A 57,671-nucleotide genomic window follows, 5' to 3' on the forward strand; every position below is an offset into this window, starting at 1 on the left:
AAGCAGCGAGGCGCCGCGCGCTGAGCGGTAGGGCCAAATAAAGAAACCCCTGCCGGCGGCTCAGGGAACCGGCAGGGGCTTCGGCTGACGCGCGCCGGCATTTGGGGGCGACGACGCGCGGGCCTTTCGCGGTCCCGTGGGGCGGGGCGCGAAACTCGAAAGGGTCAGGCCCAGTGCATCTGGACCCGGTGGGCGGCGGCCCAGTGGATGGCGCGGATGGCGTCGCAGATGGCGTCACCTGCGGCGCGGCAGCCCAGCTCCCCGCCCAGATCCGCCGTGACCGCGCCGGCGGCCAGCACCGCCGCCACCGCCGCCTCAATGGCGTCGGCCTCGTCCTCCAGCTTCAGGGAGTGGCGCAGCATCAGGGCCGCGGACAGGACCATGCCCACGGGATTGGCCAGGTCCTGCCCGGCGATGTCCGGCGCCGAGCCGTGAATGGGCTCGAACAGCCCCGGCCCCTCGGTCCCCAGCGAGGCCGACGGCAACAGGCCGATGGACCCGCCCAGCACCGAGATCTCGTCCGACAGGATGTCGCCGAACATGTTCTCGGTCAGGATCACGTCGTACTCGCGGGGCTTCCTGATCAGGTGCATGGCCATGGAGTCCACCAGGGCGTGCTCCAGGGTGATGTCGGGATACTCCTCGGCCTGGATGCGGGTGACCACCTCGCGCCACAGGCGGCTGGTCTCCATGACGTTGGCCTTGTCCACCGAGGTGACCTTGCCGCGCCGCTGGCGGGCGGTCTGGAAGGCGGCGCGAGCCACCCGCTCGATCTCCTCCACCGAATAGACGCACAGGTCCGAGGCGGTAGTGTCGGTGCGGGTCTTCTCGCCGAAATAGATGCCGCCGGTCAGCTCGCGGAACACGATCAGGTCCACGCCCTCCACGATCTCCTTCTTCAGCGGCGAGCGGTGGGCCATCACCGGCGAGACCTGCAGCGGCCGCAGGTTGGCGTACAGGCCCATGGCCTTGCGGATGGCCAGCAGGCCTTCCTCCGGCCGACGCTTGCCGCCGTCCCATTTGGGGCCGCCCACCGCGCCCAGCAGCACCGCATCGGCGGCCCTGCAGGCGTCGCGCGTCGCGTCGGGCAGGGGCTCGCCGGTGGCGTCGATGGCCGCCCCGCCGATCAGGTGTTCCTGATAGGTGAAGCGATGGCCGTAGAAGTCGCCGATGCTGTCCAGCACGGCGCACGCCACGGCCGTGACCTCGGGCCCGACCCCGTCTCCGGGCAGCACGACGATGGTATGGTCCTGAAAGGGGGGCATCACGCGGTTTCCTGTTGTCGGCGTTCAAAGGCTTCAATGTCGGGCAGTCGGGCGGTCAGCCAGCCCATGGCGTCCACCCCGTCCAGAAGGCACTGGCGGGCGAAGGACTCCACCCGGAAGGGCGTCGGCTCGGCGTTGCCCCGGCGGATGGTTTCGGCCTCCAGGTCGATGGTCACCGGCTGGTCCGGATGGGCGGCCAGATCGTCCCACACCGCCTGGCTGACCACGACGGGCAGCAGCCCGTTCTTCAGGGCGTTGGAGGTGAAGATGTCGGCGATGGAGGTGGAGACCACCGCCCGGAAGCCATAGTCCAGCAGGGCCCAGGGCGCGTGCTCGCGCGACGAGCCGCAGGCGAAATTGTCCCCCGCGATCAGGATGCGGTGCTCGGTGGGATCGATGCGGTTCAGCACCGCCTCGGGCTTGACCGATCCATCGGCCTCATAGCGCCAGTCGTGGAAGGCGTGCGCGCCCAGCCCCTCGCGGGTGGTGGTGGTCAGGAACCGGCCGGGGATGATCTGGTCCGTGTCGATGTTGGACTGGCTGAACACCACCGTACCCGAGGTCAGCGTCTTCAGAGGCTCAGGCATGAACAGTCTCCTCGGCGGACATGAACACCCTTGGGTCGGTCAGCACGCCCATGACGGCGCTGGCCGCGGCCGTGGCCGGGCTGGCCAGGATGGTGCGCGCGCCCGGGCCCTGGCGGCCCTCGAAATTGCGGTTGGAGGTGGACACCGCCAGCTGGCCCGGCCCCACCATGTCGCCGTTCATGGCCAGACACATGGAGCAGCCGGGGATGCGCCATTCGGCCCCCGCCTCGGTGAACACCGTGTGCAGGCCTTCGGCCTCGGCGTCGCGGCGCACGGCCTCGGAGCCGGGCACCACCAGCACCCGCACCCCCGGCTTGACCCGGCGGCCCTTCAGGATGGCGGCGGCCGCGCGCAGGTCTGGCAGACGTCCATTGGTGCAGCTGCCGATGAAGACCACGTCCACCGGATAGTCAGTCGTCGCCCGGCCCGCCTCGAAGCCCATATAGGCCAGGGCCTTGCGGTCATTTTCCGATCTCGGCTCGGGCGGCGCCGCACCGATGGCGACGCCCGCGTCCGGCGTGGTGCCCCAGGTGGCCATGGGCCGGATGGCGTCGCCGTCCAGCCGGACCTCCTTGTCGAACACCGCACCGGGGTCCGACGCCAGGCTCAGCCAGTCCGTCGCGGCCCGTTCGAACGCCTCACCCTGCGGCGCATGACGGCGGCCGCGCAGCCAGTCGACGGTGACCTGATCCGGAGCGATCATGCCCGCCCGGCGCCCGCCTCGATGGACATGTTGCACAGGGTCATGCGCCCTTCCATGTCCAGGGCGCGGATCACCTCGCCCGCATATTCGATGACGTAGCCTGTGCCCCCGCCGAACCCCAGGGCGGCGATCACCGCCAGGGCCACGTCCTTGCCCGACACCCCCGGCGCCAGGGTTCCATCCACCGTCACGCGCAGAGTCTTCGCCTTGCGCTGCAGCAGGCACTGGGTGGCCAGCACATGGCCCACTTCGGAGGTGCCGATGCCGAAGGCCAGCGCCCCGAAGGCGCCGTGGGTGGCGGTGTGGCTGTCGCCGCAGACCACGGTCATGCCCGGCTGGGTCAGGCCCAGTTCGGGCCCCATCACATGCACCACGCCGCGCTGATCCGAGTCCCATCCGGCCAGCGACACCCCGTGCCGGGCGCAGTTGCGCTCCAGCGTCTCCACCTGCGCCTTGCTGGCGGGGGTGTAGTAGGGCCGCTCCCCGTCCGGGCCCGCCGGCAGGGTCGGGGTGGAGTGGTCGAGGGTGGCGAAGGTGCGGTCCGGGCGACGCACCGTCAGGCCCCTCCGCTCGATCTCCGCGAAAGCCTGCGGGCTGGTCACCTCGTGCACCAGGTGGAGGTCCACATACAGGACGGCGGGCGTCTCCGCCGTCTCGGCCGAGACCACGTGTCGGTCCCAGACCTTTTCGTAGAGGGTGCGGGGCTCAGACATCACACACCCCGCTCATCCCCGCGAAAGCGGGGACCCAGTGCTTTGGGTGATGATCCGTCACGGCGCACCCACGACCCGTTTGGCCAGAAACGCCGGCGCCATGCTGGACAGAACTGGGTCCCCGCTTTCGCGGGGATGAGCGGAAAGGAGGACTATGCATAGGCCGCCTCCCGCGCCGTCGCACCCTCGTAGACCGGCTCCAGCCAGCCGTGGCGGTCCGGCGTGTCGCCGGTGAACAGGCCCCGGAAGGCGGCGTTCAGCGCCTTGGTCACCGGCCCCGGCCCGTTCGCGCGGGTGGCGATCCCGTCCACCGAGCGCACCGGGGTGATCTCCGCCGCCGTGCCGGTCATGAAGATCTCGTCGGCCAGGTACAGCATCTCGCGCGGCAGGCTCTGCTCCACCACCTCGACGCCCTGATCACGGGCCAGTTGCAGGACCGTGTCGCGGGTGATGCCCATCAGGATCGAGGACGCCGCCGAGGGCGTCAGGATGCGCCCCTCCCGCACGATGAACAGGTTCTCGCCCGCCCCCTCGGACAGACGGCCGTCCACGCCCAGGCCGATGCCCTCGCCGAAGCCGCCCACCCGCGCCTCGCGCCCGATCAGATAGGACGACAGATAGTTGCCTCCCGCCTTGGCCCCGGTCGGGACGGTGTTGGGCGCAGCGCGCTGCCAGGACGAGACACAGGCGTCCATGCCCTTCTCCAGCGCCTCGTCGCCCAGATAGGCGCCCCACGGAAAGGCGGCGATGGTCACGTCCACCTGCGGCTTGGCCGGGGTCACCCCCATGCCGCACTCGCCCAGAAAGGCGATGGGCCGCAGATAGGCGCCCTTCAGGCCGTTGGCCCGCACGATGGCCTTGCAGGCGTCCAGCACCTCGTCCTCGGTGAAAGGCAGGGCGAAGTGATAGATGCGCGCGCTGTCGAACAGGCGGCGCACATGGTCGGTCAGGCGGAAGCCCTGCGGCCCGTCCGGGGTGTCATAGACGCGGATGCCCTCGAACACCGAGGTGCCGTAGTGCAGGGCGTGGCTCATGACGTGGACCTTGGCCTCGGCCCAGGGCGTCATCTCGCCGTTCATCCAGATGTAGTCAGCCAGCGGCGGCATAGGCGGGTCTTTCCTGTCGGTCGGCGGCGGCGGCGATGATGGCCGTCAGCTCCGTGTCGTTGATCTCGCCGATCTCGTCGGCGCGGCGCTTGAAGCCGGCGAATACCTCGGCCAGCACGCCCCCGGTCAGGTCGTGGCCCAGCACGGCGGCGCGCTTGGCCACCGCGTGGCGGCCCGAGTGCTTGCCCAGCACGAAGAAGCTGCCCTCGAAGCCCACGTCCTCGGGGCGCATGATCTCGTAGGTGCGCGCGTCGGCCATCATGCCGTGCTGGTGGATGCCGGCTTCGTGGGCGAAGGCGTTGATGCCGACGATGGCCTTGTTGCGCACCACCGGGCTCTCGGTGATCTCGCACAGCAGGCGGCTGGTCCGCACCAGATGGCGGCAGTCCACGCCAGTGGTCACGTCATAGCGGTCCGCCCGGGTGCGCAGGGCCATGATGACCTCTTCCAGCGAGGCGTTGCCCGCCCGTTCGCCGATGCCGTTGATGGCGCCTTCAACCTGCCGCGCCCCGGCCTCCACCGCCGCCAGGGAGTTGGCCACGGCCAGCCCCAGGTCGTCGTGACAGTGGGCCGAGAACACCGCGTGCGGATGCTTCGGACGGATGCGGGCGATCAGGTCCGCATAGCGCGCCCGCACCTCGTCCGGCGTGGCGTAGCCCACCGTGTCGGGCACGTTCAGGGTCTGGGCCCCGGCGTCCGCGGCGGCCTCCATCACCTCGGCCAGAAACGCCGGCTCGGTGCGGAAGGCGTCCTCGGCGGAGAACTCCACGTCGTCGAACAGGGTCCGGGCGTAGGCCACCGAACGGACGGCGGCGGCCAGCACCTCGTCGGTGCTCATGCGCAGCTTGGCCGAGCGGTGGATGGGGCTCGTCCCCAGGAAGATGTGGCAGCGGCGGTGCGTCTTCGGCGCCGGCGACAGGGCGCGGTGCGCCGCGTCGATGTCTTTCTCACTGGACCGGGACAGCGAGCAGAACACCGGCCCCTCCACCTCTCCGGCCACGCGCCGCATGGCTTCCTCGTCGCCGGGCGAGGCGGCGGCGAAGCCGGACTCGATCACGTCCACGCCCAGATCGCGCAGGGCCTCGGCCATGCGCAGCTTGGCCGCTGTGGACATGGAGAATCCCGGCGCCTGCTCCCCGTCCCGCATGGTGGTGTCGAAGACGATGACGCGGTTGGGGTCCGACGCCGCCAGCTCCGCGGTGCGGGATACGGGTCTTGATACGTCGGCCATCACGCGGCCTCCGACTGCATGACGACGGCGTCGATGCGGCTGACGCCGATCAGCCGGTCGATCTGGCGGCGCAGGACCTCGGCGCAGCGGCTGTCGTCGCGCCCCCGCACGGTGATGGCCGCGCGGCGCATGACGCCCTCGTCGGTCAGGCTCAGCCCGTCGATATGAAAGCCCCGGCGCTCCACCAGTCCGATGAGACGCTGCAGCGAGCCGTCGGCCCGGTCGATCTGGATGTGTATGGTGTCGCTCATCAGGCGCCCTCCATCATTTCTGCGTTTGACTTGCCCGGCGGCACCAGCGGCCAGACGTTTTCCCTGGGATCGATCACGACGTGCGCGAGGCAGGGGCCGGGCGCGTCCAGCAGCCGCTGGATTCCGGCGGAGACCTCCTCGCGCCGGCTAATTCGGAAGGCCTCGACGCCGAAGGCCTGGGCCACCGCCACGAAGTCCGGATTGTCCGACAGGTCGACCTCGGAATAGTTCTCGTTGAAGAACAGCGACTGCCACTGGCGCACCAGGCCCAGCGAGGCGTTGTCCAGCAGCACGATCTTCAGGTTGATCCCGTAGCGGCGCAGGGTCGCCAGCTCCTGGATGTTCATCATGAAGCCGCCGTCCCCGGCGATGGTCACCACCTGGGCGTCCGGCCGCGCCAGCTTGGCGCCCAATCCGGCGGGCAGGCCAAAGCCCATGGCGCCCAGACCGCCCGACGTCAGATGCGCCTCGGGGCGCGAGAAGCGGCAATGCTGGGCCGCCCACATCTGGTGCTGGCCCACGTCGCAGGCGGCGACGAAGTCGTCCCCGGCGCGCTCGGACAGCTCCTTCAGCAGGGCCGGCGCATAGACCCCGTCGCCCGGCGCGTCATAGCGGGCGGCGTGGCGCTGGGCCCGGGCCATGCAGCGCATGATCCACGGATCGATGGCCAGCGGTCCCGGATCCGTGGCCGCCAGGCTCGCCTTCAGATCGCCGACCACCGCAACCGTCGCCTCCCGCAGCTTGGAGATTTCCGCCGGGTCGATGTCGTAGTGGACGATGCGGGCGTGGGGCGCGAACTCGGCCAGCTTGCCCGTGGCCCGGTCGTCGAACCGGGCGCCCAGAACCACCAGCAGGTCGGCTTCCTGCACCGCCTCGTTGGCGGCGCGCGTGCCGTGCATGCCGATCATGCCCAGGAAGCCGTGCGCGCCCGTGGGGATCGTGCCCAGGGCGTTCAGGGTCGCCACCGCCGGGATGCCGGTGCGACCGAAGAAGGCGCGCAGTTCATCCACCGCCCCGGCGATCTTGACGCCGCCGCCCACGTACAGGACCGGACGCTCGGCGGCGCGGATAGCGGCCTCGGCCTCGCGGATCGCGGCATGGTCCGCCGCCTCCACCGGGTCGTTGAAGATCGGCGCGGCGAAGGGCTGGGCGACCTCGGCGAACTGGATGTCCTTGGGCAGGTCGATCAGGACCGGACCGGGCCGGCCTTCCTTCGCCACCCGGAACGCCTCGGCCACCACCGAGGGGATGTCGGCGGCGTCTCGCACGATCCAGCTGTGCTTCACGATGGGCAGGGTGCAGCCCAGGATGTCGATCTCCTGGAAGGAATCCGTGCCCATCAGGCCGGTGGCCACATTGCCGGTGATGCAGACCATGGGCACCGAATCCATCATGGCGTTGGCGATGCCGGTGATCAGATTGGTGGCGCCGGGGCCCGAGGTGGCCATGCACACCCCCACCTTGCCCGACGAGCGGGCATAGGCGTCGGCGGCGAAGGCGGCGCCCTGCTCGTGACGCACCAGGATGTGGCGCAGGGACGAGCCGGTCAGGGCGTCATAGACCGGCATGATCGCCCCGCCCGGATAGCCGAACAACACATCCACGCCCATCGCCTCCAGGCTGGAGACGAGCAGGCGCGCGCCCGTCTGGGGGGCTGTGGCGGCGTCGGGCTGTTTCAGGGCGGCGGCGGTCATGGTGATGCTTTCAGCGATCCTCTGGCTTCAGGCCGCTTCGGACTTGGCGGCGTGCAGCCAGGCCATGCGTTCGCGCAGGCGGGCGCCGGTCTGTTCGATGGGGTGCTCGTAGTCAGCCTTCAGCCAGGCCTCGTACTGGCCCTTTCCGGCCTCGTTCTCGGCGATCCACTGGCGGGCGAACTGGCCCGACTGGATGTCCTCCAGGATCTCCTTCATGCGCGCGCGGGTCTCGTCGTTGATCACCCGCGGGCCCGAGGCGACCGCGCCGTATTTGGCGGTCTCACTGATGAACTCGTGCATCTTGGTGACGCCGCCCTCGTAGAACAGGTCCACGATCAGCTTCAGCTCGTGCAGGCATTCGAAATAGGCGATCTCGGGCTGGTACCCGGCCTCGACCAGGGTGTTGAACCCGGACATGACCAGCTCCTTGGCGCCGCCGCACAGCACGGCCTGTTCGCCGAACAGGTCGGTCTCGGTCTCCTCGCGGAAGCTGGTCTCCAGCAGGCCGCCGGTGGCGCCGCCGATGCCCTTGGCGTAGCCCATGGCCCGGTCCCGGGCCTTGCCCGTGGCGTCCCGCTCGATGGCGAACAGGCTGGGCACGCCGCGGCCGCGCGCATATTCGCGGCGGACCAGATCGCCGGGGCCCTTGGGCGCCACCAGGATCACGTCCATGTCCTCGCGCGGGGTGACCCGGTCGTAGATGATCGAGAAGCCGTGGGCGAACAGGATGGCCGCGCCGGGCTTGGCGTTCGGCTCGATGATGTCTCGGTAGACCTCGCCCTGGATCATGTCCGGGGTCAGGATGGCGATGATGTCGGCGCCCTTGACCGCCTCGGCCGGCTCGGCGGTCGGCACCCCGTCCGCGGCCGCGTTCTTCCAGCCCTTGCCGCCCTCGCGGACGCCGACTATCACGTCGTGACCGGAGTCCTTCAGGTTCTGCGCATGGGCGCGACCCTGGCTGCCATAGCCGATGATGGCGATGCGCTGGCCGGCGATGGCGCCGGGCCGAATGTCTTCGTTGGTGTAGATGGTGATGGGCATCAGGCGTCCTCGTGAGCGGTCTGGGTGCTGGCGGCGCGAGGCCGGCCCTGGAAGGAATCGGCGGTGCGCGCCGGCGGCGGATTGGGAATGGTGACCGCGCCCTGCGAGGCGGAGGCCGCCAGAACGGCGTATTTGGCGAAGACCCCTGTCGGCGCCTCGCGGTCGGACGTCGTCGGCGCGCGCGCGCCCAGGTCGGCGTCCACATCGATGCGGCGGTTGGTGACGTCGATGGTGACCCGGTCGCCGTCGCGGACCCGCGCGATGGGTCCGCCCACGGCGGCTTCCGGCGACACGTGCCCGGCCACGAAGCCGTAGGACGCGCCCGAGAACCGGCCGTCGGTGATCAGGGCCACGTTCTCGATCTTGCGGCCCTTCAGGGCGGCGGTGACCTGCAGCATCTCGCGCATGCCCGGGCCGCCGCGCGGTCCCTCGTGGCGGATGATGATCACGTCGCCCTCGCCCGCCGCGCCGGACTGGACCGCCTCAAAGGCGTCCTCCTCGCGATCAAAGACCTTGGCCGGTCCCTCGAAGCGATCGACCTTGTGGCCGGTCAGCTTGATGACCGCGCCCTCGGGGGCCAGGTCGCCGTAGATGACCGCATAGCTGCCGCGCGCCATGACCGGGCGGTCGAAGTCGGTGATGACCTTCTGGCCCGGGGCTTCCTCGGCCTCGGCGGCCTCCTCGAACAGCGAGCGGCCTGAGACGGTGGGCGCATCGGCGATCTTGCCCGCCCAGGCCAGCCGCTGGGCCACCAGACGGGTGCCGCCGGCCACGAACAGGTGGTGTGCCAGGAACTGCCCGCCCGGCTTCAGGTCGCAGATGACCGGGGTGGTCTCGCAGGCGAAGTGGCAGTCCTCGACCCCGAACGGCACGCCCGCCTCCGCCGCGATGGCGGTCAGGTGCAGCACCGCGTTGGTCGAGCCGCCCGAGGCCGACACCGCCACCGCCGCGTTCATCAGTGACCGGGGGGTGATGAACGCGCGGGCGCTGATCCCCTTGACGGTCAGCTCCACCGCCAGACGGCCGCAGCGCTCGCCCTGCTCGCCCTTGTCGGGATGAACCGCCGGCACATCATTGGCGCCCATGGGCGACAGGCCCATGACGCTCAGGGCCATGGCCATGGTGTTGGCGGTGAACTGGCCGCCACAGGCTCCGGCGCCGGGACAGGCCGCCACCTCGACCGCCTTCAGCCCGGCGTCATCCAGCGCACCGGCGCCGTGGGCGCCGATGGCCTCGAAGATCTCCTGGACCGAGATTTCCTTCTGGCCGATCCGGCCCGGCATGATGGTGCCGCCGTAATAGACCAGGCCGGGGATATCCATCCGCGCCAGGGCCATGGCTGCGGCCGGGATGGTCTTGTCGCAGCCGACGATGCAGACGACCCCGTCCAGCTGATGGCCCTGCACCGCCAGCTCGATGGAGTCGGCGATCACCTCGCGGCTGATCAGGGACGCCTTCATGCCCGGCGTGCCCATGCTGATGCCGTCGGTGACGACGATGGTGTTGAAGTCCACCGGCCAGCCGCCCGCCTCGCGGATGCCCCGGCGCACATCGTCGGCCAGCCGGTCCAGATGCATGTTGCAGGGCGTCACCGACGACCACGTGTTGACCACCGCGATCATCGGCCGCTCGAAATCGGCGTCGTCCATGCCTGCGGCCCGCAGATAGCTGCGCGCCGCCGCCCGGTTCGGGCCGCGCGTCACCGCCGCGCTACGGCGGTTGGGCGGGGACGAAGGTGAGGAAGAATTTTGCGTCATCGGTTCCGGCTGATCCGGACCGCCCAAACACGAAAAACCCCGCTTCCGGTGGAAGCGGGGCTGTGCGAGCGGTCCTGAGGTTTGAGTTCAGGTCGCGTGCAGCCCCGCACTTCCAAGAAGCACGAGCACCAGTACGGTAATCAGGATAAGGGTTTTCAGGCCGTCGACAGCCACATGCGGACGCACGGCGGCGATGGCCGTCCGGGTCTGTCCAGTGATGGGCGCGCGGTTGTTCACGTCGTCAGCCTTGGTCTGCGATGACGGCAAGAGACATCAATTCCCTGTGCGGTGCAACAGGGCAAAGGCACAATTTTCCAATTAGCGAGCTTCAACCACCGTCTGTGGCATTTTTTCACCGCAGCCTTGAGGCGGGGCGTCAGGCCGGTATCAGAGCCACTCGCGTCAGCCGATCATCCGCCGTCATGAACAGGCTCGCCCCTCCCGGGCCGAAGGCGCAGTTGGCAGTCGCCCGTCCCGTGTCGATGACGCCCAGCAGTTCCCCCTCAGGCGTCAGCACCAGCACGCCGCCCGGGCCGGTGGTGAAAATGCGCCCCCGGGCGTCCACCTTCAGCCCGTCCGGCAGGCCCGGCGCATCCGGCCCCATCAGCGGCGCGGCGTCGAAGAGCACGCGCGAGGCACGCGCCCCGCCGGCCTCGTCAAGCTCATAGGCCATCACCACGGGCCCCTCGGGATCGGACACGGCCACATAGAGCGTGCCGTGATCCGGCGACAGCGCGACGCCGTTGGGAAAGGTCAGGGCGTCGTCGACCAGCGTCACCGCGCCGTGCGGCGCCATCCGATAGAGGCCGTTGTGCGCGAGTTCCTTGACGGGGGACTCATTCATCCCCTCCAGCCCATAGGGCGGGTCGGTGAAATAGACCGCGCCGGACCGGTGGATCACCAGATCGTTGGGACTGTTGAAGCGCCGCCCCTCGAACCGGTCCACGACGATGGTCTTCTCGCGCGTGGCCAGATCGACCCGCGACAGGGACCGGTTGCCATGATCGCACATCAGCAGCGTCCCGGCCGGCTCGATGACCAGACCGTTTGCGCCCGGTTCGCGCAGGTGCGAACCATCCTCGCCGTCGAAGCCGGAGGGCCGCATGAACTCCGACAACCCGCCCGTCTCCGACCAGCGCCAGATCACGTTCTGCGGCACGTCGGTGAACAGCAGATAGCCGCCCGCCTCCACCCAGACCGGCCCCTCGGCCCAGTCGAACCCCTCGGCCAGCACCTCCACCCGGGCGCCGGGCGCGATGATGGAATCCATCTCCGGCGACAGGCGATGCACGCCGCCCACGCTCTGGCGTTCCATGCTGGTCATCCGACCGCCTCCACATCCCATGATGCCCAAGGCGGCGGCCCCCGCCCCGCCCGCGAGAACGCCGCGCCGCCCGATCCTCGCGAGACCATCTCGCTGGCCGGTCATATTGCCACCGGCCGGCGCTCGCGCGCGGCCTGATACATGCCGTCGATGATGCGCATATCCCGCAGGCCTTCCTCGCCCGGCACAATGGGCTCGGCGCCGGTGAGCACGCACTGCGACAGGTGATCCAGCTGGCCGGAGAACTGGTTCAGGGGCAGGATCGGCGGCTCATGCTCGCGGGTGCGCCCCTCCAGATGGACGCGCATCCGGTGGCCGCCGTAACCCGTGGCCGGCTCCATATCCAGCCAGCCCGCCGCCCCCACGGCCCGCGACCGCCCGTGGTGGGAGCTGTAGGACGACACGCCGTCGGCCACGGCGCCGGACGGAAAGCGCAGCTGGAACAGCAGGGTGTCCTCCACCGCGCGGAAACGGGGGTCCGACCGATCGGTCTGTTCGAAAGCGGCGACCTCCACCGGCTCCTCGCCGCTCAGATAGCGGGCCGACTGCAGGCTGTAGATGCCGATGTCCATCATCGAGCCGCCGCCCGACAGGGCAGGGTCCAGCCGCCACTGGTTCGGATCGCCGATATTGAACCCGTGCTGTGACGTCACCAGCCGCAGCGGCCCGAGTTCGCCCGCGGCCGTCATGCGCATGGCCTCTCGGTTGTGGCTCTCGAACCACGAGCGATAACCGATCATCAGCTTCACGTTCGCCGCGTCGCAGGCCGCGATCATCTCGGCGGCCTCGCCGGCGTTCATGGCCATGGGCTTTTCGCACAGCACGTGCTTGCCCGCCGCCGCCGCCCGCAGGGTGTACTCATGATGCAGCGCCACCGGCAGGATCACATAGACGATGTCCACATCCGGATTGTCGCGAATGCGATCGAAGTTCGCATAGTCGTAGATGTTGCGCTCGGGCACGCCATATTCAGCCGCGATGCGCCGCGCCTTGGCCGGATCGCCGCTGACCAGCGCCGTCAGCCGCGAATGCCGGCACTCGGCGAAGCGCGGCATGATGATGTTGGCGTATCCGCCCAGACCCACGATGGCGTAGCCCAGCTTGCGGGGCTCCTGACCGAGCGCACGGCCGCCCGCTATCAGACTGCCGGTCAGGGCCCCCGCCCCCGCGAGGACGGATCGACGGTTCGTGGGCAGGCTCATGGGCGTCTCCTCAAGTGTGGCAGGTCAGGCCGCATCAGCCTGGGCGTCATAGTCGGGCGACGTCACGGCGGTCATGGCCTCCACCAGGGCGCCGATCTGCAGGGGCTTGGCCACACAACGATCCATGCCCGCGCCCAGATACTCCGCCACCTGATGTGTCATGACATTGGCGGTCAGGGCGATGATGGGCGTGCGCGCACGGCCCGTCATCGCCTCGGCCGCCCGGATGGCGCGCGCGGCGCCGGGGCCGTCCATGCGGGGCATCTGCACGTCCATCAGGATCAGATCCCAGGGTTCTCGCCCCCACGCCTCCACCGCCTCCAGCCCGTCATCCACCACGGTCAGGTCCACCCCCAGTTGGTGCAGCAGGGTCTTGAGCACCAGCTGGTTGACGGTGTTGTCCTCGGCCGCCAACACCTTCAGCCCTCGCTCGGCGGTCAGAGGGGCGGGCGCGGGCGCCTCGCCGGCCGTCGTCACGGCCTCGCCGCGCGGCAAGGTCAGGCGCACGGTGAACACCGTTCCTTTGCTTTCCGCGCTCGACACCACGATCCCGCCGCCCATCAGCTCCGCCAGTTGGCGCGTGATGGCCAGGCCCAGCCCCGTGCCGCCATAGCGCCGGGTGGTGGAGGCGTCGGCCTGGACGAATTTGTCGAACAGACCCTTCAGGCACGGTTCTGGAATGCCGATGCCGGTGTCCGTCACCGTCAGGGTCAAGGCGTCGCCATCACACGCTGCGGCCACCCGCACCTCGCCCTGTTCGGTGAACTTCAGGGCGTTGGAGATCAGATTGTACAGGATCTGGCGCACCCGCGTCGGATCACCCCGCCAGACCCCCAGGGCCTCGGGCGCCACCGTCAGATCAAACGACAGGCCCTTTTTGTTGGCCAGGGCGGTGAAGGTGGACCGGGCGCCCAGCAATAGCGCCTCCAGATCGAAGTCGGTCTCCTCAAGCTCCAGCTTGCCCGCCTCGATCTTGGACAGGTCGAGGATGTCGTTGAGGATGGCCAGCAGGCACTCTCCAGATTGTCGGATGACGCTCAGCCGCTCGGCTTGAATCGGCGACAGTTCGTCATGCGCCATGGCCTGGGTCATCCCCAGCACCCCGTTCAGGGGCGTCCTGATCTCGTGGCTCATGGTGGCCAGGAAGGCGGACTTGGCCTCGTTGGCGGCCTCGGCGTCCCTCTTGGCGTCGCGCAGATCCGCGGCCAGATCCTGAAGCTCGCGCGCCCGGCGGGCTACGACGGTGACATCCTCGGCCGTGATGATCCAGCCGCCCGAGGCAATGGGCAGGGCCTCGTCCCGGGTGACGCGCCCGCCGAACCCCTGACGCTCGATGACGAAGGGCTCGGCGCTGCGCAGCCGGCCCAGCGCCGTCTCCACGTCCTCGGCCCGCCATTCGCCCAGTTCGGCCAGAGCCTTCAGGCACGGCTCCACCGGCGCGCCCGGCCGTCTCAGAGCTTCCGGCGCAGCCGATCCGGCCCAGAAGCGCTCGTTGGAGGCCACGATGTTGAGATCAGAATCCACCACCAGCAAACCGCTGGCCACCGCATCCAGCAGCGGCTGCCCCAGCCGCCGCACCAACTTCCGGTCCGCCGGTCTTGAAGGCGGCGGCGCGGCCCCCTTGGGCGGTGACGGCGGGATCAGCATGGGCGCCTCGGCCCGCGCCCGGTCGGTGGTCAGCTTGCGGGCCGCCCCGATCAGCACCGCGCCCGGATTGACCACGGCCCACACCGGCAGGCGCGCCACCACCCCGCTCAACCGGCCCTTGGCCTCGAAACGCTCGCGGAACCGGCTGGCGGCGATCTGGTCCTGCATCTCCACCATGGCGCGGCCGGTCAGGAACACGCCCTGATTGGCGCCGAGCGCCAGCGCCGACGCCCCCGCGAAATCCCCCAGCACCGCCAGATACCGGTCCAGCGCCTCGCGGCAGTGGGGATCGGCGCCCGTGCGCGCGTACAGCGCCACCTCCAGCGGATCCAGCGGCTCGTCAGGCCGCGCGCCGGGCGCCCGCGCCAGCGCCTCATGCACATTGGCCAGTCCAGGCCAGGAGATCAGCCGTTCGTAGGACACCCGTCCGAACACCGCGCCCAGCCGGGCCAGCAATTCGAACTCCTCCGCATTGTCCGGGGCGAAGGCCAGGTGGCCCGCCTCGGTATCGATCACCCGGCAGCCGTCCGGCCCGATCTCCACGGCCGAGACACCCAGGCCGAAATCGGCGCTGACCACCGCATAGCGTCCTTCAGCCAGTCCTCCCACCGGCGCGTCCGCCGCTCCGATGGCCAGGGTGTCCCCGGCCTCCAGCCACTGCAGCGACAAGGCCGCCGCCGCCGCGTCATTGATCAGCGACAGGGTCTCGAAACCGAAGGTCTCGCAAAGCTCGTGGCGTGTGAAGGACCAGCCCGACTGGGTCACGGTGATCCGCTCGTCGTTGACCGGGGCCGCGACGGCCAGGCCGAGGCGGGACGGCAGCGGACGGCCCAGGCCCAGCGCATAAGCGCTCATCAGGCTACAGAGGCTGTCGCCCAGCCGGACCGGAACCTCCCGATACTGGGACAGGCGCGGGCGATCGCCGGTCGCCTCCATCAAGGCGAACCGACAGGCTTCCGGGCCAACGAAGGCCAGCAGGGCGTGATTGTCCAAGGCGCTCTCCCCAGTGCCTTTTCAGCAATGAGAGCGCTAACAAGGTTAAGGAAAAGATTTCAGCGTTCGGCGAATTCCTCAGCGTCCGGATTTTCGCTCAGCAATCGCCATCGATGCAGTTCTGGAACAGAACGGCCAGCCGCTCGCACAGTTTGGCGGTGTCTTCTTCCGACAGGCCATAACCGCCGGCCATGTCGCGGCTCAGCGCCATGCCCATCAGGACCCCCAGCACCATCCGCGAGCGGACTTCCACGTCCTCGCCGCCCAGCCATTTGATGAACGGCGCATAGAATCGCTCGTGCGTTGACTGGCGAATGATCTCCGCCGCCTTCTGCGACCCCATGGAGCGCAGCATGATGAGCAGGCCGTCCAGCTTGCAGTCATCCATCTCGGACGGATCATAGACCAGCTCATAAGCCAGCTCGCGGCCGAAGTCGGTGCGGTCGCCCTCGAACCAGTCCTTCGCATCGCCGCAACTGCGCAGCACCTCGGCGAACAGGTCCTCCTTGGAGCCGAAATAGCGGGACACCAGGGCCGCATCGACACCGGCCTCACGGCCGATGTCGCGCATGCCCACCTCGTCGTATCCCTTATGGGAGAACAGTTCGCGGGCGGATTCCAGAATCCGCACCCGCGTGTTCGCGGCGTTTCTGGGTCTTGCGGAACAGTCGGTCAGAACCAATCTCCAGTCAGTCGGAACAAGCGTCACAGTTTTTGAAGTCAACGACTGTTGACAAACATAGGCCATCGCGAGCAGTAAGTCATCAGACGTTGACTCGCGGCGATCTCCCCATCGCATACGTGGTCCGTCCCGACAGGAGAAGACCCCATGCGACCGTACCGCGTGATCGCCGCGAGCGCTTTTGCGTTGCTCGTCCTTTCCGGCTGTGGAGACCCCGCCGAGGGTCAGGCCCCGCCGCCGCCGCCCCCGTTTCCGTGGCCACCCCCCTGGCGCGCCAGGTCACCGACTGGGACGAGTTCGTCGGCCGTTTCGAGGCCGTTCAGACCGTGGACGTGCGCGCCCGGGTGGGCGGCTACATCCAGGCCGTCCACTTCCGCGACGGGCAGATGGTCCAGCGCGGCCAACTTCTGTTCACCCTCGACCCCCGCCCGGCCCAGGCCGCCCTGGCCTCCGCCCGCGCTTCGGTGGCGCAGGCCGAGGCCCAGTTGAACCTGGCCCGCGCCGAATTCGCCCGCGCCGAGGGACTGCTGGAGGCCCAGGCCGTGTCCCAGGCCGAGTTCGACAGCGCCCGCGCCGCGGTCAGCCAGGCCGAAGCCGCCCTGGCCGGCGCCCAGGCCAATGCCCGCGCGCGCCAACTGGATCTGGAATTCACCCGCGTCACCGCCCCGTCGTCCGGCCGTGTGTCGGACCGCCGTGTGGACGTGGGTAATCTGGTGGCCGGGGGGTCGTCGGCCGCCGACGTCCTCACCACCATCGTGTCCGGCGGCCCGATCCACTTCACTTTCGAAGGTTCCGAAGCCCTGCTGCTGAAGTACCAGCGCGACGCCCGCTCCGGCGGCGGCGCCCCGGTGCGCATCCGCTTGCAGGACGAGGGCGACTATCGCTGGTCCGGCACGCTGGACTTCACCGACAACGCCATCGACGCCTCCTCCGGCACCATCCGCCTGCGCGCGGTGGTGAACAACGCCGACGGCTTCCTGACGCCCGGCATGTTCGGCCACGCCCGCGTCGCCGGCTCGGAGGCCTATCAGGCCCTGCTGGTGCCCGAGACCGCCATCGTCACCGACGGCCCGCGCCGCCTGGTCTATGTGGTCGGCGCCGACGGCGTGGTGGCGGGCAAGCCCGTTCAGCTGGGTCCGACGGTGGACGGACTGCGGGTCGTGCGCGCTGGCCTGGCGCCCGACGACCGGGTCATCGTCAACGGCCTGCAACGGGCCCAGCCCGGCCAGCCGGTGACGCCCCAGAACACCGAAATCACCATCGAGCCGCGTGAAGAGTCGCAGCCGGTGACCACCGCCCAGGCGGCGTCCACCGCGACCATCGCCGACTGATCGGGACAGGCTCCACGCCATGAATTTCTCACGCTTCTTCATCGACCGGCCGATCTTCGCGATCGTCATCTCGGTGGTCATCACCCTGATCGGCGCCTTCGCCTACCCGCTGCTGCCGCTGTCGCAGTATCCGGAGATCGCGCCGCCCACCATCGCGATCCAGGCCGCCTATCCCGGCGCCTCGGCCGAGACCCTGGCCGAGACCGTCGCCGCGCCCATCGAGCAGGAGGTGAACGGCGTCGAGAACATGCTCTACATGTCCTCCTCGTCCACCTCCGACGGGGTGGTGGCGGTGACCGTCACCTTCCAGCCGGGCACGGATCTGGATGCGGCCCAGGTGCTGGTCCAGAACCGGGTCGCCCTGGCCGAACCGCGCCTGCCGGAACAAGTGCGCCAGATCGGCGTGACAGTGAACAAGCAGGCCACCGACTTCCTGCTGCTGGTCGCCCTGACCTCGCCGGACGAGAGCCTCGACGTCGACTACATGGGCAACTACGCCAACTCGACGCTGCGTGACCGCATGCTGCGCATTGAGGGCGTGGGCCAGGTCCAGATCTTCGGCGGCGGCAACTACGCCATGCGCATCTGGATCGACCCGGCCAAGGCCGCGGCGCGCAACCTGACGGCGCCCGAGATCATCAACGCCCTGCGCGGCCAGAACACCCAGGCCGCAGCCGGCGCCATCGGCCAGCCGCCCTATACGGACAACGCCTCCGCCTTCCAGCTGCCCGTGCAGGTGCAAAGCCGGCTGTCGGATCCCGAACAGTTCGCCGATGTGGTCATCAAGACCGACGCCGAGGGCCGTGTCACCCGCGTCCGCGATGTGGCGCGGGTCGAGCTGGGCTCCCAGGACTACGGCATCCGGGGCTATTTCTCCGGCGAGCGCGGCGTGGGCATGGCCATCGTCCAGCAACCGGGCGCCAACGCCCTGAACACCGCCCACGCGGTCCTCGAGGAGATCGAGGCCCTGTCCGGCGACTTCCCGCCCGGCATGACCTATTCCATTCCCTACAACCCGACCGAATACGTCGAGCACTCGGTCGAGGCGGTGCAGCACACCCTGATCGAGGCCATCTTCCTGGTCATGATCGTGGTGCTGGTTTTCCTGCAGACCTGGCGCGCGGCGATCATCCCGATCATCGCCATTCCCGTGGCCCTGGTCGGCACCTTCGCCATCCAGCTGGCGCTGGGCTTCTCGATCAATTCCCTGTCCCTGTTCGCCCTGGTGCTGGCTGTGGGCATCGTGGTCGATGACGCCATCATCGTGGTGGAGAACGTGGAGCGCTATATCCGCGAAGGCCTGACCCCGCGCGAGGCCGCCTACAAGTCCATGCGCGAGGTGTCCGGCGCCTGATCGCCATCAGCCTGGTGCTGGTCGCGGTGTTCGTGCCGACGGCTTTCGTGTCGGGCATCCCGGGCATCTTCTATCGCCAGTTCGCCGTCACCATCGCCGGCGCCACCATGATTTCCCTGCTGGTTTCGCTGACCCTGTCGCCGGCCCTGGCCGCCCTGCTGCTGAAGCCGCACAAGCCTCACGACGCGACGCCCGCAAACGCGGCCCCATCGGGACCGGGTTCCACTACCTCGGCATGGCGGGCGCCAAATTCAATCAGGGATTCGACTGGCTGTCGGACCGCTACGGCCGCCTGACCGCACGGCTCGTGCGCACCGTCTCCATCGTGCTGATCATCTATGTGGGTCTGCTGGCCCTGACCGGGTGGCGGCTGATGGACACGCCCACCGGCTTCATCCCCGAGCAGGATCAGGGCTTCCTCATTGGCGTGGTGCAACTGCCGCCCGGCGCCTCGCTGGACCGCACCGAGGCCGCCATGACCCGCGCCGTGGAGATCGTCCGCGCGACCGAGGGCGTCGTCGATGTGGCCGCCTTCGCAGGTCTGGACGGCACCAGCTTCTCGGCGGGCTCGAACTCCGCGACCATGTTCATCCGTCTGGCTGATCACGGCGAACGTTCGGCGCCCGAGCTCACGGCCTCGGCCTTGGCCGGGCAGCTCAGCATGGCCGCCGGCGCCATCGAGGAAGCGCAGATCTTCATGATCGCACCGCCCGCGGTGCAGGGTCTCGGCAACGGCAACGGCTTCGTCATGATGGTTCAGGACCGTTCCGGCGCCGGCTATGAGGCTCTGCAAGGCGCCACCTACGCCATGATGGGCGCCGCCGCCCAGACGCCGGATCAGGTGCAGCAGGTGTTCAGCCTGTACAACACCGGCACGCCGCGCATTCAGGCCGACGTGGACCGCGACCGCGCCCTGATGATGGGGGTCCAGCCCGCCGATGTGTACGACACCCTCGGCATCTATCTGGGCTCGTCCTACATCAATGACTTCAACTATCTGGGCCGCACCTTCCGCGTCACCGCCCAGGCCGAGCCCGCCTACCGCGACGACATCTCCGACATCGCCAACCTTCAGACCCGCTCATCCTCGGGCGCCATGGTTCCGATCGGTTCGGTAGCGACGCTGAGCAACGACTCCGGCCCGGCGCGTGTGGTCCGCTACAACATGTTCCCGGCCTCCGAGCTTCAGGGACAGGCCGCCCCGGGCGTCTCGTCCGGACAGGCGCTGGCCACGATGGAGGCCATGGCCGCCCAGGCTCTGCCGGACGGGTTCAGCTATGAATGGACCGGCCTGGCCTATCAGGAGCAGCAGTCGGGCTCATCCTCGACCATGATCTTCCTGATGGCGGTGGTGTTCGTGTTCCTGGTGCTGGCCGCCCAGTACGAGGCCTTCACCCTGCCGCTGGCGGTCATCCTGATCGTGCCCATGTGCATCCTGGCGGCCCTGATCGGGGTCAATCTGAACGGGATGGACAACAACATCCTGACCCAGGTGGGCCTGGTGGTTCTGATCGCGCTGGCGGCCAAGAACGCCATCCTGATCGTGGAGTTCGCCAAACAGGCCGAGGAGAACGACGGGCTGAACCGCTGGGACGCCGCGGTCCGCGCCGCGCGCACCCGTCTGCGGCCGATCCTGATGACGTCCTTCGCCTTCATCTTCGGCGTGCTGCCCCTCGCCATCGCCACGGGTCCGGGCGCGGAGATGCGTCAGGCCCTGGGCGTGGCGGTGGTGTTCGGCATGGTCGGGGTGACCCTGTTCGGCCTGATCTTCACGCCGGTGTTCTACGTCATCTCCCGCTGGATTTCGGGCAAGCTGCCCAGGGCCCCCGAGAAGGACCGCGACCTGCCCACCACCTACGGCGCGCCGCCCCACGACCCCTATGATCCTGACGCGCCGGCGCCTGCCGCCGGCCGGACCGGAGACCACTGATGACCCCCCGCCTGTCCACTTCCGCCCGTTTCCTCTCCGCCGCCTGCGCAACGGCTCTCCTGTCGGCGTGCGCGGTGGGGCCAGGGGCGCCCGAGGCCACCCTCCCCCCCCCCTGCCTCGGCGCCTTCATCGGCCAGGGGCTGACCACGCAGGTCAGCCCCGCCCAGGCCCGCAGCGACTGGTGGCGTCTGTACGATGATCCCGTGCTGGACGGCCTGGTGCTCCAGGCCCTGGCCGAGAACAACGAACTGGAAGCCGCCGCTGCCAACCTGCGTCTGGTGCGCGCGTCGCTGAGCGAGGCGCGTTCCGCCCGCCTGCCGTCCACCAGCGTGGGCGCGTCAGGCCAGTACGGCCGCCAGTCCGCCTACGCCGTCGATCCGGCGGCGACCGGACCGCTGGACGAGGGCGAGACCTATGACGTGGGTCTGGACGTGGCCTATGAGATCGACCTGTTCGGACGGGTGTCCTCGGCCATTCGCGCCGCCCGCGCCGACGCCGACGCGGCCCAGGCCGCGCTGGAGGTGGTTCAGGTCACTGTGGCGGCTGAAACGGCGCGCGCCTACGCCGACGCCTGTTCCGCCAACGCCCGGATCGCGGTCACCGAGCGCACCATCGGGCTGCAGCAGGAAACCGCCGACCTCACCCAGCGCCTGCTGGATCTGGGCCGGGGCACCGGGCTGGACACCGCCCGCGCGGACTCGGCGCTGCAGTCCACCCGCGCCACCCTGCCGCCCCTGAGGGCCCAGCGCGACGCCGCCCTGTTCCGCCTGTCCACCCTCACCGGGGTCACCCCGGCCGAGGCCAGCCAGGCCGCGCGCGACTGCGCCCGTCCGCCCCAGCTGACCCAGCCCGTCCCCATCGGCGACGGGGCGGCCCTGCTGGCCCGCCGGCCGGACGTGCGCCGGGCGGAACGCGAGCTGGCCGGCGCCGCCGCACGGGTGAACGTGGCCGTCGCCTCCCTCTATCCGACCATCCAGCTCGGCGGGTCTCTGGGCGCGACCGCGTTGGATGCGTCCGACCTCGGCGACGATACGGCCTTCCGCTTCAATGTCGGACCTTTGATCAGCTGGTCCTTCCCCAACATCGCCGCCATCCGCGCGCGCATTGCCCAGGCCGAGGCCGGGACCGACATCGCCCTGGCCAATTTCGACCAGACGGTGCTGGTGGCGCTGCAGGAGACCGAGACGGCCCTGTCGGCCTACGCCAACGAACTGGACCGTCGCGCGGCCCTGACCACGGCCCGGAACCGCGCGGCGGACGCCGAGCGGCTGTCGCGGCTGCGTTTCGACGCCGGCGCCGACAGCTTCCTGACCCTGCTGGACGCCCAGCGGACCCTGGCCCAGGCCGACGCCGCCCTGGCCGCGTCAGAGGCTCAGGTCAGCAATAACCAGATCACCCTGTTCAAGGCTCTGGCGGGCGGATGGGGTGTTGCGGAGTAGTCCTCAGCAGCGGTGACGTCGTCGCCGCAGATTGATCCAGTGGGCGGCGCTCAGCAGAAGGGCGCCGGCCACGGTGATCGGCGTCTCCATGGCATGGCTGGGCCACTCGGCCGCGCCCAGAACCAGCGCCGTCAGCCCCAGCGCCGCCAGCGACAAGGGCAAAGGCCGCAGGGCCCCGCGCGGCGGCCAGGCCAGGGTCCAGATGGACAGCGGCGCCGCCACGGCCACGAAGGCCCAGTGCGCCCAGGCCGCTTCCGTGGCCAGGCCGAGCATGGGGAGGAACGCCGCCGCCACCGGCAGGGCCAGGCAATGGGCGAGGCAGGCCATGGACAGGCCGATGGCGGCCATGTCGCCCCAGGATCGGACGACGGCGCGGGGGGCTGCGGCGGGGGCGTTCATGCGGAATCCTTCGATGACCCCGCTCATATGTTATTCTATAACACCAGCGCAAGATGCGCCCATGAAAAACGCCGCCCGGCGAACCGGACGGCGTTTTGGTTTCGACGGACGTCTGTAGCGTCAGAAGCCGGCGGTCAGGCTGAGGACGACGCGGCTGTCGAAGATGTCCCCCCAGTTGTGCTCGTCGGTGTCGTGGTAGCGCAGGTCCACGCCGAACACATCGTTGAAGGCGTACCCCACGCCCAGATTCCAGCTCAGATAGTCGGCGCCGGAATCCACCCACTGCTGGCCCACCGCACCCGACACGCTCCACTGCGGCGCGGGTTCGACGGCGAAGTTGGCCTCCAGATAGGTGGCGTCATCCTCGGCGCCGAAGAAGTCCGGCGAATAGGCCAGCTTCAGGCCGTATGTCGCCGCCCCAATGGCGCGCGACACCGCCGCGGACGCTTCGGTGAAGTCATAGTCCGAGCCGTCCGGATCCCCCAGGTACATGTAGTGGGTGATGCCGAAGTCCCAGTCGAAGCCGCCGACCGACGGCGCGACACCCAGATAGATGTCCCACTCGGCGTCGGTGTCGTCGCCGAAATCGACCGTCGAGGCCCAGGTCCCCGCATAGAAGATCCCGGACTCGTAATCCACACCGCCCTGGATGGCGAAATCCTCGTCGGACTGGCTGACGCCCCGCCAGACATAGTCCGAGGTGGCGGTGAGGTTGAAGCTGAAATCCTGGGCCGAGGCAGCGCCGGCCAGGGCGAGAACGGCGGCGGAGCAGACAGACGCGATCACTGTTTTCATTGGATATCCCCTCTTTGAGTTCGTTGGTTGAAAGCCTCTGAGCCTTCAGATCACCCCCGGGCGGTAGGGAGAGCGGGACCCCCTCGATCCCGCTCTCCCGTCCCCCTCCGCCCCGCGGAATGAGACGACGGAGCTAGTGCTCCAGCGCCTCGCCATGGATCACGGTGTCGAGACCGGTCTCCTCCTCCTCGGGCCGCACGCGCAGGCCCGTGGTGAACTTGCAGATCAGCAGGATGAGGAAGGTGCCCACCGCGCTCCATGCGATGGTCCAGGCCAGGCCCAGGGCCTGGGTCGGGACATTGGCGCCTTCCGACACGCTGTTGATGGCGGTGGTGGCGAACACGCCGGTCAGCAGCGCGCCGAGCAGGCCGCCGGCGCCGTGGATGCCGAAGACGTCCAGGCTGTCGTCGTAGCGCAGCAGCTTCTTGATCCAGACCGAGGCCGCGTAGCAGACCGGACCGGCGATCAGGCCGATGATGACCGCGCCCTTGGGATCGACGAAACCCGCCGCCGGGGTGATGGCGACCAGACCGGCCACCAGACCCGACAGCACGCCGATCAGCGAGGGTTTGCGCTTCTCGATGACCTCGATCAGCTTCCAGCTGAGCGACGCCGCCATGGCGGCCAGCAGGGTGTTCAGTATGGCAACGCCGGCGATGGCGTCCGCAGCCCAGGCCGAGCCGGCGTTGAAACCGAACCAGCCCACCAGCAGCAGCTGGCGCCGATCAGGGTCAGGACCGGGTTGTGGGCCACGATCGGACCCGCGCCATAGCCCTTTCTCGGGCCGAGGAAGATGGCGCAGACCAGACCCGCCACGCCGGAGTTCACGTGAACCACCGCGCCGCCGGCGAAGTCGAGCACGCCCATGCCGCCCAGGAAGCCGCCGCCCCACACCCAGTGACAGATGGGCGAATAGACGAAGAGCGTCCACAGGGCCGTGAACAGCAGCAGCGCCGAGTACTTCATGCGCTCGGCGAAGGCGCCCGTGACCAGGGCGGGCGTGATGATGGCGAAGGTCAGCTGGAAGGCGATCCAGAGATATTCAGGCAGACCCGGAGCCGCGCCATAGGCCGTCTCCATGCCGACCCCGTTCAGGAACATGGCCTGAAGTCCGCCGACCACGGCGTTGACTTGCTCTCCGCTGAATCCGGCGATGGGCTGACCCACCCCGAAGGCCAGGCTGTAGCCTGCGACGAACCAGCACAGGCTGACCACCGCCGCCACGCCCACCGACTGGGTGATGGTGGCGATGACGTTTTTGCGCCGCACCATGCCGCCGTAGAAGAGCGCCAGACCCGGCAGGGTCATCAGCAGCACCAGGGCCGTGGAGGTCAGGATCCAGCTGGTGGCCGCACCGTCGATCTCGGCCACCGCCTGGTGGTCGAGCAGTTCCGGTCCGGGCGCGGCCTCCTCGGCGGCCGCGGCCTCTTCGATGGTCACGGTGCTGGCGGCGCCCGCCCCGCTGTCCGCCGCGGCTTCAAGAGCCTCCGGCGCGGCTTCGGCCGCAGGCGCAGCCAGCGCCGCCGGGTCCGCAGTCGCGGGGGTGGCGAACGCGCCCCCCGCGTAGAACAACGCCATGGTTAGAATGCATAGCCCGACAAAGCCGGGCAGTCGGTTCCAGATCTTGGTCACTGATATTACCCCCTGGTTGGTTATCCCGCAGGTGCGAACTGTTTAACGCATTTGCGAAATGCGCAAGAGGCTTTGCCGTGGTCGGAGCACAATTGTTGCCAAATTCACGCGGACGGACCTTGCGCGCGACTAATTTATTGCGCCAAGAACCACCTGCCCATAGAGTTTTCGCCCGCACTTGCGAGAGGGATTTGATTTGGCTGACGCGAACCAGAAGTTCGTGACCGTTCCGCACGCCGGTCCTGCGAAGGCCGCCGCGTCCGAACGCGTGCGCGATTTCGACGAGATCTACGCCTCGTTCCGGGTCGCTGAAGGCACAAGCCAGTCCAGCCGCTGCGCCCAGTGCGGCGTGCCGTTCTGCCAGTCCGGCTGTCCCTTGCAGAACAACATCCCTGACTGGCTGCGCCTGGCCTCCGAGGGCCGTATCGAGGAAGCCTGGCGGCTGTCCGAAGCCACCAGCGCCATGCCCGAAATCTGCGGCCGCATCTGCCCCCAGGACCGCCTGTGCGAAGGCGCCTGCACCCTGGAGCAGGCCGGCTGGGAGACGGTCACCATCGGCTCGGTGGAGAAGTGGCTGGGCGACCAGGCGTTCGACAACGGCTGGATCTCGCCTCTGCGCCCCCTGACGGAACTGGGGCGGTCAATCGGCATCATCGGCGCCGGGCCGGCCGGTCTGGCCGCCGCGGACCGGCTGCGGTCGGCGGGCTACGCCGTCACCATCTATGACCGCCACGACCGCGCGGGCGGCCTGCTGACCTACGGCATCCCCGGCTTCAAGCTGGAGAAGCATGTGGTCGCCCGCCGTGTGGACCGCCTGATCGAGGGCGGCGTGAAATTCCGGCTCAACACCGACATCGGCAAGGACATCGCCTTCGACGACCTGCGCGGCGCCCATGACGCGGTGCTGGTGGCCACGGGGGTCTATCAGGCCCGGCGGCTGTCGGCGCCCGGCTGCGGCTCCAACGGCGTGGTGGCCGCGCTGGACTATCTGATCGCGTCCAACCGCAAGGGTTTCGGCGACGCCGTGGCCGCCTACGACGACGGTCCCCTGAACGCCGAGAGCAAGCGGGTGGTGGTCATCGGCGGCGGCGACACGGCCATGGACTGCGTGCGCACCGCCGTGCGTCAGGGGGCGACCTCGGTCACCTGCGTCTATCGCCGCGACCGGGACAACATGCCCGGCAGCGCCCGCGAGACCACCAACGCCGAGGAGGAAGGCGTCCGCTTCGAATGGCTGGCGGCGCCCAAGGCGGTGCTGGGCGGCTCGGACGGCGTCACCGGCCTGCGCGCGGCGCGCATGGCCCTGTCGGCCCCGACCCTGGACGGCCGCTGGACGGTCGAGGAGGCGCCCGGCGGCGAGTTCGACCTGCCCGCCGACCTGATCATCGAGGCCCTGGGCTTTGAACCGGAGAACCTTCCTGTCATCTTCGACGCCGACGATCTGGCGGTGACCGACTGGAAGACCCTGCGTGTCGCCGCCCACGGCTTCGCCACCACCCTGCCCGGCGTATTCGCTGCGGGCGACATCGTGCGCGGCGCCTCTCTCGTGGTCTGGGCCGTGCGTCAGGGACAGGACGCCGCCGCCGAAATCGACCAGTGGCTGCGTAATCAGGACTCCGTTGCGGCATGACGTTCGACCCCAAGCACTACCTGGCCCAACGTGACGCCCTGGCGGCGGCCCACGCCTATGAACCCACGTCCGAGCGGGACGCCTGCGGCGTCGGTCTGGTCGCCGCCCTGGACGGCCAGCCGCGCCGCGAGGTGGTCGAACTGGCCCTCAAGGCCCTGAAGGCCATCTTCCACCGGGGCGCGGTGGACGCCGACGGCAAGTCCGGGGACGGCGCCGGCATCCTGATCGGCATGCCGCGCGCCTTCTTCGAGGCCCAGGTGCGCGACACCGGTCACACGCCCCGTCCCGGCCCCATCGCCGTGGGCCAGGTGTTCCTTCCCCGCACCGATCTGGGGGCCCAGGAGCGCGCCCGCACCCTGGTCGAGAGCGAGGTCCTGAAAGCCGGATTCTATCTGTACGGCTGGCGTCAGGTCCCCCACCGCATCGAGGTTCTGGGCGAGCGCGCCGCCGCCACTCGCCCCGAGATCGAACAGATCATGCTGGCGCCGCCCGACGATCTGGAGGGCGAGGCGCTGGAGCGGGCCCTGTTCCTGCTGCGCCGCCGCATCGAGAAGCGCGCCCAGGCCAAGGGTCTGGCCGAGTTCTACGTCTGCTCCCTGTCGGCCCGCTCGGTCATCTACAAGGGCATGATGCTGGCCGAGGCGCTGGACGAGTTCTATCCGGACCTGACCGACCCGCGCATGGAGGCGCCGGTGGCCCTGTTCCACCAGCGATACTCCACCAACACCTTCCCGGAATGGCGGCTGGCCCAGCCTTTCCGCATGCTGGCGCACAACGGCGAGATCAACACCCTGCGCGGCAACGCCAACTGGATGCGCAGCCACGAGATCCGCATGACCGCCGACGCCTTCGGGGCCGACGACGCCACGGTCAAGCCGGTGATCCAGGCCTCGGGCTCCGACTCCGCCGCACTGGACAATGTGTTCGAGGTGCTGGTCCACGCCGGGCGCCCCGCGCCCATGGTCAAGGCCCTGCTGATCCCCGAGGCGCGCCTGCCCGGGCTGATGAAGCCCGAGCACGAGGCGCTCTACGCCTATTGCAACGCGGTGATGGAGCCGTGGGACGGCCCCGCCGCCATCTGCGCCACCGACGGCCGCTGGGTCGTGGCGGGCAAGGACCGCAACGGCCTGCGCCCCCTGCGCGCCGCCCTCACCACCGACGGCCTGCTGATCTGCGGCTCCGAGGCGGGCATGACCGGCGTGGCCGAGGAGCGCATCGCCGAGCGCCGCCACATCGGCCCCGGCCGCATGATCTGCGTCGATCTGGAGGCGGGCCGCTTCTACGACGAAGCCGAGACCATCGACCGTCTGGCCGAGGATCACCCCTACGCCGAGTGGCTGGACAACATGGTGGAGCTGGAGCCCATGATCGGGCCCGGCGACGAGCCGCGCCGCCTGGACGGCGAGGCCCTGGTGCGCGCGCAGGCCGCGGTGGGCTGGACCGACGAAGACATCGAGAGCCTGCTGGACCCCATGGCCGCCGACGGCAAGGAGGCGGTGGGCTCCATGGGCGACGACACCCCGCCCGCGGTCCTGTCCCATCAGGACCGGCCCTTCAGCCACTATTTCCGCCAGCAGTTCGCCCAGGTCACCAACCCGCCCATCGACTCCCTGCGCGAAGCGGGGGCCATGAGCCTGAAGACCCGGTTCAAGAACCTCGGCAATATCCTGGCCCAGGACGAGACCCAGACCCGGGTGTTCGTGCTGGAGTCCCCGGTCCTGACCACCGGCATGTACGAGCGCATGCTGCTGGCCGTGGGTGCGGGCGCCACCATCCACATCGACTGCACCTTCATCGCACCCCCTGAGGGCGCGAAGCCGGGCGAGGCCCTGCGTCAGGCGCTGGACCGCATCCAGGGCGAGGCGGTCCAGGCGGCCGCTGACGGCGCGGCCCTGATCGTGCTGACGGACGAACACATGGGCCCCGGCCGCCCGCTGGCGCCCATGATCCTCGCGGCTGCGGCGGTGCACGCCCGGCTGGTGGACGAGGGCCTGCGCTCGTTTGTCTCCATCGTGGTGCGCACGTCGGAAGCCATCGACGCCCACGCCTTCGCGGTGCTGGTCGGGGTCGGCGCCACGGCGGTCAACGCCTGGCTGGCGCAGGAGACCTTCCAGGACCGCATGGACGCGGGCCGCTATCCCGGCCTGACGCTCCGCGACGCCTGCCTGAACTACAAGAAGGCGGTCGAGGCGGGTCTGATGAAGATCCTCGCCAAGAAGGGCATCTCGGTCATCTCCGCCTATCGCGGCGGCTATGAGTTCGAGGCGCTGGGCCTGTCGCGGGCGCTGGTCAACGAGTTCTTCCCCGGCATGGTCTCGCGCATCTCCGGCGTCGGCCTGGCGGGCATCGAGGCCCAGATGGTGCGCAAGGCGAAACGCGGCTTCGAGGCCGCCCGCCCGGCCCGCCGCATCGGCGGTTCGCACCGCATCCGTGCCGGCGAGGAGACCCACGGCTGGGACGCTGAGATGATCCACCGCCTGCAGGACGCCACCACGCGCGGCGACTACAAGCGGTTCAAGGCCTATTCCCGCCGCGCCCGCGAACTGCCGTCCATCGCGCTCAGGGACCTGCTGGACTTCCGCGAGGCGGAGCGCCCCGCGCCCCTGGACGAGGTCGAGAGCGTCAACGAAATCCGCAAGCGGTTCGTCACCCCGGGCATGAGCCTGGGCGCCCTGTCGCCCGAGGCGCACGAGACCCTGAACATCGCCATGAACCGCATCGGCTCGCGCTCGGTGTCGGGCGAGGGCGGCGAGGATCCGGAGCGCTACAAGCCCCGCGCCAACGGCGACAATCCAAACTCGGCCATCAAGCAGGTGGCCTCGGGCCGGTTCGGCGTCACCGCCGAATATCTGAACCAGTGCCGCGAGATCGAGATCAAGGTGGCCCAGGGCGCCAAGCCCGGTGAAGGCGGCCAGCTGCCCGGCTTCAAGGTCACCGAGTTCATCGCCCGCATGCGTCATTCGACGCCGGGCGTGGGCCTGATCAGCCCGCCGCCGCACCACGACATCTACTCCATCGAGGATCTGGCCCAGCTCATCTACGACCTGAAGCAGATCAACCCCGACGCCCGGGTCACGGTGAAGCTGGTCTCCTCCGCCGGCATCGGCGCGGTGGCGGCGGGCGTGGCCAAGGCGAAGGCCGACATCATCCTCATCTCCGGCCACAACGGCGGCACGGGCGCCTCCGCCATGGGCTCCATCAAGCATGCGGGCATGCCGTGGGAGATGGGTCTGGCCGAGGCCCATCAGGTGCTGGGCCTGAACGGCCTGCGCGACCATGTGCGCCTGCGCACCGACGGCGGCATCCGCACCGGCCGGGACGTGGTCATCGCCGCCCTGCTGGGGGCCGAGGAGTTCGGCATCGGCACCGCCAGCCTGATCGCCGTGGGCTGTTTGATGGTGCGCCAGTGCCACTCCAACACCTGCCCCGTGGGCGTCTGTGTTCAGGACGAGCGCCTGCGCGCCATGTTCACCGGCACGGCGGACAAGGTGGTCAACCTGTTCAGCTTCATCGCCGAGGAGACGCGCGAGGTTCTGGCGTCCCTGGGCCTGCGTTCGCTGGACGAGGCCGTCGGCCGCACCGACCTGCTGCGTCAGGTCTCGCGCGGCGGCGCCGAACTGGATGATCTGGACCTGAATCCCTTGCTGGTGCGCGTGGACAGCGGCCTGCAGGTGCGGCGCGGACCAGAGGCCCGACGCAATCCCGTGCCCGACACCCTCGACGCCCAGGTGGTGCGCGACGCCGCCCCCTTCCTGGAGCGGCGCGAGAAGATGCAGCTGACCTATTCGGTCCGCAATGTGCAGCGCGCCATCGGCACGCGCACCTCCAGCCACATCGTGCGCAAATACGGCTCGGACCTGCCCGACGGACATCTGACCCTGAAGCTGCGCGGCTCGGCCGGCCAGTCGCTGGCCGCCTGGGGCATGAAGGGCCTCAAGATCGAGCTGGACGGCGAGGCCAACGACTATGTGGGCAAGGGCCTGTCCGGCGCCGAGATCGTGGTGCGCCCGACCCGGTGGATGGAGCGCCAGGCCATCGTCGGCAACACCTGCCTGTACGGCGCCACCTCCGGCGCACTGTACGCCGCGGGCATGGCGGGCGAGCGCTTCGGGGTCCGCAACTCCGGCGCCACGGCGGTGATCGAGGGCTGCGGCGCCCACGGCTGCGAATACATGACCGGCGGCGCCGTGGTGATCCTGGGCCGGGTCGGCTGGAACTTCGCCGCGGGCATGTCCGGCGGGCGGGTCCATGTGCTGGACGAGGACGGTGACCTGGCCGCCCACGTCAACGCGGACTCCGTCGTGCTGGGCCCGGTGGTCGGCGCCTCGGCCGACGCGCTGAAGGCTCTGGTGGAACGCCACGCGCTCGAGACCGGCTCGCCCAAGGCGCGCCGCCTGCTGGAGAACTGGCCCACCGCGCTCAAGCGCTTCGTGGAGATCCTGCCGGCAGAGACTGCCGCCAGGGCTTCCCTGAAACGCGCCTAGGGCCGGCATAGCCACAATTCGCAAAGGGTGGTCTCGCGCGCCTCACATGCCATATGTCGGGCGACCAGCCTTGCAGGACCGCCATGACCGACACGACCGCCCATCCCGCCGACGCCCGCATCGTCATCGTCGGCGCGGGTCATGCAGGCGGCTCGGCGGCGGCGTTCCTGCGCCAGTACGGCCATGAGGGTCCCATCGTCCTGATCGGCGACGAGGCGGCCATCCCCTACCAGCGCCCGCCCCTGTCCAAGGCCTGGCTGAAGGGCGAGGCGGACATCGAGGCGGTCGAGCTGCGCCCCGCCTCCTGGTACGCCGAAAACCACGTGGACCTGCGCACCGAAACCGCCGCTGTCGCCATCGACCGCGACGCCCGAACGGTCACGCTCAACGATGGATCGAGCCTTGCCTACGATGTCCTGATCCTCGCCACGGGCTCCCGCGCCCGGCGTCTGGATATTCCCGGCGCCGACCTGCCCGGCGTCCTGGCCTTGCGCACCTTCACCGAGGCCGAGGCCCTGAAGGCGGTGCTGAAGCCGGGCGCGCGGCTCGCCGTGGTCGGCGGCGGCTATGTGGGGCTGGAGGCCGCCGCCTCGGCCCGCGCCCTGGGCGCCGCGGCCGTCATCATCGAGCGCGAGGCCCGCTGTCTGGCCCGCGTCGCTTGCGGCCCCCTGTCGGACTTCTTCCAGGATCTTCACCGCGGCCACGGCGTATCGCTGGAACTGAACGCCGCCGTGTCCGGCTTCGAGGATGCGGACGGCGTCCTCACCGGCGTGCGTCTGGAGGATGGCCGTGTCATCCCCTGCGACATCGCCCTGATCGGCGTCGGCGGGGTGGCCAATGACGAACTGGCGCGTGCGGCGGGGATCCCGTGTGAGAACGGCGTGGTGGTGGACCATCAGGCCCGCACCAGCGACCCCGCCATCTTCGCCATCGGCGATGTGACTTGGCGCCCCCTGCCGCTCTACGAGGACCGCTCGTTCCGTCTCGAAAGCGTGCCCAATGCGCTGGAGCAGGCCAAGCAGGCCGCCGCCGCCGTCACCGGCCGCCCCGCACCCGCGCCCGAGACGCCCTGGTTCTGGTCCGACCAGTACGACGTCAAACTCCAGATCGCCGGCCTGCCCTTCGAGGCCGACGACGTGGTGGTGCGCGGCGATCCCGCCGCAGCCAAATTCGCCGTGTTCCATCTGAAGGGCGACCGGGTCCGCGCGGTGGAGGCGGTAAACGCTGCGCCGGAGTTCATGATGGGCAAGCAGCTCATCGCCAGGGCGACCCCCGTCGACCGCGCGAAACTGGCTGACCCCGCCGTGTCCATGAAAGCGGTGGCGGCATGAGCGGCTGGCGCTTCTGGATCGACCGGGGCGGCACCTTCACCGACATCGTCGCCCGCGCGCCGAACGGCGCCCTGACCACCACCAAGCTGCTGTCCGACAATCCCGAGCGCTACGCCGACGCCGCCACCGAGGGCGTGCGCCGCATCCTGGACGCCGCGCCCGGTCCGGTGCCCGCTGGTCAGGTGGACGCCGTGCGCATGGGCACCACCGTGGCCACCAACGCCCTGCTCGAGCGCAAGGGCCAGCCCACCGTCCTCGCCATCACCGGCGGCTTCGGCGACGCCCTGCGCATCGGCTGGCAGAGCCGCCCGGAGCTGTTCGTCCGCCACATCAAGCTGAACGACCAACTCTATGACCGCGTGGTCGAGGTCGACGAGCGCCTGACTGTGGACGGCGCCGTGGACCGTCCGCTGGACGAGGCCAAGACCCGCGCCGACCTGACCGCCGCCCACGCCGCCGGCTTACGCGCCGTGGCCATCGTCCTCGTCCACGGCTGGCGCTTCACCAACCATGAGACTCGCGTGGCGGAAATCGCGCGCGAGGTCGGCTTCACCCAGATCTCGGTCAGCCACGAGGTGGGCGCCCTGATCAAGCTGATCGGGCGCGGCGACACCACCGTGGCCGACGCCTATCTGTCGCCCGTGCTGGCCGCCTATGTGGACCGGGTCGGCGCCGATCTGGGCCCCGACGTCCCGCTGCTGTTCATGCAGTCCTCCGGCGGCCTGACGGCGGCGGACGCCTTCCGGGGCAAGGACGCCATCCTGTCCGGTCCCGCAGGCGGGGTGGTGGGCATGGCCGAGACCGCGCGTCAGGCCGGCTTCGAGCGCGTCATCGGCTTCGACATGGGCGGCACCTCCACCGATGTCTCCCACTTTTCGGGCGAGTACGAGCGCACCTCTGACGCCGTGGTGGCCGGGGTCCGCCTGCGCGCGCCCATGCTGTCGATCCACACCGTGGCGGCGGGCGGCGGCTCCATCTGCCGCTTCGAGGGCGGGCGCATGCGGGCCGGGCCGGAGTCCGCCGGCGCCGTGCCCGGACCGGCCGCCTATCGCCGGGGCGGCCCCCTGACCGTGACCGACTGCAACGTCATGCTGGGCAAGCTGCGGCCCGAGTTCTTCCCCGCCGTGTTCGGCCCCGAGGCGGACCAGCCGCTGGACGCCGAGGTGGTGCGCGCGCGCTTCGCCGCCCTGTCGGATCAGGTGAAGGCCGAAACCGGCCGCGACCTCGCCCCCGCCGATCTGGCCGAGGGCTTCGTGGCCATCGCGGTCCAGAACATGGCCGAGGCCATCAAGGCCATCTCCATCAGCCGGGGCCACGACGTCACCGGCTACGCCCTGAACTGTTTCGGCGGCGCGGGCGGCCAGCACGCCTGTCTGGTGGCCGACGCCCTCGGCATGACCACGGTGATGCTGCACCCGTTCGCCGGCGTGCTGTCGGCCTACGGCATGGGTCTGGCCGAAGTTCGCGCCATCCGCCAGGCCACCGCCGCCCTGCCCCTGTCGCCCGACAACGACCCCGACCTGGCCGCCCGCGTCGCCGATCTGGACGCCGCCGCCCGCGCCGAACTGACCGCCCAGGGCTTCGCCGACACCGCCCTGCAGACCCTGCCCCGCGCCGAGATCAAATACGCCGGAACCGACACGCCGCTGACGGTCACCTTCGGCCCGGCCGACGCCATGACGGCCGCCTTCGAGACCGCCCACCGACGCCGCTTCGGCTTCGTGGCCGAGGGCAAGCCTCTGGTGGTGGAGACGCTGGAGGTCGAGGCCGTCGCCGCCTCTGACCAGGGCGCGGGCGATCTGGCCCCGCCCCCCGCAACCGCCGCCGAGCCCGTCGCCCGCGTCCCCGTCCGCATGGCCGGCGCCGATCACGACGCGCCCGTCTGGCGCCGCGAGCACCTGGACGCCGACGCCGCCGTGGACGGCCCCGCCATCATTCTGGAGGACACCGGGACAACGGTGCTCGAGCCCGGCTGGCGCGCCACGGTGGACGCCCACGCCAATCTGATCCTGAAGCGCGTCGTCCCCTTGCCCGCCCGCACGGCCTTGGGGACCGAGGCTGATCCCATCCTGCTGGAAGTGTTCAACAGCCGCTTCATGGCCTGCGCCGAACAGATGGGCGAGGCCCTGCGCGCCACCGCCTATTCGGTGAACATCAAGGAGCGGCTGGACTTCTCCTGCGCCGTCTTCGACGCCGGCGGCGCCCTGATCGCCAACGCCCCGCACATCCCCGTCCACCTGGGCTCCATGGGCGAGAGCATCCGCACCGTGATCCGCCAGCGTTCAGATGGACGAGGCCAAGAGAGGGGCATGCGGCGCGGCGATGTCTACATGCTCAACGCCCCCTACAACGGCGGCACCCACCTGCCCGACATCACCGTCATCATGCCGGTGTTCCTCGAGGGCGACGACGCCCCCGCCTTCTTCGTCGCCGCGCGCGGCCACCACGCCGACGTGGGCGGAACCACCCCCGGCTCCATGCCCCCGGACTCCACCACGGTGGACGAGGAAGGCGTGCTGATCGACGACTTCCTGCTGATCGACGAAGGCGCCCTGCGCGAGGCCGAAACCCGCGCCCTGTTCGCCTCGGGCCGCTATCCGTCGCGCAACGTCGACCAGAACCTCGCCGACCTGATGGCCCAGGTCGCCGCCTGCACCCGCGGCGCCGACGAGCTGATCCGCATGGTGGACGAGTTCGGCCGCCCGGTGGTCGCCGCCTACATGGGCCACGTCCAGGACAACGCCGAGGAGGCCGTGCGCCGCGCCATCGCCGCCCTGAAGCCCGGCGCCTTCGACTACGAAATGGACGACGGCGCGGTTATCCGCGTGACCATCGACATCGATCCCGCCGGACGCCGTGCGGTGGTCGATTTCACCGGGACCAGCGGCCAGCGGCCGACCAATTTCAACGCGCCCCTGTCCATCACCCGCGCGGCGGTCCTGTACGTCTTCCGCACCCTGGTGGACGACGCCATTCCCCTGAACGAGGGCTGCCTCAAACCCATCGAGCTGATCGTGCCCGAAGGCTCCATGCTGAACCCCCGCCATCCCGCCGCTGTGGTGGCCGGAAACGTGGAGACCAGCCAGGCGGTGGTGGATGCGCTGTACGGCGCCCTGGGCGTGCTGGCCGCCAGCCAGGGCACCATGAACAATTTCACCTTCGGCGACGACGCGCGCCAGTACTACGAGACCATCGCCGGGGGCTCGGGCGCCGGCCCGGATTTCGACGGCGCCGCCGCGGTCCAGACCCACATGACCAACAGCCGCCTGACCGATCCCGAGGTGCTGGAAAGCCGCTTCCCCGTTCTGCTGGAGGAATTCTCCATCCGACGCGGCTCCGGCGGCGCGGGCGCGCACAGGGGCGGCGACGGAACCGTTCGGCGCCTGCGCTTCCTGGAGCCCATGACCGCCTCGATCCTGTCCAACCACCGCCGCGTCCCGCCTTTCGGCGTGAACGGCGGCGAGCCGGGCGCCACCGGCGTCAATCGCATCGAACGCCACGACGGCCGCACAGAGGACCTGCCCTCCACCGCCCGCGCGGACATGGATCCCGGCGACGTCTTCATCATCGAAACGCCGGGCGGCGGGGGATACGGCAAGCCCTGATCCGTGCCTCAGGCGCGAAGGAAGCGGAATCCCGCATTTCCGCAGTCCAATGCCTTGCCGGACAAGGGTGTGCGGCCGCGCAGCCCCCTTTTTGCCCCCCCCTGCTTCCGGGCGCCCCATACTGGCCGGATGCCCTTCGTCCAACCCGGCCCCGCCCACGTCCAAGCGCGATCAGTCAGTCGCCCGGCGCCGCTATGCCGCGTCCGCGGAGTGCAACGGCGAAATTCAATTTCGCTGAATTCATTCAGGAAAATCGAAAAAGTTGCACGCCGATTGCACTGTTTTTCAGTCCCAATGTCCCGGCGCATGCGGGAAACTCAGGTTCCGGTAGTGCGCCAGATCATGCGCCGGCGGGGCATGGCCCTCAGGCATCGGCAGGCCGTTCAGGCTGCGCCAGTAGGCGATGGACGAATCCCGCCACCACCGCGCCTCGTCCTCCTGAATGGCGAGGAAGTCGGCGACCTCGGAATGGCGCCGCGCGTCAACGTGATCGGCCAGCCCGGCCCATGTCCGGCGCATCTCGCCCACCGCATCGACGCCCCGGTCATAGCGCGCCACCAGCTCGTCCCACAGCGGCCGTCCGGACGGCATGGGATGGTCCCACGGCAGATGGTGGAACCACAGCAGGAACCGCTCGTCGATCTGCGCCGGATCGGCGAAGCGGGCCGTTGCGTCCGGCGCGTACTGGCTCACCGCATTGCTGCCCGAGGCCGTACGGTCGAACCCGATGCCCTCCGCGTCCGCCCGGTGGAAATAGGTGGGGTTCCAGTCGGCCCGCGGCAGGTCGTCCACCCATGGCCCCGGCCCGTAGTGGTGCCCGGTCGCCATCAGGTGGTTGAGGCCCAGCGGCGTCATGTAGTCCACCACCGCCTCGCGCGACCCCATCATCATGGCCGTCACCGGCTCCACGAAGGCCGGATCGGGCGTGAAGGTCATGGCCGCCCATTCGCGGGCGATCGCCTCCGCGCCCAGTCCGGGATCCCACGCCAGCCGCCCGAACACATACCAGTTGGCCTGGTCGAACTGGGAGCCGGACCAGTTCCGGTCGCTGCCCGTATTGGCCACCCCCGCCATGCCGGTCAGCCGGTGGCCGAACAGCGAGCCGTCCACCACCTCCGCCACCGTCGAGCCCGGCCCGCGCACATGGGTGTCGGCGTCCAGGACCTCTTCGTACAGCGGCCCCAGATAGGCCAGGTGAGTGGCGAAGCCCAGGTACTCCTTGGTGATCTGGAACTCCATCATCAGCGGCGTTTCGGGCGTCGCCCCGAACAGCGGATGGAAGGGCTCGCGCGGCTGGAAATCGATGGGGCCGTTCTTGACCTGAACGATGACGTTGTCGCGGAACTGGCCGTCCAGCGGGACGAATTCGTCCCAGGCCTGCATAGCCCGGTCGGTGGGCACGCCGTCATCATAGACGAAGGCCCGCCACATCACGACGCCGCCGTGGGGCGCCACCGCGTCGGCCAGCATGTTCGCCCCGTCCGCATGGCTGCGCCCGTAGTCCTGCGGTCCCGGCTGCCCCTCGGAATTGGCCTTCACCAGAAAGCCGCCGAAGTCGGGGATGAGGGCGTAAATCTCGTCGGCCTTGGCCCGCCACCACGCCTGCACACGAGGGTCCAGCGGGTCGGCCGTGTCCAGCCCGCCGATCTCCACCGGCGCCGAGAACCGGGCCGACAGATAGACCCGGATGCCATAGGGCCGGAACACGCCGGCCAGCGCCGCCGCCTTCTCCAGCCACGGCCCCGTCAGGCTCAGCGCATCGGTGTTGACGTTGTTGATGACCGTCCCGTTGATCCCGATGGAGGCGTTGGCCCGGGCGTAGTCGGTGTAGCGCGGGTCCAGATGGTCGGGCAGCTTGTGCCAGTCCCACAGCGATTGCCCCGCGTATCCCCGCTCCACCGTCCGGTCCAGATTGTCCCAATGGTTCAACAGGCGCAGGTTCACCGCCGGCGCCTCGCGGATGTCCAGATTCGTCAGCGCCTGCCGCGTCTGGATCAGCCGCAGGAAGTGAAACGCCCCATACAGCGCGCCCGCGTCCCCGCCGCCCGCGATCACCGTCGCCGCACGGCCGTCCATAATCACGCTGCGGATCACATAGCCCTCGGCGCCCAGCCCGGACAGATCCAGCCCCAGCGCCGCGACGGCCGCGTCTCCCGCGCGCCCGACCAGCACGGCCCCGTCGCGGCTGACCGCGCCCGCCCGTTCCGGGGTCGCCCCCAGCAGGCCCGACAGCCCGCGCTCCAGTTCATCCGCCGCCACGCCCAGCGTCGCGGACTCGCCGGCGACCACCAGCAGCGTCGCCGACGCCCGATAATCCGCCGCCGCGTCCGCCTCAACCGGCGGATAGCGCAGCCACAGGTCATAGCCGTCCTCGGCCTTCGCCGCCCCGGCGGCCGTGGTCAGGAACAGAGCGGCCGCGATCATCGCGGCGAGCAGGGCCCGCGTCATGGTCGTCCTCCCGTCGCCCGAGCGGCGATCATCGGCGTCTTTTGACGCTTCTTGTTATCGCTACCATTCCACAGGCTTTCCCCGGCGCCAATGGCCGGAAGGCGGGTCAGATCAGGCCCCGCACCGTCAGCACCGGGGCGAAGGCGACCGGGCGCGTCTCCGGCAGGCGCACAGTCAGGGCGTCGTCGGCCTGCTCGAAGGCCGCGCCGCCCGCGCCCAGCAGTTCCACCGCCTGAACCGCCCGACCGTCCATGGCGCGGCGGCCCAGGCTGGCGATCCGCAGGGGCCGCCCGTCCTCGGGCCAGTCCATGGCGATGGCGTAGAGCGCATCCCCCTTCGTCGTGAACCGCACATCGGCGGCGGTGAAGGGGCCCACGGCTCCCTCGCCATGCATGCCTTCACGGATTTCGGTGGGCCCCTCGCCCCAGACGCGCCAGGGCCGCGTGCCGTGGATGGCCTCGCCGTTGACCGCCATCCAGGCGGCCATGTCGCGCAGGATCGCCTGCTCCTCGGCGTCGATGGAGCCGTCCCCGCGCTGCGGAATGCTCAGCAGCAGGGTCCCGTTCTTGGACACCACATCCGCCAGTCGCTGGATCACCGCCTTCGCCGGCACATAGGAGCGGTCGCGGAACCGGGCGCGATTGTAGTGCCAGTCGCCGATGCAGGTGCAGGTCTGCCAGGGCTCGTCGCGGATTTCGGTCAGAAAGCCGCGCTCCACCGACTCGGTGACGCCCCTGCGCTGGTCGACGGTCAGCCGCTTGCCCGTCACCACCGGCAGCTCGCCACGCCAGTTCAGCGAGGCGTTGTAGACATGCGCCGCCGCCTCCAGCCCGTGGTGCTCCAGCGGCAGGCCGTAGTTGTCGAAATAGACGAAGTCGGGCCGGTAGCGATCCACCAGATCCCGCTGCCGCAGCGCCCAGTTCGCCGCGAAGCCGGGGTTGTCGGCGGGAATGGTCTCGATCCACTGGCCGCTGTTGGCGTCGTGGAAGGCGTTCATGGCAGCGATGCTGTCGATGCCGTCCGGGGGCGCCATGGTGGCCCCGGTGTACAGCGCCTGCGGGTCCAGCCCGTCCCACCACGTCCCGACCCCGTCCTGACGCCGCAGCCGCGCGGCGTCATAGCGCACGCCCGCGCGCGGCCCCTCCGGATCATAGCCATAGGCCGTCTGCCACCAGTGCCAGGCGTGGGCGCCGTGGTTGGACACCCCGAAGCGCAGCCCCCGCGCCCGCACCGCCCGCTCCCATGTGCCGACGATGTCGATCCCAGGCCCCACGCGGGTGGTGTTCCAGTCGTGGTGGGCGCTGGCGAACATGTCCAGGTTGTCGTGGTGATTGGCCATGGAGACGATGTATTTCGCCCCCGCCGCCTCATAGAGGTCCAGCAGCGCCTCCGGGCTCCAGGCGTCCGCCCGCCAGCGCCCGATGAATTCCATGAAGCCGAACTCGGACGGGTGCCCGTAGGCGGCCACGTGGTGGTCGTAGACGGGGTTGCCCTGCTGGTACATCTGGCGGCCGTACCAGTCGCCGGCCTCGGGCACGCACTGGGGACCCCAGTGGGACCAGATGCCCAGCTTGGCGTCACGGAACCAGTCCGGCGTCCGGTAGCCCGCGATCAGCGAGTCCCAGTCCGCCCGGAACGGACCAGCTGCCGCCGGGACCGTGGCGCATCCCGCCAGAGCCAGCCCGCCAGCGCCGGCGAGCAGGCCGCGTCTGGACAATCCATCGGTCATCTCGGTTCTCCATAAACCACGCCCCGGCCGTCGGTGGCCACATAGACCCGGCCGGGGATGCGCGGATCCCCCGCCACCGCCCGATAGCGCCGGCCATATTCGTGCCGATCGTCATTGACCCTCAGCCACGATCGGCCCGCGTCGTCGGACCGATAGACGCCCAGCACCCCGTCCCGCTCGCCGATGGCGTAGAGCGCCGGATAGTCCTGCCCCGGCATGGGTGCGCCGAAGTCCATGGACCGCACGGCCAGATCGCTGTCCACCCGCTGGAACCGCTGGCCGCCGTCGATGGAGCGGAACAGGCCGCGCGTGGACACGAACCACAGGTCGCCGTCGCGCCCCGGCGTGGCGCGCAGGGGAAAGGCGATCTCGCGCCAGTGGGGCTGGTCCCGCCACAGCTCATCGGGCAGGCCCCGGCTGGGCACGGGGGCGAAGGTCGCCGCCCCGTCCACGCTGACGAACCAGTCGCCCGAGGCGAAGTCCAGGGCATAGAACAGCAGCGGATCATGCCGGTCCGCCACCGGCCGCGCCAGCACCGGCAGGCCCTGAACTGCCCGCCAGGTCGCGCCCCGGTCGCGGCTGAAGATCGGGCGGGGCGTGGCGACGACGAAGGTCTCGCCGTCGGCCGACACGGTGATGGGCGCATCGCGGTACAGGTCCATGCGGGGGTTCTGCGCCACCTCCGGATCGGCGGCGGGCGCCGGCCGGCCCAGCGGCCGCCAGCTGCGCCCATGGTCGTCCGACCAGGCCAGGGTCGAGCCGTCCGCATCGTCCGACCCCACGCCCTCGTGCGGCGTGCCCGACCGCACCACCACGTTGGGCGCATGCCAGGCGTAGTCGATGACATTGGTGTTGCCGAACACCGGGGTGGTGAACTGCAGCCTCGGCGAGGTCTCAAGATCCTCGTGCACAAAGCCGGAGATGTCGCCGAACCCGGTCAGCAGGGGCGGCCCCTCGCGCGGACTGACCAGGGTGATGACGGCGGTCTGCTCGATGCCGGCCACCCACGGCCGCCAGAGGGTCGGCGCGCCCTGATCCACGGCGCCCAGATTGCGCGTGGCGTACAGTGTCGCCCCGGTGCCATAGATCATGTGGTCCGCATCGAACGGGTCGATGGCCAGGGCCGCGATCCACCAGCCGAAGTCCGGCTCGTCGCGCCCCCAGTACAGGAACGGCGTCTCGCTCACGTCGCGCACCGCCTGTTCGCGCAGGCTGGTCCAGCTCTCGCCGTCGTCGGTGGTGCGCCACAGGGTGTCGCCGGGCCGCCAGCGGTTGAGGGTCGAGACCACCACCACGCCCGGTTCGCCCCGCGCCACGTCGACGCCCATGAATCCGCCGCTGCCCTGCTCGTGGGGCGGGGTGATGTCGCGCCAGTCGCCGCCGTCCAGGTCCAGCCGCCAGACCGCCCCGTCGGTCACCCCGTTCGGCCCGACGCCCCGGGTCCAGGTGGTGTAGAGCACGCCGCGCCCGTCAATCACGCCCTTGACCGGCGACAGGCCGTCGGGCCCGCCGTCCAGACGCCGCCACGTCGCTCCGCCGTCATCCGAGCGATAGAGGCCCTGCGCGCCTTCGTCCGCCACGCCCGCAAGGATGACCCGGCTGCCCTGCCCCGCCGCGCCGCTTCGGCCGTCGAACAGGACGAAGCTGACCCCCGGATTGGTGGGCTGGCCTTGGGGCGGGACGCCGAGCCCCGCGTGCGGAAAACTCTCAACCCGCCGCCAGGTCCGGCCATGATCGCCGCTGCGCTGAAGTCCGTGGTGGCGCGAGCCGAAATAGAGCACCGCCGTGTCGTTGGGATCGATCGCCAGCCGTTCGCCCAGACCCCGCCCGTCCTCATTGCCCCCCATGGGAAAGTCCACGGCATGGGTGGCCCAGGTCTCGCCCCGGTCCGCCGAGCGCAGGATGGCGGCCCGCCCGCCCCGGTGCATGCCCACCGCCGCATAGACCACGTCCGCATCGACCGGGTCCGGAGTGATGCTCTCCACGCCGTAGAAGCTGGATTCCACCTCGTCGTCCTGCAGCGGGATCCAGCGGTCCCGCGCCGCGTCGAAGCGATAGGCGCCGCCCATGTCCGAACGCGCCCAGGCCAGACCCGGCTCTACAGGCTGAACACCACGCCGGGAATGAAGCCGCCGCCGCCCACCGTTACGTTGCGCCAGACATAGTCCGCATCCTGCGCCGTCGCCGTGACCGGCCACAGGAGAGCCAGAAACAGAACGACCTTCAAACGTGCAGACATGGCGGTCCCTCCCAGGGCCTCAGATCGCGGTTGCCGTTCCGGCGTTCTCGCGCGACAGTGATAGCGCTAACGGAATAACAGTTGACACGATTGCCACCCATGCATCAAGTTTGCACTGGTAAAAACGAGGGCCGCCAGTCGAGCCGGCTCCGGGGGAGTGAAATCTGCATGGCCGACGGCCGCGCCCTTCCCCTGAGCCTTCCTCGCGTGACGACCCGCGTGTTTGCGTCCGAACCCTGAGCGAACTTCCGGCGCGATCGCACCCGCGGTCGCGCCGTCTCTTTGTCCGCCCGCCAAAAATCAGTCCTGGGGAGGTCCTGATGATCCATAGCCGCCGCTTCCTGACCGCGACCACGGCCGTCCTGGCCTTGTCCGCCGCCGCCTGCGCCTCGGCGCAATCGGTCGATCTGCCCGACCCGGTTCCAGCCGGCGCGGACATCCCCCTGCCCGACGACGCCCGCGCGGATCCGGCCAACTGGCCCGCCAGCGCCACGCCGGACGCCATCACGGACGCGGCGACCGAGGCCTTCATCACCGAGCTGATGAGCCGCATGACGCTGGAGGAGAAGGTCGGCCAGACCATTCAGGCGGACATCTCGGCCATCACCCCTGAAGACCTTGCGACCTATCCCCTTGGCTCCATCCTGGCAGGGGGCAATTCCGAGCCGGGCGGTGACGCCTACGCCTCGCCCCAGGCCTGGCTGGATCTGGCGGTGGCGTTCCGCGAGGCGGCGGCGGCGCGTGGCGGGACGGCCATTCCCCTGATCTTCGGCATCGACGCGGTGCACGGCCACAACAATGTGGTGGGCGCCACCCTCTTCCCGCACAACATCGGCCTGGGCGCCGCGCGAAATCCCGACCTGATCCGCCGCATCGCGGAGGTCACGGCGCTCGAGGTGGCGGTCACCGGCGCCGACTGGACCTTTGGTCCGACTGTGGCCGTGCCCCGGGACGACCGCTGGGGCCGGGCCTATGAGGGCTACGGCGAGCATCCCGAGATCGTGGCGTCCTATGCGGGCGCCGTGACCCTGGGCCTGCAGGGCGAGCTGGAGTCGGGCGAACCCCTGGCCGCCGGGCGCATCGCGGGGTCGGCCAAGCACTGGCTGGCCGACGGCGGCACCCTGAACGGCGCCGACCAGGGCGACGCGCAGATCACCGAGCGCGAGCTGATCGACATCCACGCAGCCGGCTATCCGCCTTCCATCGACGCGGGCATCCTGACCGTCATGGCCAGCTTCTCCAGCTGGAACGGCGCCAAGCACACGGGCAATCCCACCATCCTGACCGATGTGCTGCGCGGCCCGCTGGGCTTCGACGGCTTCGTGGTCTCCGACTGGAACGCCCACGGCCAGATTCCCGGCTGCTCCAACGAAAGCTGCGCCGCCGCCTTCAATGCCGGCATCGACATGTTCATGGCGCCCGACAGCTGGCGCGCCCTCTACCACAACACCCTGGAACAGGCCCGCTCCGGCGAGATCGGCATGGCGCGTCTGGACGAGGCCGTGCGCCGCATCCTGCGGGTCAAGGTCAAGCTCGGCCTGTTCGAGCCCGAAGGTCCGGCCAGCCGCGCCCTGGAAGGCCAGTTCCAGCATCTGGGCTCCGACGAGCATCGCGCCGTGGCCCGCGACGCCGTGCGCCAGTCGCTGGTGCTGCTCAAGAACGACGGCGTCCTGCCGATCCGTGCGAACGCCAACATCCTGGTGGCCGGAGCGGCGGCCGACGACATCGGCCAGGCCTCGGGGGGCTGGACCCTGACCTGGCAGGGCACGGGCAACCGGCGCGAACACTTCCCCAACGGCCAGTCCATCTGGGAAGGGATCGAGGAGGCCGTAACCGAAGCGGGCGGCTCCGCCACCCTGTCGGCGGACGGGTCGTTCGAGGCCCGTCCCGACGTGGCCATCGTCGTCTTCGGCGAGACGCCCTACGCCGAGTTCCAGGGCGACGTGGAGCATCTGACTTCGTCCCGGAAGAGCCGCTGGAGACCCTGCGCGCGTTGCAGGCCCAGGGCATCCCCACCGTCTCGGTGTTCCTCTCCGGCCGGCCCATGTGGACCAATCCCGAGATCAACGCCTCCGACGCCTTCGTGGCCGCCTGGCTGCCCGGCGCCGAGGGCGGCGGCATCGCCGACGTGCTGATCGGGGACACTTCGGGCGCCCCGCGCCACGACTTCACCGGAACCCTGTCCTTCTCCTGGCCGCGCACGGCGGTGCAAGGGCCGCTGAACGCGGGCGATGCGGACTACGACCCCCTGTTCGCCTACGGCCACGGCCTGTCCTACGCCCGGCCGGGCGAGGTCCCGGAACTGAGCGAAGAGTCCGGCGTCACCGGGGCGGCGGCCAATCCGGACCACTACTTCACCGAAGGCCGTTTCACCCCGCCGTGGTCGCTGGCCCTGCGCGACGCGGGCGGCGAACGGCGCCTGGGTCAGGAAGCCTCCGGCGCCAGCCCGCGCGACGGCGTGACCGTGCGCTCCGCCGACGGCTCGGCCCAGGAATCGGCCCGGGCCTGGTGTTCTCCGGCGGCGGCGGCGTGGCCAACATCTCGGCCGCCCCGGTGGACCTGACCCGCCAGACTAACGGCGAGATGGCCATCGGCTTCCGCTACCGCGTGGACGCGGCGCCCACAGGCCCCGTGTTCCTGACGCTGGACGAAGGCATGGTCGACATGACCCGCATCTTCGGCGCCGCGCCCATCGGCGAATGGCGCGAGATCAAGGTGCGCCTGTCCTGCCTGCGCGAGGCGGGGGCCAATGTGGCCGAGGTGTCCGAGCCCTTCGGCCTCAGCACGGAGTCCGGCTTCTCCATAAGCTTCGAGAACGTGCGGCTGGCCTCCAACGAAGGCGACGCGGTGTGCCCGACCGACTAGACTGGCGGGCATGATCGACACGTCGCGCATCGCCCTGGTCGGCGTCGACTGGGGGAGCACCAACCTGCGCGCCTTCGCCCTCGACGGCGAGGGCGCGGTGCTGGACCGTCGCGCCGATGACCGCGGCGCGGCGGGCCTGTCGCCGGACGCCTTCGCCGCCGTGCTGGACGATGTGGTCAGGGACTGGCGAGCCGACAGCGCGCCGGTGCTGATCTGCGGCATGGCCGGCGCGCGCGGCGGCTGGGTCGAGGCGCCCTATGTGGAGATGCCCGCCGCCCTCGCCGATCTGACCCCGCACCTGACCGGGGCCGCGCCCGGCGTGCGCATCGTCCCCGGCGTCTGCAAGCGCGCGGACGGCCGGCTGATCGACGTCATGCGCGGTGAAGAGGTTCAAGTGCTCGGCGCCCTGACCGACGGCGTGGCGGTCTGTCCCGGCACCCATTCCAAATGGGTGCGCATGGAAGGCGGCCGCATCACCGACCTGCGCACCGTCATGACCGGCGAACTGTTCGCCGTGCTGCGCGCCCACTCCATCCTCGGCCGGACCATGACCGAAGGCCCGTTCGACCCCGCCGCCTTCGACGAAGGCGTGGATCGGGGGCTCGCCGATCCCGCCCTCACCGCCGCCCTGTTCTCGGTGCGCACCGCCGGGCTGGACGGTCGTCTGGCGCCCAGCGCCGCGCCCGATTATCTGTCGGGCCTGCTGATCGGCGCCGAGATCGCGGCGCGGGCGGCGGCTTCGCGGGTCCCGTTCACCTGATCGGCGCCCCCGTGTTGAACGACCGCTACGGCCGCGCCCTGGCCCGCGCCGGACGGGCCTCGACGCCGGTCGATCCCGAGGCCGCCGTCACGCGCGGCCTGTGGCGTCTGTGGAAGGAAACCGCATGACCGACATCGAGACCCTGGACGCCCTGCCCCTGATCGCCATCCTGCGCGGGCTGACGCCGGAGGAGGCCCCCGCCGTGGGCGACGCCCTGGTCGAGGCGGGTTTCCGGGTGCTGGAGGTCCCGCTGAACTCGCCCCGGCCGCTGGAAAGCATCCGCATTCTGGCCGGGCGTTTCGAGGGCCGCGCCGTAGTCGGCGCCGGCACGGTCCTGACTCCCAGGGCCGCGCGCGAGACCGTGGAGGCGGGCGGACGCCTGATCATTTCACCCAACGCCGACCCGGCGGTGATCGCCGAGAGCCGGCGGCTGCAGGCCCTGTCCCTGCCGGGCGTCTTCACCCCCACCGAGGCGTTCGCGGCCCTGGCCGCCGGGGCCCACGCCCTGAAGCTGTTCCCCGCCGAGATCGCCGGGCCCGCCGGGCTCAAGGCCCTGCGCGCTGTGCTGCCGTCCGACACGCGTCTGTACGCCGTGGGCGGGGTGGCGCCGGACACCCTGGCCGACTGGCGCCGCGCGGGCGCCTCGGGCTTCGGCATCGGCTCCGCGCTCTACAAGCCCGGCATGGGCGCGGCCGAAGTGGGCGAGCGCGCCCATGCCTTCGTCACGGCCTGGAACGCCGGCTACTGATCCAGCCAGGCGGCCACCCACACCAGCGGCGCGTTCCAGTTCACGGCCACCTCGTTCAGCGCATAGGACTCCACATCGTCGGCCCAGCAGGCCTGGGGCGCACACGTGCCACGCATGGCCTGGGCCACCGGATCGGCCATGGAGCGTGCGTTAGGACCGCCCGACAGTGCGCCCGCGGGCGGCGCCGGATAATCCCCGAGCGACGGGGCCCAGAACCTGTGGTGCGGATGCTGCATGGGCCGCGCGCCCCAGCCGCTGACGAAGGACTGGTCCAGCACATTGCGGCCCAGCAGATAGTCCGTCGCATCCACCACGGCCTCGCGGTACCTGGCCTCGCCCGTCAGGTCGTGAGCCACGGCCAGGATCATGGCCCGGTTCAGGATGTCGCCACTGGAGCCCCAGGTGTAGTCGCCCGCCCCGTAGGGAATGGCGTAGCCCTCGCTGTCCCGCAGCGCCAGATAGCGGTCCGCCGCCCCGATCAGGGCGGCCCGGGCCCGCGCCACCTCCGCCTCGTCCAGTCCGGTCTCGACCGTCGCAAGGGTGATCGTCCCCAGCGCGCCCACGGACGGCCAGCTGATGTGCCCGGTGTTGGCCCGGACGTCGCCCGGCGCGCCCAGCCAGTGGGGCGAAGCGCGGATCCTCTCCTCGAACAACGCCTCCCCCGTCGCGGCGTAGAGCTCCGCCGCCGCCCAGTAGAACTCGTCGCGCACATCGCCGTCGCCATAGTCGCCGCCGCCGTGGAACTGGCCCACGGCGTAGATCTCCGGATTGCGCTTGGCCGCCGCGAAGGCGCGCCGCGCGGCGGTCAGGCAGCGCGCCGAGAACGCCGGGTCCACCTCACGCCAGACCCGCGCGCACTGCGCCGCGGTCGCCGCCAGATTGAGGGTCGCGGCGGTCGACGGCGCATAAAGGAAGCGCGTCTCCGGATCGTCGTGCGGCGCCATGGGCAGGGCCGTCCAGCGCACGTCATGGGCCTTGTGGTGCGCCATGCCGCCCGCGTCGATCTCGGTGAAGGTCAGCGTCGCGCCGCGCCCGAACCGGCCCACCGGCACGCTCAGCCGCGCGCCCTCCGGGACCTGCATGGCCAGCATGAACTCCATCTGCCAGCGCGCCTCGTCCAGCAGGTCGCCCACGCCGTTGCCCGCCTCCGGCAGGGCCAGGGCGCCGTCGGCGTAGGTGGTCGCTCCGAAACGCTCGTGGGCGTTCAGCAGGGTCCACAGGGCGATGCCGCCGTTGACCACATATTTCCCGTGGTCGCCCGCATCGTACCAGCCGCCGCCCACGTTCAGCGCATAGTCGCAGCCCGGCCAGACATTGCCGTGCATGTCCTCGCCCGCGAAACAGGTCAGGGTCTCGTCCACGTGGGCGGCGGGGCGCGCCAGATCGGGCCGCTCCACATGCGCCGCCGCAATCTCGATCCCACTGCGGTTCTGGTAAAAATAGCTCGCCGCATCCGCCGCCAGCCCGGCCCAGGGCCGCTCGCTGATGGCGAACGGCCGGCTCTCCATGTCGCCGACGATCAGGCGATAGCCCTCGCCCGCCCTGGTCGCGCCGCTGAAGTCGATGCGGTGCACCGCCTGGCCCGAGGCGTCGTCCATGCCGAACGGCTCGCTGGTCCCTGACGCCGCCACGGCGCCGGAGCCATCCACCACCCGCCAGTCCAGCGGCGCCGTCGCCTCGCTGGGGACCACCGCGATCTTGCGCCCGTCCGTCTCGAAGCCGACCTGGCTCAGCCGCACCGGCGGAACCGACGGCTCCTGTGCTTCATGCGCATATGCGTTAGCGCTAACATTCAGAGCCAGAACACTGGCCGCAATCATCGCCTTCAGGCGCATGGGGTCCTCCTCCCGTTAGTGTCCGGCCAGCAGGGCCAGCAGGGCGAAACTGGCCAGCCAGTGCTCGCCCATGTAGTCGCCCGTCACCTGCGGCAGGCTGACGGCCAGATGGTCGTCGGCGGCCTTCAGGGCGACGGCGCGGCGTGGGTCCCCGGACTTCATCGTCCCGGCGATCCCGCGCCAGCACCATGCGCGCGAAAGGTTCAGTCCGTCCAGATGGGCGATCTTGCCGTCGGTCCGGTCGCTGACGCTGGCGGGCGTGAACAGGGTCTTGGGCTCTCTCGCCGCCAGTCCGGGCAGGAAGCCGTCCAGCCACGCCGCAAAGGCGTCCGGCGCCGTCGCCCGCCGCATGAATTCCGCCTCCATCAGGGCGGGCGACAGGAACTCGTCCTGCGACGGCTCCCACGCCTGACAGGCCCGGTCCTCGCCGTGCCAGGCGGCGGCCTTGCGGCGGATCAGGGCGTTCAATTCCGCGTCGCCCCAGTCCATCGCGAGGCTCAGGGCGAAGGCGGTGTTGTAGTGCGTGCCCACCCGCACCGGATAGGTGGCCAGCGGCAGATAGGCCATGAACCGGTCCCGGAACGCCTCGGCCAGCGGCCTCAGCGTCGCCGCCCACCGCCGCCCCTCATCCGTATCGTGCCGGTCCAGTTCCGCGGCCAGAGCCAGCAGCCAGCCCCAGCCGTAGGGCCGCTCGAACCCCCGGCTGGTGGGCCGGTCCAGATAGGCGCGCTCGGCCGCCACATTGGCCTCGGTGAACAGCTCGTCGCCCAGCGCCCGGATGGCCGCCGCCTCGTCCATGTCCGGATGCAGCCGCAGCACCGTGAACAGGGTCCACCACCCGTGCACGCACGAATGCCAGTCGAAACTGCCGAAGAAGATGGGGTGCAGCGCGCGGGGCCCCTGCACATCCTCGGGCCCCGCCAGCACATGATCCATCTTGTTGGGATATTCGCGCGTCACATGGCCCAGGGCTGCGCGGGCGTACAGGGCGGCGATGTCGGGGGTCAGCGTGGTCATCAGAAGCGGAACGCCAGAAACTGCATGAGGAGAATGTTGGCCACCAGCATCATCAGGGCGGTCGGAATCTGGGCCCGGATCACCCCGTTCAGGGCGGCGTTGCGGTCCGGCAGCTCCAGCAGGTTGGCGGGCACCACATTGAAGTTCGCCGCCATGGGCGTCATCAGCGTTCCGCAGAAGCCCGCCAGCATGCCGATGGCGCAGACGATGGCCGGGTTGCCGCCGAACTGGAACACCACGAACGGCAGGCCCACGGCTGCGGTCATCACCGGAAAGGCGGCGAAGGCGTTGCCCATGATGACGGTGAACAGGGCCATGCCCACGCAATAGGCGACCACCGCGATCAGGCTGGCGTTCATGGGGATGACGTCGGCGATCAGGCCACCCACCACCTCGCCCACCCCCGCCAGGGCGAAGACCGCGCCCAGCGCCGCCAGCATCTGGGGCAGGATGGCGGCCCAGCCCACCGCGTCCATCAACCGCCGTCCTTCCTGCAGCGGCGCCATGACCGGCGGCTTCAGCATGGCCATGCCCACGCCGATGGCCAGCACGACCCCCAGCCCCAGCGCGATCAGGGTCGGGTCGCGCGGGTCGAACAGTGGGGTCCCGCCGATCTCCACCTCGGCCAGCCACAGGGTGCCCAGAAGCGCGGTCACCGGAATGATCAGGGCCGGAATGAACAGCCGGTTGCCGAACTTCACCGCCGAGTCCGACCGCTCCTCCGGCGAGGTTGTGCGCGGCTTGCCCTGCCCCAGCCCGCCGATGCCCGCCAGCAGCACCAGACCGATCACCAGCAGCCCGTTCATCAGATCACTGAAATAGCCGCCGAACAGGAAGCTGACGGCCAGCAGGCCCCAGAAGGCGGTGTTCTTGAACCGCTTCGGGTTCTCCCGATCCCCCGCGCTCAGCACCGAGAAGGCGACGAACACCGCCCCGGCCAGGATGTAGATCCACTGCAGGGTGATCACGATCTGACCTCCCCTGCCGCATCCTCATCTGGTCTGGCATTCGCCACCTCCGCCGCGATGCGCCGGTCCAGCAGCACCAGCCGCGTGCCGTGGATCAGCAGCGCCACGATGGCCGTCGGGATGGCCCACACCGACAGCTCCAGCGGCTGCACGATGATGCCGTTCTGCTCAAGGAAGCCCTTGATCAGCAGGATCGAAGCGATGGCGATGAAGATGTCCTCGCCGAAGAACAGCGCGATGTTGTCCGCCGCGGCTGAATGGGCGCGGATGCGGAACCGCACGGCGTCCGGCAGGGGTCCGTGCCGGGTCTCTGACGCCGCCTCGGCCATGGGCGCGATCAGGGGCCGCACCATCTGCGGATGGCCCCCCAGCTTGGTTTGCCCCAGGGCGGCGGTGACCTGGCGGGCCACGAAATAGCCCAGCAGCAGACGCCCGGTGGTGGCCCCGCGCACCTTGCCGATCAGGATGCGCGCCTGCTCCTGCAGCCCCGAGCGCTCCAGCAGACCAATCACCGGCAGCACCAGCCAGACGATGGAGATGTAGCGGTTGTCGTTGAACGCCGACCCGAACGCCTCGACCGTCTCGACCAGGCCCAGCCCGCCGGCCACGCCCGTGGTCAGGGCCGCGGCCAGGATCACCAGCAGCGGATTGAGCCGCAGCACGAACCCGGCCACCACGACCGCGATCCCCAGAAGCACCCACATGGACCATCCCCCGATTGCTCGCAGGGATGGTCGCCCGGATTCTCCGGCGGCGAAAGCCCTATCGCCGGATGGTCAGGGCTTGCCCCGCATACTCCACCGTCTGCTGCGGCGCGGCGTCCACGGTCCACGGCGCCTCGCCCGTTCCGTCGATGAAGCGCACATGGACCGTGCGGCTGGCGGGCATGCCCGGATAGTCGCCCTGGCGGGCGCCGAGGGTCAGCACGCCTGCGTCGTCGTCCCAGGCGATAGGCATGGTGGCGAAGGCCCCGCGCTCATAGCCGTAGGTGGTGCCCTCGTCCTGATAGAGATCGAACGCGCCGTCGGCGCCCACATAGACGTTCAGGGTGATAGGGCCGTCCAGCGCCTCGGCCGTGTGCTGGATCGCCGGGCCCGTGGGCACGATCGACCCGGCCCGCACGAACAGGGGCATGCGCGCCAGCGGCGCCTCCGCCGTGATCGCCTGACCGCCCGTGTGCCGCGCGCCGCTGTTGAAGTCGTACCAGTCCGCGCCTTGGGGCAGCCAGACCTCACGGCTGCGCGCGTGATGCACATGCACCGGGGCGACCAGGAAGGCCGGTCCGAACATGTACTGGTCGTTGACCTCGCGGGCCCGCTCGTCGTCGGGGAAGTCCATCACCAGTCCGCGCATGATGGTGCCGTCGCGGTGATAGGCCTCGGCGCCCAGGGTGTAGATATAGGGCATCAGCCGGTAGCGCAGACGCAGATAGTCGCTCAGCGCCCCATAGACCTCGGTGCCTTCCGGCGCGATCTCCCAGATCTCGCGGTAGGGGAACTCGCCGTGCGAGCGGAAGATCGGCGTGAAGGCCCCGAACTGGAACCAGCGCAGGTTCAGCTCGCGCCACTCGGCCTGATCCTCGGGGGTGATGTCCTCGGTGGTGTAGCGCGTCTCCACCGAGAAGCCGCCGATGTCGTGGGTCCAGTTGGGAATGCCCGACAGGCCCACCTGCACGCCCGCGGAAATCTGTTCGCGCAGATCGTCCCAGCGCGGCACCACGTCGCCCGACCACAGGGTCGAGGCCGTGCGCTGCAGACCGCCCCAGGCGGCGCGGGTCAGGATGTAGGCGCGGCGGTCCGGCTGGGCCTCGCGCAGGCCCTCATAGACGCCCTCGGCGTTGACCAGCGGATAGGAGTTGAACACCAGCGCCGCCGGGCCCGCCGCCGTCGGACCCATGCGCAGGGTCCGTTCGCGCCGGTCCAGGTTGGAGTGCATGTCCGGCTCCACCGAATCCAGCCACCAGCCGTCGAAGCCCAGCCCGTGCAGATGCTCGCGGATCTGGCGCCAGTACAGCGCCCGCGCCTCCTCGTGATACGGATCATAGAAGCTGTTGGCGTAGCCCGGCCCGACCCAGTCGCGCGCGCCCACCTCGACGTTGCGGGTGTACATGCCGCCGATGGCCTCGAGCTCGCGGTAGTGCTCGGTCGTCGGATAGAATTTGGGCCAGACCGAGATCATGATGTTGATGTTCTGGTCGTGCAGCTGGTCGACCATGCCGCCCGGATCGGGGAAGCGCGACGCCTCGAACTCGTGGCTGCCCCAGGCGTTCTCGGGCCAGTAGAACCAGTCCTGCACGATGTTGTCGATCGGCAGATTGCGGCTGCGATAGCCCTCGGCCACCGCCAGCACTTCGTCTTGGGTGTTGTAGCGCTGGCGGCTCTGCCAGAAGCCATAGGCCCAGCGCGGCATCATCACCGCGTCGCCGGTCAGGTCGCGGTAGCCGGCGATCACCTGATCCAGATCCTCCCCGCCGACGAAATAGTAGTCCACCGCATGGCCGACCTCGGACCACAGCGACAGGGCCTCATCCTGCTCGGCCGGCAGCGGGTCCAGATGGCGCAGCGCCAGGTAGCCGTCGTTGGGCAGCCACTCGACCCTGATCGGAACCCGGCGCCCGGCCTCCATCTGGATCTGGAAGTCGTGGTTCCACGGATTCCAGTTCTGGCGCCAGCGGTCCATCACCAGTTCGCCGTCGACCCAGACCTTCACGTAGGACGAGGCGTACAGGCGGAATTTGTGCTCGCCCGAGACCGTCGGCTCGATCGTCCCTTCCCAGCTCACCGTCACGCCGGGCTGGCCCGAGCGGCCCATGTCGCCCACCTGCGCGGGCTGGCCCGGCTGCACCTTGAAACCCGGCGGCCAGCGTTGGTGATCGCGGATGAACTCGTAGTTGATCTGGTTCTCGATGCGCGACAGGGCCAGCTCCCCGTCCTGGAAATAGCTGGCCGTCAGCCCCCCGAAATTGCCTTCGGAGTCGCGCACGATCAGGCGCTGGTCCAGCATGCCGTATTCGCGCGGGTCGCCGAACCGGGTCAGGCTGTTGTTCTCCCACAGCACGCCATACCCGCGGCTGGAGGTCATGAACGGCACGCCGGAATCGATGTTGTGCTGGGTCAGCTCCACATCGGCGCCGCGCTGGTTCATCAGCCCCTGCTGGTGCTGGCCCAGGCCATAGATGGCCTCGTCCGGCGCCGCGTCGAAGAGCTGACGCACGGAGTGGAACGAATGCACCCCGTCCTGGTCCTCGACCATGAACGGGCTGATCTCGCGCCCGCCCTCGCGCTCGGCCAGCATCACCTCGCCCGCCGCATCCAGGAACCGCACCCGGCCCGTGGCGCGCGACACCTCGGCGGTCATCTCCGGCGTGGAGACGAAGACATGGCCGCCCCGCGTCGTCACCTCGAACCCGGCCCCGGCGGGCTCCGCCGTCACCATCAGGCTGTCGGGCAGGTTGGCGAAATCGGCCTCCGGCGTCGCCGTCACATGGATGATGCGCGGTCCCATGACCCGCAGCCGCACCCGCCGCGCCGGACCCTCGGACGGGGTCACGATCACCCCCGTGGCCGTGCGCTCAACGCTGGCCTCCTCGGCCTGGGCCTGCACCACCGCCGCGGCCGGCGCCGGGGCGAACAGCACCCCCGCAGGAACGCCCAGGGCCAGCGCCATGGCGGCGCCCATCAGCAACTGTCTCATCGAATCCACTCCCGTCAGTTCTGGTCGGCGCCCACGGCGCGCACCGCGCCCGCCCGCGCCTGATCGCTCAGCCGGACCCGCAGAAGCACGGGCCGGTCGGTGAAGTTCAGGCCATAGTCGGTCTGGTCGCCGTTCCACCGGCGCTCGAACACCCACTCGCCCTCGTCGTTGAAATGGCCCTGCTCAACCCGCAGGATCTGGCCGCTTCGGCCATCCTCCAGCGGCTTGCGGTCAAAGCTGACCCGCGCCCAGCGGCCGGTGACCACGTAGTCGTTCTCGCCCAGCCGGGCCACGATCGCCCCGCCGTCCGGATGCTCGCGCTCGCGCGGCGGGATGTCCCCCAGCCAGGTCCAGTCGTGCATGCCGAACTGCCACAGGCGGAACCGCACCGTCGCCGTCCAGTCGCCCAGATCCAGCACCTGTTCGGCGCTGTCGTCCGGCTCGCCGCGCCCCAGACGGCGCCCTCATAGGCCGCCCGCGCCCACACCCGCTGCCACGGCGCCACGAGGCGATAGACATCCCGGAACGGCGCCAGCGTCTCCTCCGTCACCTCCCGCGCGCCCAGCGGGAAGTTGGCGTAGCCGGTGTAGTCGATGCCGAAGGGCGAATAGCCGATCCCGCCCCGGCCCATCACCTCGAACAGATAGCGGGCATAGGGCGCGTCGTTGCCCGTCTCGGCCACGAACAGGGCGTTGTCCGGCCGGGCATAGCGGTCCAGATGCCCCTCATAGACCACCGAGCCGCGCTCATAGATGTCGGGCGACAGGAAATCGATCGCCGGGGCCGCGGCCTGCCAGACCTCGATCACGTTCCAGGTCGGCCCGCCCGACGCATAGGTCATGGGATCCTGATCGTTGACCGGATCGCGCAGCGCCGCGTTGGCGTACATGGGCAGCGGATATTCCGCCTTGCCCGCCTCGGCCACCTGACCGACGTACCAGCCGATGGACCAGGCGTGGAAGAACTCGTCGGCGTCCTCGCCGAACACCTCCGCCCAGGTTCCCGGCTGACGGTCCAGCCGCTGCAGCAGGGCGGCGGGAACCGGGCCGTCAAACAGGGCCTGCGCCGCCGGGGAATAGTCGCGCACCGAGCCATAGGTGCCGGTCTCGTTCTGGGGCTGCACCATGATGACGGTGCGGTGGACGGAATCGATGTCGCGGATATGGGCCATCAGGGCCGCGAAGGCGCGCCGGTCGGCGGCCAGGGTCTCGGCTCCGTGCGGCGACAGGGCGTAGGACGGGGTCCCGTCCTGCTGGATCAGGCGCGGGAACCGTTCTGTGTCCAGCTTGACCCACTCCGGCGCATATTTCGGCGCGGTGTTTTTCCATGTGGCGAACCACAGCAGCACCAGCCGCACGTCCTGCTCGCGGGCCTGCCGCACCAACTCGTCCACGAACGAGAAATCGAATTCGCCCTCCACCGCCTCCACCTGCTCCCAGGCGATGGGAACCTGCACGGTGTTGGCGCCGATGAATTCCACCGCCGGCCAGACGTCGGCCAGCGCCGCCTCATAGTTGGAGGAGTTGTTGACCTGGGCGCCAGCATGAAGAACGGCGCGCCGTCCACCATGAGGGCATGGCGTCCATTCTCGCTGACGATCTCCGGGATCGGCTCGCCGGCCCCCTCCCCGCAGGACGCTGTGGCCAGCATCACGCCCGCACCGGCCAGGGCGGCCAGGAGCGGGCGGAAGGATCGGAAGCAGGCTGAAAAAGTCATCGGAATCTCGGCCGTCGTCGACAGGAATGGCGGCGGTCGCGCGCCCCGGGCGGGATCATCGCCCGGGGCGCGGTCTCGGTCACGTCAGAAGCGCGCGCGCAGCACCACGGCCACGCGCCGGTCGGTGTCGACCCAGCTGTAGCGCGGCATGCGGTCGGCATAGCCCACCCGCAGGACGGTGCGTTCCTGGGTCAGGTTGGTGCCTTGCACGCCCAGCTTCACGTTCTCGGTCACGTCGAAGAAGATCGACCCGTCCAGCTGGCCGTAGTCCTCGGCCCACACCGGCGCGTTGATGTTCGCCGCCGAGGTGGTCAGCAGGTACTGCTCGCGCCAGTTCCAGGCCAGGCGGGCCGAGATGCCCTGGCGCTCGTACAGGGCGGCGATGTTGTAGCTGGACGGCGACATGCCTCCAGCGGCAGGGCCAGATTGGCGCCGCCCACCTGCACGGGATCAAAGATGTTGACCGCCGTGTTCGCCCCGCCGTCGCTGTCGATATAGGTGTAGTTGGCCTGCAGGCCGAAGCCGTTCAGCCAACCCGGCAGGAAGTCGAAGAACTGCTGGTAGGCGATCTCGAAGCCCTGGACCGTGCCCTCCTCGCCGTTCTGCTGCTGGGTGACGTCGAAGGTGTAGGTGACCCCGTTGTTGGTGAAGGTCTGCTGGCTGACGCCGGAATAGATGTAGTCCTTCACCTTCTTGTAGAACACCACGCCCGTCAGGCTGCCCTGGGGCGCAAAATACCACTCCAGGCTCAGGTCGAACTGATCGGCGATGATCGGGCGCAGGTCCGGGTTGCCCGCCGTGCCGGTGAACGGCGACACCGGATTCAGGGTGTAGCCGTCCGCCTCGAAATTGATGGCCAGCTGCGTATAGGGCTGCATCTGGTTGAAGTCCGGCCGCACCATGGCGCGCGAGGCGGCGAAGCGCAGTTGCACCTCCGGCGACAGATGGGCGCGGATGTTCAGGCTGGGCAGGACGTTGTCGTAGGAGCCGCCCGCCGGAACCCCGTCAAGGACCCCGCCCTGGCTGAACTGCTGCGCCGCGTTGAAGTCCCCGCAATCCGCCGGATTCACCGCCGGACAGGCGGCTGCGGCCGGAACGGGCAGTTGCACACGCCCTCGGTCGCCGTCTCCGTGCGGACAAAGCGCACGCCGATATTGCCGTCCACCGGCCAGGGCAGGGCGCTGTCATGGCCGAAACGCAGCAGGGCGTAGGCCGCCTGGGTCTCTTCGTCCTGCTGGGTCACGCCGCCGGTGGGATTGTCGCCGGTGGGGTTGTAGTTGTCCCAGTCCGCCACCAGCGGCGACCAGCCCCAGCCCTGCCCTTCCGGCCACGGCCGGCCGGTGATCGGGCTCAACAGGGTGTTGGCGTAGGCCGTGCCGCGGCTCACCAGCGACGCGGTGGGGAGCCAGAAGCCGCCGGGCACGGCGATGTCGCCCCGGAAGAAATTGTTGAACCCATAGTATTCCGCATGGGACGGCAGGCCGGGGCTGGGTGCGGCGTCCGTCAGATAGACTGCCGGATAGTGCC

The 57,671-nt window shown here is 69.9% G+C and carries 40 protein-coding genes and 5 pseudogenes (1 of these 45 running past the window's edge); 13 read left to right on the forward strand and 32 right to left on the reverse strand.

The features are described from left to right. Positions 1-164: 164 nt before the first annotated feature. The 14 genes and pseudogenes from leuB to MBEBAB_RS00070 form a co-directional block, all read right to left on the reverse strand. Complete coding sequence (leuB, locus tag MBEBAB_RS00005; protein WP_021695847.1) at positions 165-1,265, reverse strand: 3-isopropylmalate dehydrogenase; 1,101 nt, start codon at positions 1,263-1,265, stop codon at positions 165-167. Next, positions 1,265-1,852, reverse strand: coding sequence for a 3-isopropylmalate dehydratase small subunit (gene leuD, locus MBEBAB_RS00010; protein ID WP_021695848.1), 588 nt, complete (start codon positions 1,850-1,852; stop codon positions 1,265-1,267). Before leuD ends, leuB begins: the two co-directional genes overlap by 1 nt. Next, positions 1,845-3,268, reverse strand: a pseudogene (gene leuC, locus MBEBAB_RS00015) (3-isopropylmalate dehydratase large subunit). Before leuC ends, leuD begins: the two are co-directional and overlap by 8 nt. 152 nt (positions 3,269-3,420) lie before the next feature. After that, positions 3,421-4,374, reverse strand: coding sequence for a branched-chain amino acid transaminase (locus MBEBAB_RS00020; protein WP_021695850.1), 954 nt, complete (start codon positions 4,372-4,374; stop codon positions 3,421-3,423). Then, positions 4,358-5,605 (reverse strand): 2-isopropylmalate synthase, encoded by a 1,248-nt coding sequence (locus tag MBEBAB_RS00025; protein WP_021695851.1) that lies wholly within the window; start codon positions 5,603-5,605, stop codon positions 4,358-4,360. The genes MBEBAB_RS00020 and MBEBAB_RS00025 overlap by 17 nt, the downstream gene beginning before the upstream one ends. Further along, a complete protein-coding gene (locus MBEBAB_RS00030; RefSeq protein WP_021695852.1) occupies positions 5,605-5,856 on the reverse strand; it encodes an ACT domain-containing protein in 252 nt (83 codons plus the stop codon). The genes MBEBAB_RS00025 and MBEBAB_RS00030 overlap by 1 nt, the downstream gene beginning before the upstream one ends. After that, on the reverse strand, positions 5,856-7,550 hold the full coding sequence (gene ilvG, locus MBEBAB_RS00035; protein ID WP_021695853.1) for an acetolactate synthase 2 catalytic subunit: 1,695 nt from the start codon (positions 7,548-7,550) through the stop codon (positions 5,856-5,858). The genes MBEBAB_RS00030 and ilvG overlap by 1 nt, the downstream gene beginning before the upstream one ends. A 27-nt stretch (positions 7,551-7,577) precedes the next feature. Next, positions 7,578-8,585 (reverse strand): ketol-acid reductoisomerase, encoded by a 1,008-nt coding sequence (gene ilvC, locus MBEBAB_RS00040; RefSeq protein ID WP_442778329.1) that lies wholly within the window; start codon positions 8,583-8,585, stop codon positions 7,578-7,580. A gap of 5 nt (positions 8,586-8,590) precedes the next feature. After that, positions 8,591-10,348: a dihydroxy-acid dehydratase gene (ilvD, locus tag MBEBAB_RS00045; protein ID WP_021695855.1), complete on the reverse strand. Its 1,758-nt coding sequence runs from the start codon at positions 10,346-10,348 to the stop codon at positions 8,591-8,593. Between the two features lie 87 nt (positions 10,349-10,435). Next, complete coding sequence (locus tag MBEBAB_RS16375; protein ID WP_158332105.1) at positions 10,436-10,585, reverse strand: hypothetical protein; 150 nt, start codon at positions 10,583-10,585, stop codon at positions 10,436-10,438. Positions 10,586-10,724: 139 nt separating this feature from the next. Continuing rightward, on the reverse strand, positions 10,725-11,672 hold the full coding sequence (locus tag MBEBAB_RS00055; RefSeq protein ID WP_052516682.1) for an SMP-30/gluconolactonase/LRE family protein: 948 nt from the start codon (positions 11,670-11,672) through the stop codon (positions 10,725-10,727). A 101-nt stretch (positions 11,673-11,773) separates the two neighbouring features. Then, positions 11,774-12,874, reverse strand: a complete 1,101-nt coding sequence (locus MBEBAB_RS00060; protein WP_021695858.1) for a Gfo/Idh/MocA family protein — start codon at positions 12,872-12,874, stop codon at positions 11,774-11,776. Between the two features lie 24 nt (positions 12,875-12,898). Next, a complete protein-coding gene (locus MBEBAB_RS15380; RefSeq protein ID WP_021695859.1) occupies positions 12,899-15,514 on the reverse strand; it encodes a glucokinase in 2,616 nt (871 codons plus the stop codon). A gap of 97 nt (positions 15,515-15,611) precedes the next feature. Then, entirely contained in the window at positions 15,612-16,196 is a 585-nt protein-coding gene (locus MBEBAB_RS00070) for a TetR/AcrR family transcriptional regulator (RefSeq protein ID WP_052516683.1), read from the reverse strand. A gap of 254 nt (positions 16,197-16,450) precedes the next feature. On the opposite strand from MBEBAB_RS00070, the gene MBEBAB_RS00075 reads away from it, so the two are divergent. From MBEBAB_RS00075 to MBEBAB_RS00085, 3 genes and pseudogenes are all read left to right on the forward strand, one after another. Continuing rightward, complete coding sequence (locus MBEBAB_RS00075; RefSeq protein ID WP_021695861.1) at positions 16,451-17,527, forward strand: efflux RND transporter periplasmic adaptor subunit; 1,077 nt, start codon at positions 16,451-16,453, stop codon at positions 17,525-17,527. A gap of 19 nt (positions 17,528-17,546) precedes the next feature. Continuing rightward, positions 17,547-20,811 (forward strand): annotated as a pseudogene (locus MBEBAB_RS18490) (efflux RND transporter permease subunit). Then, positions 20,811-22,250, forward strand: a complete 1,440-nt coding sequence (locus MBEBAB_RS00085) for an efflux transporter outer membrane subunit (protein ID WP_021695863.1) — start codon at positions 20,811-20,813, stop codon at positions 22,248-22,250. Before MBEBAB_RS18490 ends, MBEBAB_RS00085 begins: the two are co-directional and overlap by 1 nt. Positions 22,251-22,253: 3 nt before the next feature. Here MBEBAB_RS00085 and MBEBAB_RS00090 read toward each other — a convergent pair whose 3' ends face one another. From MBEBAB_RS00090 to MBEBAB_RS00100, 3 genes and pseudogenes are all read right to left on the reverse strand, one after another. Continuing rightward, positions 22,254-22,649, reverse strand: coding sequence for a MerC domain-containing protein (locus tag MBEBAB_RS00090; protein ID WP_045318591.1), 396 nt, complete (start codon positions 22,647-22,649; stop codon positions 22,254-22,256). 120 nt (positions 22,650-22,769) lie between these two features. Beyond that, on the reverse strand, positions 22,770-23,444 hold the full coding sequence (locus tag MBEBAB_RS00095) for a TorF family putative porin (protein WP_045318581.1): 675 nt from the start codon (positions 23,442-23,444) through the stop codon (positions 22,770-22,772). Positions 23,445-23,577: 133 nt separating this feature from the next. Next, positions 23,578-25,022, reverse strand: a pseudogene (locus MBEBAB_RS00100) (ammonium transporter). A 250-nt stretch (positions 25,023-25,272) separates the two neighbouring features. Between MBEBAB_RS00100 and MBEBAB_RS00105 the strand changes: the two are divergent. From MBEBAB_RS00105 to MBEBAB_RS00120, 4 genes are all read left to right on the forward strand, one after another. Next, complete coding sequence (locus tag MBEBAB_RS00105; protein ID WP_021695868.1) at positions 25,273-26,706, forward strand: NAD(P)-dependent oxidoreductase; 1,434 nt, start codon at positions 25,273-25,275, stop codon at positions 26,704-26,706. Continuing rightward, on the forward strand, positions 26,703-31,190 hold the full coding sequence (gene gltB / locus MBEBAB_RS00110; RefSeq protein WP_021695869.1) for a glutamate synthase large subunit: 4,488 nt from the start codon (positions 26,703-26,705) through the stop codon (positions 31,188-31,190). The genes MBEBAB_RS00105 and gltB overlap by 4 nt, the downstream gene beginning before the upstream one ends. 83 nt (positions 31,191-31,273) lie before the next feature. After that, positions 31,274-32,521: an NAD(P)/FAD-dependent oxidoreductase gene (locus tag MBEBAB_RS00115; RefSeq protein ID WP_045318592.1), complete on the forward strand. Its 1,248-nt coding sequence runs from the start codon at positions 31,274-31,276 to the stop codon at positions 32,519-32,521. Continuing rightward, positions 32,518-36,126, forward strand: a complete 3,609-nt coding sequence (locus tag MBEBAB_RS00120; protein WP_045318582.1) for a hydantoinase B/oxoprolinase family protein — start codon at positions 32,518-32,520, stop codon at positions 36,124-36,126. The genes MBEBAB_RS00115 and MBEBAB_RS00120 overlap by 4 nt, the downstream gene beginning before the upstream one ends. A gap of 285 nt (positions 36,127-36,411) precedes the next feature. On the opposite strand, the gene MBEBAB_RS00125 is transcribed toward MBEBAB_RS00120, so the two are convergent. The 4 genes from MBEBAB_RS00125 to MBEBAB_RS16380 all read right to left on the reverse strand — a co-directional run bounded on the left by MBEBAB_RS00125 (position 36,412) and on the right by MBEBAB_RS16380 (position 42,542). Continuing rightward, positions 36,412-38,574, reverse strand: a complete 2,163-nt coding sequence (locus tag MBEBAB_RS00125) for an alpha-glucuronidase family glycosyl hydrolase (RefSeq protein WP_021695871.1) — start codon at positions 38,572-38,574, stop codon at positions 36,412-36,414. Positions 38,575-38,680: 106 nt separating this feature from the next. Further along, on the reverse strand, positions 38,681-40,303 hold the full coding sequence (locus MBEBAB_RS00130) for an alpha-L-fucosidase (protein WP_021695872.1): 1,623 nt from the start codon (positions 40,301-40,303) through the stop codon (positions 38,681-38,683). Next, positions 40,300-42,372 (reverse strand): WD40/YVTN/BNR-like repeat-containing protein, encoded by a 2,073-nt coding sequence (locus MBEBAB_RS00135; protein ID WP_021695873.1) that lies wholly within the window; start codon positions 42,370-42,372, stop codon positions 40,300-40,302. Before MBEBAB_RS00135 ends, MBEBAB_RS00130 begins: the two co-directional genes overlap by 4 nt. Positions 42,373-42,401: 29 nt before the next feature. After that, positions 42,402-42,542 carry a hypothetical protein gene (locus MBEBAB_RS16380; protein WP_021695874.1) on the reverse strand — a complete coding sequence of 47 codons (141 nt, stop codon included), beginning with the start codon at positions 42,540-42,542 and terminating at the stop codon, positions 42,402-42,404. A gap of 320 nt (positions 42,543-42,862) precedes the next feature. Here MBEBAB_RS16380 and MBEBAB_RS00140 point away from each other — a divergent pair, with 320 nt between their 5' ends. From MBEBAB_RS00140 to MBEBAB_RS00150, 6 genes are read left to right on the forward strand one after another with little or no spacing between them, the layout of a single operon-like run. Next, a complete protein-coding gene (locus tag MBEBAB_RS00140; protein ID WP_052516684.1) occupies positions 42,863-44,677 on the forward strand; it encodes a glycoside hydrolase family 3 protein in 1,815 nt (604 codons plus the stop codon). Next, positions 44,566-45,105 carry a glycoside hydrolase family 3 C-terminal domain-containing protein gene (locus MBEBAB_RS18195; RefSeq protein ID WP_306301969.1) on the forward strand — a complete coding sequence of 180 codons (540 nt, stop codon included), beginning with the start codon at positions 44,566-44,568 and terminating at the stop codon, positions 45,103-45,105. Before MBEBAB_RS00140 ends, MBEBAB_RS18195 begins: the two co-directional genes overlap by 112 nt. Further along, on the forward strand, positions 45,072-45,407 hold the full coding sequence (locus tag MBEBAB_RS18200) for a putative glycoside hydrolase (protein ID WP_148291379.1): 336 nt from the start codon (positions 45,072-45,074) through the stop codon (positions 45,405-45,407). The genes MBEBAB_RS18195 and MBEBAB_RS18200 overlap by 34 nt, the downstream gene beginning before the upstream one ends. Before the next feature lie 10 nt (positions 45,408-45,417). Further along, a complete protein-coding gene (locus MBEBAB_RS00145) occupies positions 45,418-46,167 on the forward strand; it encodes a 2-dehydro-3-deoxygalactonokinase (protein WP_021695877.1) in 750 nt (249 codons plus the stop codon). Between the two features lie 11 nt (positions 46,168-46,178). After that, the gene (locus MBEBAB_RS16930; RefSeq protein WP_148291380.1) at positions 46,179-46,295 is read left to right on the forward strand and encodes a 2-dehydro-3-deoxygalactonokinase; all 117 of its coding nucleotides are present in this window, start codon (positions 46,179-46,181) and stop codon (positions 46,293-46,295) included. Next, positions 46,292-46,915 (forward strand): 2-dehydro-3-deoxy-6-phosphogalactonate aldolase, encoded by a 624-nt coding sequence (locus MBEBAB_RS00150; RefSeq protein ID WP_021695879.1) that lies wholly within the window; start codon positions 46,292-46,294, stop codon positions 46,913-46,915. Before MBEBAB_RS16930 ends, MBEBAB_RS00150 begins: the two co-directional genes overlap by 4 nt. Here the strand turns inward: MBEBAB_RS00150 and MBEBAB_RS00155 are convergent. The 11 genes and pseudogenes from MBEBAB_RS00155 to MBEBAB_RS15955 all read right to left on the reverse strand — a co-directional run. Then, the gene (locus tag MBEBAB_RS00155) at positions 46,909-48,654 is read right to left on the reverse strand and encodes a glycoside hydrolase family 9 protein (protein ID WP_242396992.1); all 1,746 of its coding nucleotides are present in this window, start codon (positions 48,652-48,654) and stop codon (positions 46,909-46,911) included. The genes MBEBAB_RS00150 and MBEBAB_RS00155 overlap by 7 nt on opposite strands. Positions 48,655-48,765: 111 nt before the next feature. Further along, positions 48,766-49,767 (reverse strand): DUF2891 domain-containing protein, encoded by a 1,002-nt coding sequence (locus MBEBAB_RS00160; protein ID WP_021695881.1) that lies wholly within the window; start codon positions 49,765-49,767, stop codon positions 48,766-48,768. Beyond that, complete coding sequence (locus tag MBEBAB_RS00165) at positions 49,767-50,735, reverse strand: DUF979 domain-containing protein (RefSeq protein WP_021695882.1); 969 nt, start codon at positions 50,733-50,735, stop codon at positions 49,767-49,769. Before MBEBAB_RS00165 ends, MBEBAB_RS00160 begins: the two co-directional genes overlap by 1 nt. Then, positions 50,732-51,439, reverse strand: coding sequence for a DUF969 domain-containing protein (locus MBEBAB_RS00170; protein WP_021695883.1), 708 nt, complete (start codon positions 51,437-51,439; stop codon positions 50,732-50,734). The genes MBEBAB_RS00165 and MBEBAB_RS00170 overlap by 4 nt, the downstream gene beginning before the upstream one ends. 58 nt (positions 51,440-51,497) lie before the next feature. Beyond that, the gene (locus MBEBAB_RS00175; protein ID WP_021695884.1) at positions 51,498-54,428 is read right to left on the reverse strand and encodes a TIM-barrel domain-containing protein; all 2,931 of its coding nucleotides are present in this window, start codon (positions 54,426-54,428) and stop codon (positions 51,498-51,500) included. 14 nt (positions 54,429-54,442) lie between these two features. Continuing rightward, positions 54,443-54,580, reverse strand: a complete 138-nt coding sequence (locus tag MBEBAB_RS16935) for a hypothetical protein (RefSeq protein WP_242396999.1) — start codon at positions 54,578-54,580, stop codon at positions 54,443-54,445. Between the two features lie 9 nt (positions 54,581-54,589). Further along, positions 54,590-54,847 (reverse strand): annotated as a pseudogene (locus MBEBAB_RS16940) (DUF5597 domain-containing protein); the annotation flags it as partial. 689 nt (positions 54,848-55,536) lie between these two features. Further along, a pseudogene (locus tag MBEBAB_RS16945) lies at positions 55,537-55,908 on the reverse strand (beta-galactosidase); the annotation flags it as partial. 320 nt (positions 55,909-56,228) lie between these two features. Beyond that, positions 56,229-56,549: a hypothetical protein gene (locus MBEBAB_RS15945; protein ID WP_052516688.1), complete on the reverse strand. Its 321-nt coding sequence runs from the start codon at positions 56,547-56,549 to the stop codon at positions 56,229-56,231. Next, the gene (locus MBEBAB_RS15950; protein WP_021695887.1) at positions 56,456-57,253 is read right to left on the reverse strand and encodes a TonB-dependent receptor domain-containing protein; all 798 of its coding nucleotides are present in this window, start codon (positions 57,251-57,253) and stop codon (positions 56,456-56,458) included. Before MBEBAB_RS15950 ends, MBEBAB_RS15945 begins: the two co-directional genes overlap by 94 nt. Before the next feature lie 394 nt (positions 57,254-57,647). Next, a protein-coding gene (locus tag MBEBAB_RS15955) for a TonB-dependent receptor plug domain-containing protein (protein ID WP_021695889.1) crosses the window boundary here: on the reverse strand, positions 57,648-57,671 show its 3' end. Its footprint extends 1,569 nt past the window's final position; the window shows 24 of its 1,593 coding nt (coding positions 1,570-1,593); its start codon lies off the right edge, out of view; its stop codon occupies positions 57,648-57,650.

The organism is Brevundimonas abyssalis TAR-001, from assembly GCF_000466985.1.
Lineage (GTDB): Bacteria > Pseudomonadota > Alphaproteobacteria > Caulobacterales > Caulobacteraceae > Brevundimonas > Brevundimonas abyssalis.

What these genes read in the sequence shown, in the direction of transcription:
- MBEBAB_RS00150 (WP_021695879.1), top strand. Translation starts at nt 46,292, where the DNA reads ATGACCGACATCGAGACCCTGGACGCCCTGCCCCTGATCGCCATCCTG.
- MBEBAB_RS00145 (WP_021695877.1), top strand. Translation starts at nt 45,418, where the DNA reads ATGATCGACACGTCGCGCATCGCCCTGGTCGGCGTCGACTGGGGGAGC.
- MBEBAB_RS00055 (WP_052516682.1), bottom strand. Translation starts at nt 11,672, where the DNA reads ATGACCAGCATGGAACGCCAGAGCGTGGGCGGCGTGCATCGCCTGTCG.
- ilvD (WP_021695855.1), bottom strand. Translation starts at nt 10,348, where the DNA reads ATGACGCAAAATTCTTCCTCACCTTCGTCCCCGCCCAACCGCCGTAGC.
- leuB (WP_021695847.1), bottom strand. Translation starts at nt 1,265, where the DNA reads ATGCCCCCCTTTCAGGACCATACCATCGTCGTGCTGCCCGGAGACGGG.
- MBEBAB_RS00175 (WP_021695884.1), bottom strand. Translation starts at nt 54,428, where the DNA reads ATGAGACAGTTGCTGATGGGCGCCGCCATGGCGCTGGCCCTGGGCGTT.
- MBEBAB_RS00170 (WP_021695883.1), bottom strand. Translation starts at nt 51,439, where the DNA reads ATGTGGGTGCTTCTGGGGATCGCGGTCGTGGTGGCCGGGTTCGTGCTG.
- MBEBAB_RS00095 (WP_045318581.1), bottom strand. Translation starts at nt 23,444, where the DNA reads ATGAAAACAGTGATCGCGTCTGTCTGCTCCGCCGCCGTTCTCGCCCTG.
- MBEBAB_RS00120 (WP_045318582.1), top strand. Translation starts at nt 32,518, where the DNA reads ATGAGCGGCTGGCGCTTCTGGATCGACCGGGGCGGCACCTTCACCGAC.
- MBEBAB_RS00090 (WP_045318591.1), bottom strand. Translation starts at nt 22,649, where the DNA reads ATGAACGCCCCCGCCGCAGCCCCCCGCGCCGTCGTCCGATCCTGGGGC.
- MBEBAB_RS16380 (WP_021695874.1), bottom strand. Translation starts at nt 42,542, where the DNA reads ATGTCTGCACGTTTGAAGGTCGTTCTGTTTCTGGCTCTCCTGTGGCCG.
- MBEBAB_RS00060 (WP_021695858.1), bottom strand. Translation starts at nt 12,874, where the DNA reads ATGAGCCTGCCCACGAACCGTCGATCCGTCCTCGCGGGGGCGGGGGCC.
- MBEBAB_RS00020 (WP_021695850.1), bottom strand. Translation starts at nt 4,374, where the DNA reads ATGCCGCCGCTGGCTGACTACATCTGGATGAACGGCGAGATGACGCCC.
- MBEBAB_RS00135 (WP_021695873.1), bottom strand. Translation starts at nt 42,372, where the DNA reads ATGGGCGGCGCCTATCGCTTCGACGCGGCGCGGGACCGCTGGATCCCG.
- MBEBAB_RS00125 (WP_021695871.1), bottom strand. Translation starts at nt 38,574, where the DNA reads ATGACGCGGGCCCTGCTCGCCGCGATGATCGCGGCCGCTCTGTTCCTG.
- MBEBAB_RS00030 (WP_021695852.1), bottom strand. Translation starts at nt 5,856, where the DNA reads ATGAGCGACACCATACACATCCAGATCGACCGGGCCGACGGCTCGCTG.
- ilvG (WP_021695853.1), bottom strand. Translation starts at nt 7,550, where the DNA reads ATGACCGCCGCCGCCCTGAAACAGCCCGACGCCGCCACAGCCCCCCAG.
- MBEBAB_RS00085 (WP_021695863.1), top strand. Translation starts at nt 20,811, where the DNA reads ATGACCCCCCGCCTGTCCACTTCCGCCCGTTTCCTCTCCGCCGCCTGC.
- MBEBAB_RS00130 (WP_021695872.1), bottom strand. Translation starts at nt 40,303, where the DNA reads ATGACCGATGGATTGTCCAGACGCGGCCTGCTCGCCGGCGCTGGCGGG.
- MBEBAB_RS15945 (WP_052516688.1), bottom strand. Translation starts at nt 56,549, where the DNA reads ATGTCGCCGTCCAGCTACAACATCGCCGCCCTGTACGAGCGCCAGGGC.
- MBEBAB_RS00160 (WP_021695881.1), bottom strand. Translation starts at nt 49,767, where the DNA reads ATGACCACGCTGACCCCCGACATCGCCGCCCTGTACGCCCGCGCAGCC.
- MBEBAB_RS00140 (WP_052516684.1), top strand. Translation starts at nt 42,863, where the DNA reads ATGATCCATAGCCGCCGCTTCCTGACCGCGACCACGGCCGTCCTGGCC.
- MBEBAB_RS00115 (WP_045318592.1), top strand. Translation starts at nt 31,274, where the DNA reads ATGACCGACACGACCGCCCATCCCGCCGACGCCCGCATCGTCATCGTC.
- leuD (WP_021695848.1), bottom strand. Translation starts at nt 1,852, where the DNA reads ATGCCTGAGCCTCTGAAGACGCTGACCTCGGGTACGGTGGTGTTCAGC.
- gltB (WP_021695869.1), top strand. Translation starts at nt 26,703, where the DNA reads ATGACGTTCGACCCCAAGCACTACCTGGCCCAACGTGACGCCCTGGCG.
- MBEBAB_RS00025 (WP_021695851.1), bottom strand. Translation starts at nt 5,605, where the DNA reads ATGGCCGACGTATCAAGACCCGTATCCCGCACCGCGGAGCTGGCGGCG.